Genomic DNA, 55,568 nt, shown 5'->3' on the forward strand with positions numbered 1-55,568 from the left:
TCGAATTGAAGCCCATCGGGGATGGGATTTCGCAATTTCAAATTCTGGATGGCATCGCGCGAGCGGTTGTGAAAGCGCAGCGTGATCCGCACACGATCCCCCGGCACCACCACGTCGGGCTTGGCATAGCGCGTTGTCTCCGTGCCAATGGCGTCGGTTTCGGTCTTCACCAGCTCGACAATGCTGTCGAGTGCCAGATTACTGCCGTCCTGCGCCAGCGCGGGCGCAGTGAGCAATAGGGCAGGGGTGATTGCGAGCGTGAGGCGTTGAAAAACAGACACCTATCGAACTTACGCCCCCTGCGCCGAGGCATCACCGAACGGCTTGGGCCGACGCTTGACCTGCGGCAGCGAGCCGGCATGGCCGCTGATAGCGGCGACACCGCTATCCCGATCGTCGTCGCGACCAACAGGCTCACCGGCGATGGCGCGCTTGGCTTCATCACCCGACAGCGACTCATACTCCAGGAGCGCAGCAGCAAGGCGGTGCAGCTCATCGATATTGTCGGTCAGCACCTTGCGCGCGGTTGCTTCGCCTTCCTCGACAAAGCGGCGGACTTCCTCGTCAATCAACCGGGCGGTGTCACCTGAGATGCTCTGTGTACGGGCGACGCTGTGACCGAGGAACACTTCTTCTTGGTTGTCGCGGTAGCGCAGCCAGCCGAGCTTTTCCGACATACCATATTCCATCACCATAGACCGCGCCATGTCGGTCGCCTGCTGGATGTCGTTGGCAGCGCCAGTGTTGAGCTCGTCCTTGCCATAGATAAGTTGTTCGGCGATGCGCCCGCCAAAGCATAGCGCGAGGCGCGCTTTCATCTGCTTCATGTTCATCGAATAGCGGTCGCGCTCGGGCAGGTTCCACGTGACGCCCAGGGCGCGTCCACGCGGAATAATAGTCACCTTGTGCAGTGGGTCGCAGCCATCAACGTGCAGCGACACGAGCGCGTGTCCTGCCTCATGATAGGCGGTCGCCTTTTTCTCTTCCTCGGTCATGACCATCGAGCGCCGTTCAGCACCCATCATGACCTTGTCCTTGGCCTCTTCAAATTCATCGGCAGCAATCAGTCGCTTGCCCTTGCGAGCGGCAAGAAGTGCAGCTTCATTGGCGAGGTTGGCAAGGTCTGCGCCCGAAAAGCCCGGCGTTCCACGTGCAATCTTGCGCAGATCGACGTCAGGAGCGAGCGGCTTCTTCTTGGTGTGCACGCTCAAGATTTTCTCACGCCCATCGATATCAGGGCGCGGGACAACGACTTGACGGTCAAAGCGTCCAGGGCGCAGCAGCGCAGGGTCAAGCACATCGGGGCGGTTGGTCGCGGCAACGATGATGATGCCTTCATTAGCCTCAAACCCGTCCATTTCGACCAGCAACTGGTTCAATGTCTGCTCACGTTCGTCATTGCCATTGCCAAGCCCGGCACCACGGTGGCGACCCACCGCATCGATTTCGTCGATAAACACGATGCACGGCGCATTGCGTTTGGCCTGTTCAAACATGTCGCGAACACGGCTCGCGCCGACGCCAACAAACATTTCAACGAAATCCGAGCCCGAAATGGTGAAAAAGGGCACGCCTGCCTCGCCCGCGATGGCGCGCGCGAGCAGGGTTTTGCCCGTGCCGGGCGATCCGACCAGCAAAGCACCCTTGGGGATTTGGCCACCTAGCTTGGAAAACTTTCCCGGATCCTTCAGGAACTCGACGATTTCCTGCAATTCCTCGCGAGCTTCGTCGATGCCGGCAACATCGTCAAAAGTGACGCGGCCTTGCTTTTCGGTCAGCAGCTTAGCGCGCGATTTGCCGAAACCCATCGCTCCGTTGCCATTGTTCTTCTGCACCTGGCGGAACACCAGATAGGCGATGCCAAGGATAAGGATGAAAGGCAGCGACTGAATGAGCATGTACATCCAGAAGTTGCGGGTTTCTGCAGGCTTGCCGTCATAGTTGACATTATTGGCTTTGAGAGTCGAAATCAGTTCAGAGTCTCGGATCATATTGGTCGAAAAGTTGTCGCCGTTCGTCAGCGTGCCGGTGATGCGATCATCACTCAGGACGACTTCCTTGACGCTCCCGTCCTCGACCTTTTGTATGAATTCCGAGTATTTTATAGCTTCGCCTGCAGGCGCACTGCCGGTACCAAAAAGCGAGGCGACCACCAGCATGGCTAGCAAAATGCCCACCCAAATCATCGCGCTCTTCATCCAAGGATTGCTCGGTGGGTCCTTGTCGTCCTGCATTTTCGCTCTTTCCTAGAGGCGCGCCTGTGCGCCCATGTCACTAGCTAAGATAGGGCGTAGCGGCAATTTGACAATAACTGCTTTATCCGCGTCGCGGCGGTGCCCGCATAATGCGCCAGCATGTGCCGACTTTGGGGTCAGGGGTGATGATGAGCGGGCCGAGCGACACTTTGCGCCCTGCACGCAGCGCGGTCACCGCGTCCAACAACTGCCGCTGGTCGCCAATGCTTTGGCCCGCGAAGCGAAACAGATGGTTTCGCATGACCCGCCAGGCGATTTCGTCCGGCCAATCGTTGTCGATGATGTTGTCAAGATCGCCTGCTTGCTCAGCTTGCTCTGCCGCCCAGTCCAATGCTTCATCAGCGCCAGCGAGTAAATCCGCCGAGCGCGCCAGCGCAGCGGCATCAATCCAGCTGGCATCAGCAATTTGACGTCGCATGCGGGCGCGATCGAAACGAGGGTTATGATTTGATGGATCGTCAACGACCAACACGCCTGCGGTCCGGCAGATATTCAATAGCGTTTCGCGCCGCCAACCGAGCAGCGGCCTCAGAACTCGCCCGTTTCGCGCGCGAATAGCCGAAAGCCCCGCAACTCCGCTGGCACGGTTCAGGCGCATCAGCAGCGTTTCTGCCTGGTCATCCGCATGATGCGCCGTCAGCACATAGTCCAACCCGCGTGCCACGCGCCATTTCTCGAGCAACCGGTACCGAAGCGCTCGAGCCTCCGCCTGAATCGAGCCAGTAAGCGGCGAATCGCCCCGAAGTATGTCATGGCGAAGCCTGAATCTGCGGCAAAGACGGGCAACATCATCTGCCTCCACCGTAGACTCGGGTCGCAAGCCGTGGTCGACCGTCGCAACTGCGAGGTCACCGAGCTGAATTGCGCGCAGCAACAGCAGCAGGCCAATGCTATCCGGCCCGCCCGACACAGCAACGCCGAACTTCAACGAAGCAGGATCAGCGCCCGCAAGCCGTGCCAGCGCGTCCTTTAGCGCGGCGAGCTGTTCGGGTTCAGCAACCGGCCTTGACTTTGGCTGCGGCGGCATCGCTGCGAACATCCCGGGGTGCGCGCTCCCCATAAACCTCGTCAAGTTCACGGAAAGCCTTGCACGCGTCGGCCTTGCGCCCCAACTGGTCGAGGGCAATACCCATATACATCAGGCTGTGCGGCGCACGTTCACCTTCCGGTCGATCCTTATAATTGTTGTAAAAGGCGACGGCGGCCAGACTAGGCTTGCCTTCGTCCAAATAGGCGCGACCCAGCAAATTCTGCGCATAGCTGGCAAGCCGGTGCTTCGGATTGCGTTCAACCACCTGTTTGAGCTGCGCCTGCGCTTCTGGATAGAGTTTCGCATCCCAAAGCCGATAGCCATAGGTATAACCGTCATCGACAGCATTGCCCGTTGCGGGAACTTCGACCGCCTTAACCCGCGCCACCCGGTCGGCGGCAGGGCGGAGTGGAGCGGCAACGGCGGTTGGCGCAACTGATATCGGTCGCGGCGTGGTCGCCGCCGGTGTGGAGGTGGTAGAAACCGGGCGCGGAGCCAGCTCTGCCGGGGTGGCGGTGGCAGCGGGTGCTGGTACGGCAGCCCCATCCGGTGATTCAACCGTTGGCTCAAGCGCAATCAAGCGCTTGTCGACCGCGACCTTGTATGCCGTGAATTGTTGCTCCAGTTCGCGAAGCTTGAAGCCATTTTGCTCGCTTTGCTCGGTCACGGCGCGCAGCTGGCTTTCGAGCGCATCAACCCGCGCCGTCAGATCGGCAATTGGGGTCGAAGCGGATCCAGCCGGGCGCTCGCTTGGCACGGGATCGCCGCCAATTTCGCCCTCAAAAAACGCCGGTGCCCCGCCGGGAAACACCTGCCGCTGCACCGCACGCATTTCCTTTTCCAGCTTTTCAACCCGCTTGGTGACGCTGGTTTCCTGCGCGGCCGCGGGCAGCGCGGCGAGAACCGTTGCTCCGGCGATACCGGTCAGCCACAACGCGCGAAAATGGGAATTGGTCATGCTTGTCATCCGAAACTTCACTTTGGTGTCATTGGTAAAACGCGGTGCGGCTGAACGCCACCTTAGCGCGCAGGCACACTGCTTGCGGTCGGCTGTGCGTTAGCGGCGCGGGCGGTAAGGTCAGCACGCTTGAGCGAAAAATTCTTCACCAGCGTGTCTGCCGGACCAATTGGCCCAACGTCCAGCCCCCCTATAGTTACTTTCAGCATTTGCGGCTTGGCGGTGCGCAGCGTAAATTTGTCAAGGTAATCGGCGGGTACAGTCAGAGTTTCACCCGCGTCCAGTGTGCGCCAATTTTCGGTCTTGCCAGTGGCATCGTCGAAGCCGATCCACACCTCCTGAATGCCGGTCAATACAACCGGCGCATTGTCGGCAACCTGCGGAACGGAGGGCGCAGTAGCAGCAGCCTTGGCCGCTTCCGCTTTCTTGACCGGCGCAACCTTGGTCGACGCCACGGGCACATTGTCAAGCGCCAGCGTGCGCCAGATGGCATAGCCGCCGAGGAGCAGCACAACTAGCGCGACAAGGCTCCATGCCAACATCCGTGACGGTACGCGGGCGGGATCGGCGGGTTCATAGGCCTCATAAATCTCGCGCGGGCTCATGGCTCCGCCTGCAAGCTCGGCGCGCACCTCGCGGCCAATTTCGACCTCCGAAATGCCGACCGCACGGGCATAGGCGCGGGCAAACCCCGTGACATAGGTACGGCTGGGCAGCGTATCGAAATCAGATCGCTCGATCGCGTCGAGATGCCGCTGCGAAATGCGCGTCCGGTTGGCAATATCGGCGATCGACAGTCCCGCGCTCTCGCGCGCCATGCGCAGCTTGTCGCCCACGCGCAAAATGCCCAATTCGCCCTGAACCGGCGGCTGACCCTCGGCCATTACTGTCTCCCTTCGCCGGGGTGCGACCCGATTGCCGACGAACGGCGAAGTCATCGCACCGATATCGCGGCAAAGTCAAACCATGTTCGGCGAATGCAGCCGTCAACCCGTGCCTTTCGGGCGACCAGTTACAATATATATTTGGACAGATCGGTATCGCCCGCAATCGCGCTCAGCTGGCTGTCGACATAGGCGCGGTCGATGGTCACCGCCACGCCCCGCATCGCCTCGGCGCCAAAGCTGATTTCCTCGAGCAATTTTTCCATGATGGTTTGCAGGCGGCGGGCACCGATATTCTCGACGCGCTCGTTCACATCCGCGGCAATCGCGGCAATCCGGGCAATCCCGTCGTCGGCAAAATTAATTGTCACGCCCTCGGTCGCCAACAGCGCAGCATATTGTTCCGGCAGAGCGGCGCGGGTGTCGGCCAGGATGCGGACAAAATCGGCTTCGGTCAGCGCCGACAATTCCACGCGGATGGGTAAGCGGCCCTGAAGTTCGGGGAGCAGGTCGCTCGGCTTCGCAACATGAAAGGCACCGCTGGCGATGAACAGGATGTGATCAGTCTTCAGCGGCCCATATTTGGTCGCCACTGTGGTGCCCTCGATCAGCGGCAGCAGGTCACGCTGCACGCCTTCGCGGCTCACCGATCCGCCGCGCACATCGCTGACGGCGATTTTGTCAATCTCGTCCAGAAACACGATGCCATTGGCCTCGGCATCGGCGAGCGCAACGCGCGCAACATCATCCTGGTCCAGCCGCTTGTCCTGTTCTTCCTCGATCAACCGGGTGGCAGCATCGATGACTTTTAGTTTGCGGCGCTTCTTGGGCGCGCTGCCCATTGCCTTGCCTAGCATTTCGGTGATGTTGATCATCTGTCCCGGCTGGCCGGGCAGTTCGAAGGGCAGAGCAGCGACCTCGCTGACCTCGATTTCGACTTCATTGTCATCAAGGTGGCCGTCGCGGATGCGCTGGCGAAAACTGGCGCGGGTCGCCTCGCTTGCGCCCTTGCCTGTCAGCGCGTCAAGCAAGCGCTCCATCGCGGCTTCCTCGGCGGCAGCGCGCACCGCCTCGCGGCGGCGTTCCTTTTCCAGCCGCACCGCTTCTTCGACCAGATCGCGGGCAATTTGCTCGACGTCGCGACCGACATAGCCAACCTCGGTGAATTTCGTCGCCTCAACCTTGATGAAGGGGGCATCGGCAAGCTTTGCCAGCCGCCGTGAGATCTCGGTCTTGCCGCACCCGGTGGGGCCGATCATCAAGATATTCTTGGGCGTCACCTCGCTGCGCAGCTCGGCGGGCAATTGCTGCCGCCGCCAACGATTGCGCAGCGCGACGGCGACCGCGCGCTTGGCGTCGCTCTGGCCAACGATATGCGCGTCGAGCGCGGCCACAATGGCCTTCGGGGTCAAGCTGTTCTGCATGGGATTCAGGCGCTTTTCGCTGGGATGGTTTCGATGGTGAAGCGGTCGTTGGTAAACACGCAGATGTTGGCCGCTACCTCCATCGCGCGCCGCGCCAGCTTCTCGGCATCGGCCTCATAACCAACCAGCGCCTGCGCCGCCGCCAGCGCAAAATTGCCGCCCGAGCCGATCGCGGTGACCCCGCCCTCGGGCTCCAGCACATCGCCATTGCCGGTGATGACCAAAGTCACATCCTTGTCCGCGACGATCATCATCGCCTCAAGGTTGCGCAGATATTTGTCAGTGCGCCAATCCTTGGCCAGCTCGACCGCAGCGCGCAGCAATTGGCCATTGTGCCGCTCCAGCTTGCCCTCCAGCCGTTCGAACAGGGTGAAGGCGTCGGCGGTCGCCCCAGCAAAGCCCGAGATTACTGACCCGTCATGCAGCCGCCGCACCTTCCGCGCATTGGGCTTCATGACGGTATTGCCCATCGACACCTGCCCATCGCCAATGATGACGACTTGGTCAGGGGTGCGGACGGAAAGAATGGTGGTGCCGTGCCAGGGCGCCGAAGATGCGGCGTGGGGATTGTTCATGGGTTGCCATATGGGATGGCATGAAGGCGCGACAAGGGGGAATGGTGAGCCCTGCTGGGTTCGAACCAGCGACCTACTGATTAAAAGTCAGTTGCTCTACCGACTGAGCTAAGGGCCCGCACAATGCGCACATTGCGGAAGCGGTGCCCCTAATGCCGCGCGCCGAAGCGGTCAACCGGCTTTGCGCGGGCGTGGCGCGCGAGCAGATGGCGGACGGACAGGCCCGTCAGCGGATCGTGCCAATCGGGCGCGATGCGGGCAAGGGGGGCGAGCACGAAGGCGCGGCTGCGGAACGCCGGGTGCGGCACGACTGCGCCGCCACTGACAAAGCTGCCCTCGGACCAAAGGATCAGGTCGAGGTCGAGTGTGCGCTCGCCCCAGTCGCGCGCGCGTTTGCGCCCGAAAGCATCCTCGATGACGTGGAGTTCTTCGAGCAATTCGTCGGGGAGCAGCGGGCTGGCTACCAGCGCAACGCAATTGGCATAGCGGCGGCGGCTGGGGCCCAGCGGGGCGCTGCTGCTGATCGGGCTGGCGTCGAGCAGTGTCAGCGGCGCATTGTCGAGCGCGGCCAATGCGGCGGCGACCATCGCCGCCGGGGTGCGCCCGCCGCGCCCGGCGCGGTTGCTGCCAAGGCCGACGGCGTAGAGATAGGATATGGCCCCGGTCATGCGCGCGCCAGTATCGCGCCGAATTCGGCTACCAGCGCGCGGTAAAGGTCGCGCTTGAACGGCACGATCAGCTCGGGCAGCAACTCCATCTCGGTCCAGCGCCAGGCGCGAAATTCGGGGTGCTCGGTTTCGATATTGATGTCGGCATCGCTGCCCCGAAAACGCGCGAGGAACCAGTGCTGGCGCTGGCCGCGAAAGCGCCCGCCCCACATTTTTCCCATCAGCTGCGGCGGCAGGTCATAAAAATGCTCGGTCGCGCTGGTCGCGATGATGTCGGCAAGGTCAGGCGCAATCCCTGCCTCCTCGTCCAGCTCGCGCAGCGCCGCATCGCGCGGGCTTTCACCCTGGTCTATCCCGCCTTGTGGCATTTGCCACGCCTCGCTGCTGCTATCCAGGCGTTGGCCGACGAACACCAGATTGGCGCTGTTGACCAGCATCACCCCGGCGCAAGGGCGATAGGGCAGGTGGGAGAAATCATGGCTCATGCCCGCGCCCTTGTCACAAATTGCTTGGCACGGCGATAATTTTTCTGAATTGCGGCGCGGTTCTGCAACGCCTAATCAGTTGCAAGTCAAAACGGCAGTCCGCACCAGTCTGGGCTGACCGGGTACGCAGGAAACAAGGACGAATAATGGCGAGTTTGGCACAAGAGCCGGTCGGCGCAGCGACAGTGCAGGCGTCGGATGCGGTCGTGGTGCGTTTTGCCGGGGACAGCGGCGACGGGATGCAGCTGACCGGGGGACAATTTACCCTGTCGTCGGCGCTCGCGGGCAATGACTTTGCGACCTTCCCTGACTTTCCCGCCGAAATCCGTGCGCCGCAGGGCACGCTGTTCGGCGTGTCGGCGTTCCAGATCAATTTCGGGTCGACCAGCATCGACACCGCGGGCGATGCGCCCGACGTGCTGGTGGCGATGAACCCGGCGGCGCTGAAAACCAATGTCGGCGCTTTGAAGCCCGGCGGGCTGATCATCGCCGACGAGGGTGAATTTACGACGCGCAATCTGGAGAAGGCGAAATATACGAGCAACCCGCTGGAGGATGACAGCCTCGCGCCGTGGCAGCTGCTCAAGCTCAACATCAGTCAGGCGACGCTCGACGCGGTCAAGCCCTATGGCCTTGGCAACAAGGAAGCGCTGCGTTGCAAAAATATGTGGACGCTGGGCCTCGCGCTGTGGATGTTCGATCGCGATCGCCAGCCGCTGATCGACTGGATCCGTACGAAATTCGCGCGCAACGATGGGCTGGCCGAGGCTAATGTCGCGGCGCTCAACGCGGGCCATGCGTGGGGTGAAACGGCGGAGCTGTCGGGCCCGCTGAAGCAATATCACGTCGACCCAGCACCCGCCTCACCCGGGCTGTATCGCGCGCTGACCGGCGCCGAGGGGATTGCGCTGGGACTAGTCGCAGGTGCGCGGCTCGCCGGTTTGCCCATGTTTTTCGGCGGCTATCCGATCACCCCCGCATCAGCCATTTTGCATCATTTGTCGCGGCTCAAGGAATTTGGCGTCACTACCTTTCAGGCGGAGGACGAGATCGCCGCCATCTGTTCGGCTATTGGGGCCAGCTATGGCGGCGCGCTGGGTGTCACCTCGTCATCCGGCCCGGGCATCGCGCTCAAGGGTGAGGCAATGGGTCTGGCCATTATGACCGAGCTGCCGCTGGTGATCGTCAATTCGCAGCGCGGCGGGCCTTCGACCGGCCTGCCCACCAAGACCGAGCAATCGGACCTGTATCAGGCGGTCTATGGCCGCAATGGTGACGCGCCAATGCCGGTGATTGCGGCGCGCTCGCCCGGCGATGCGTTCGACTGCGCGATCGAAGCGGTGCGGATTGCGGTGCAATATATGACGCCGGTGATGCTGCTGACCGACGGCTATATCGCTAACGCAGCCGAACCGTGGGCGGTGCCCGAGATTGAGGATATCAAGCCCTTCCCGGTGACTTTCCTGGATCATGTGCCCGAGGGCGGGTTCAAACCCTATGCGCGCAATGACAAGCTCGCGCGGCCGTGGGTGAAGCCCGGCACGCCCGACCTGCTCCACCGCATCGGTGGGATCGAGAAAGAAGTCGATACCGGCCACATCAACTATACGCCCGCCAACCATCAAGCGATGACCGACCTGCGCCAGGCGAAGGTCAACGGGGTGGCGAACACTATTCCCGACCAGACGTGCGAAGTCGGCGCGCCGGGCGGCAAACTGGCGATTGTCGGTTGGGGCTCCACCTATGGCCCGATCCATCAAGCCGTGACCAAAGCGCGCATTCGCGGGCAGGACGTCAGCCACATCCACATCCGCCACATCTGGCCGACGCCCAAGAATTTGGGCGAGTTGTTGCACAGTTTTGACCGTGTGATCGTGCCGGAAATGAATACGGGGCAGCTCAAAACCCTGCTGCGCGATCAGTTTCTGGTCGATGCCAAGCCGCTCAACAAAGTGTCGGGCCAGCCCTTCACTATCGCCGAAATCGAAGCCGCCATAGCGGGAGCCCTTTCATGAACGACATGACCCCCATTGCCCGCGCAACGACCATGAAAGATTGGGAAACCGACCAAGAAGTGCGCTGGTGCCCCGGTTGCGGCGATTATGCGATATTGAAGGCGATGCAGCGTACCATGCCCGAAATCGGCGCGGTGCCCGAAAAGACTGTTTTCGTTAGCGGAATCGGCTGCTCGTCGCGCTTTCCATATTATATGGAAAGTTACGGCTTCCACACCATCCACGGCCGTGCACCGGCGGTGGCGACGGGGTTGAAGCTGGCCAATCCCGAGCTGGATGTGTGGATCATCACGGGCGACGGCGATGCGCTGTCAATTGGCGGCAACCACACGATGCACCTGCTGCGCCGCAACCTCAATTGCCAGATCATGTTGTTCAACAACGAGATTTACGGGCTGACCAAGGGACAATATTCGCCCACCAGCCGCGTCGGTACCAACGGCCCGTCGACCCCCTATGGCTCGGTCGACCGCCCCGCAATGCCGTGCGCCTTTGCGCTGGGATCAGGTGCGCGGTTCGTCGCGCGCGGGTTCGATGTTTCCAAGAATCTGCCTGAGGTGCTGAAGGCCGCGCATGCGCACAAGGGCGCGGCCTTTATCGAGATTTTCCAAAATTGTATCGTCTATAATAAAGATGTGTTCGAGGATTTCGCTGCACCCAAAGGGGCCGAAGACCGCCAGCTCTGGTTGACCAATGGCGAGCCCATGCTGTTCGCCAAGGGCACGAAGGGCATCACACTCGACCATGATACGTTGACGCTTAAGGTCGTCGACGTGGTCGACGGCGACTGGAAAGCCGCCGGGGTGATTGTGCACGATGTTACGAACCGTAGCGTCGCGCATATGCTCGTCGAAATGCGTTTCGGTGAATTCCCGATGGCGCTCGGCGTCCTCTATGATGACCCGCGCCCAACATTTGAGGCCGAAGTCTGGGCGCAAAATCGCGTGACGTCCGAAGGCAAGGCAGCGGACCTGAACAAGCTGTTGGGCAAAGGCCAAACCTGGATAGTGGGCGACGAAGTGGGGCCGGAACTTTAAAGCCGCAGCGAAGGACGCCCGACCTTTTCAGACGTTTCCTTGGGTGTGCGTTTCTCAAGCGGGCCAAGCCAGTCCTTTGCGTCCCGACCCACAAATAGTTGCGGGCGCGACCGTGTGATCGCGATTTTCCTTTCCCAGTTTTCTATCAATCCAAATGCCTTGCGCGCTGCCACGACGAGCGGGTCGTTTTTGCGCATGGCATTGTTGATCAGCGCATCGCCGAAAAAGGTCCAGTCGTTGCCGGCATTGCAACCGAATGAAGTGGTCCGGTCCGAAGCCGCAGTGATCACGACGCTGGAGTCACTGCGCAGCGCGGGGACGAATATCCCCGAATAGCAGGCCGAGATAATCACCATTCGGCGTTGGATACCGCTGCCGTCGAGCATGGCACGCAATCGGCCCGGCCCAATCATGCCATTGCCAAATTCTTCGTCGCGATAAGCCATCCCGCTGTCGGCATCCCCATGGCTGGTGGTGAAGAGGACTAGCACATCTTCCTTCACATCCATCGTCGCAGCTATGGCGCTGATGGTGGTAGCCAGATTTCGCGGTGACCCGTTGGCGACAATGGCCTGTTCGGCGTTGGGCCCGGCGGTAAGCAGGATTGTCCGGCCAGCGGCGTCGTAGCGGCGGGCAAGTACACGTGATGCTTCGGCGGCTTCCCGTCCGAACACACCGTCCGAATCGAGCCCGATGGCAACGACATAGGCATCGACCACCCCCGGACGCTGCGGAGCGAGCGCGGCGATGCTGGTTGCCAATTTCCGGTGATCAGCAAGGTACCATGAGGGCGCGCGGCCATATTCGGAGTAGTAACCCTTATCAGCCATTTCACGTATGCTGGCGGCGACTTCAGGCGCCTTCTCGGCGTCACTTTCCTTCGCCGCGACATGGCTGGTCAGAGCCAGCCATGCACACAGGCCCGCAATTGCTGGTTTCCGTTTCATCGTCATCCTTTCGCGCTGGAATCGCGGCGCGAGCAATGCTGACCTGTGCGAGCTGAAAAAACAGCTAACATTCGAACGGCTTCAAACATATGACCCGTTGTCATGGACAATCTGACGCATAGCTTGGTTGGGGCGCTGCTGGGGCAAGCAGGGCTGAAGCGTAAGACGGCTCTAGCCATGCCAACGCTAATCATCGCCGCGAATATTCCCGATATCGATGCCGCATGCCTGTTCTGGCTGAATGGAGCGGAGCATCTGGCGTTTCGGCGCGGGATTACGCATGGACCGCTGGCTATGCTGATCTTGCCGATCCTGCTGTGGGCGACGATGCTTGGATGGGACCAGTGGCGGCGGCGGGCCGATGCGGAACGACCAGCGGTGCATAAGGGGTGGCTACTGGCACTCGCTTGCATCGGTACGCTCAGCCATCCAGCAATGGATTGGTTGAACACTTATGGCGTCCGCCTGCTTGAACCATTCAGCAGTCGCTGGTCCTATGGCGACAGCATCTTTATCGTCGACGTTTGGTTATGGCTGGGATTGGCCTGCGCGCTGTGGATATCGCTGCGGGCAGAGCGGAAGGGCGTAACCAATTGGTCGCAGCCGGCGGGCTTTGCGGTTGTTATAGCTTCGGCCTATATCGTCGCGAATGGCGTCATAACCGGACTGGCTGAGCGGAATGCGATGGCAGCCCTTCGTTCAAAGGGAATCGAAAGCCCGCTCGTCGTTGCGAGCCCGCCCCCGTTGGCGTTTTGGGAGCGCGAAGTGTTTTGGCGCGATGATAAAGACTACGGCCAGATCAGGTTTTCTTCCTTCTCGTCGCCTGCGGCAAATGCAGAGGTGATTCCTCACAATGCCGGCGACCCGCGCCTTGCGGCTCTTGCAGCCGGCAACAGCGAAGTACGCGCTTTTCTGTTCTGGTCGCGTATGCCAGTTGCAAGATTTGGGCCGGACGGAACGCTGACCTTGACCGATCAGCGCTATAGCCATCCATTGGCGGTAGATCGTTTCAAGGTCGTGGCCAAGCCGGTGGCGGACACCCGATGACCCAAACCCAGATTGTCTGGTTGCGGCAGGATTTGCGGCTCTCTGACCACCCTGCCTTCACCGCTGCCGCAGCAGCGGGGCCAGTGATTCCGATCTATATTCTTGACGATGACACGCCTGCACACCGCCGCATGGGCGCAGCGTCGCGTTGGTGGCTGCATCACAGTTTGTCCGCACTCGCCCGCGATCTGGAGCAGCGTGGGTCGCGGCTGTTGTTGCGGCGGGGCAGGGCAGACAGGATTTTGGCAGAATTGGCGAGCGAAACCGGCGCATCGGCCATCCATGCCCTGCGCCATAGTGAGCCATGGTGGCGCAATGCCGAGCGCGCGCTCAATGCGGCGCTGCCTGACAATTGCCCGCTAGTGCGCTATGACGGGCAATATCTTGCTCGGCCCGGCACGGTCCTGACCGGCGGTGGTACGCCGTTCAAGATCTACACGCCCTTCTGGCGCGCGCTTTCCGATACCATGCCGCCGCCGGCGCCGCAGCCTGTTCCGTTCAGTCTAGCGCGCCCCGACCAATGGCCCGTCAGTGATAATCTTGATGATTGGGAGCTGTTGCCAATCCGGCCCGACTGGGCGGGCGGAATGCGCGCAACGTGGACACCGGGCGAGGCGGGAGCGCAGGCGCGCCTCAATGACTTTTTGGGCCGCGCCGGCCGCTACAAGGAACGGCGGAACTTTCCGTCCGAAAGTGAAACCAGTTTTCTGTCGCCACACCTGCATTTCGGCGAGGTGTCACCTGCACAGTGTTGGCATGCGACTATGGCCTGCGGCGGGTCGGTAGAAACTTTTCTGAAGGAGTTGGTGTGGCGCGATTATGGCGCGAACCTGATCCAACAATATCCAGATTATGGCAGCCGCAACGCGCGCGAGGCGTTCGACCACTTTCCGTGGCGGGACCATGACGACTCTGCGGTCGCGGTTGATCTTAAAGCATGGCAGCAAGGCCGTACAGGATATCCGATTGTCGACGCTGGGATGCGCGAGCTGTGGGCCACAGGGTGGATGCACAACCGCGTGCGCATGATTGCTGCATCCTTCCTCATCAAACATCTGCTGATCGACTGGCGCGTTGGTGAACAATGGTTCTGGGATACGCTGGTCGATGCCGATTACGGGTCAAATGCAACCAACTGGCAATGGACGGCAGGCAGCGGCGTCGACAGCAATATGTTCGTGCGGATCATGGCACCGCTAACCCAGTCGGAAAAGTTCGACGCTGGCAACTATATTCGTCGCTGGGTGCCTGAATTGGCCGATGTATCCGACCCCTATGTCCACGACCCCTATGAACATGGCGTGCTGCCTAAAGGTTATCCGCGCAAGATTGTCGGGCATCGGGAGGCGCGCCAGCGGGCGCTGGCGGCGCATGGTGTCATGAAGGCGCAAAGCTGATTGCACGCGCGCTGGCTTTGCGACAAGGTGGCCTGATGACCATTCAGCCTCGGAGCAAGCGTGGGGAGCATCTCGTGAGGGCCGAGGCGGGCTTCGCGACCGGCGGGAGCTTGGCACGCGTCTTGGCGCGATTGCCCGCTGCATGGTTCCACCGCCAACTCGACCGGATTGACAGCGGTCTCGATTTTGGCGCGCTTGAGGGTCATTTGCCAGATGGCAGCGTGCGCATCTTGGGTGGTCGCGGCGAAGGACCGCTAGCAATTGTCGAACTGCGTAGCTGGGCAGCGCTAGTGCGGCTCGCTTTATCCGGTTCGGCAGGTTGGTATGTCGCGTGGGAACGCGGCGAATGGTGGAGCGCTGACGCGGTGCCATTATTCGACCTGTTCATGCGCAATGCCGACGGATTGGGCCAAGCGGCGCGGGCGAAAGGGCCGTGGCGCTGGGTGAATAGCGTGCTGCACTGGCTGCGGCGTAATCACCGGTCGGGTGCACGCCGCAACATTCTGGCCCACTATGATTTGGGCAATGATTTTTACGCCGCCTGGCTGGATAAGACGTTGACCTATTCCAGCGCAATGTTTGCAGAAACTGATCAACCACTGGCCGAGGCGCAACAGCACAAGATCGATGCGCTGCTCAACCGACTAAGGCTACATTCGGGCAGCAAGCTGCTGGAAATCGGTTGCGGCTGGGGCAGCTTGAGTGCGCGCGCGGTCGAACGGCACGATACGATTGTCCATGCGATCACGCTAAGTCCCGAACAGGCACGGGTAGCCCAGGCAAGGCTCACGGCACTTGATCCCGGCGGCAAGTCGCGCGTTACCCTGACCGACTACCGTGACGTGACCGGGCAATTTGACGCCATCGCCAGCGTCGAAATGGTCGAGGCCGTCGGACGCGAATATTGGCCAATCTTTCTAGATGTGGTTAGCCAGCGTTTGCGCGACGGTGGCCGCGCCGCCATCCAATTCATTGCGATTCGTGACGAATTGTTTCCTGCCTATGCGCGTAGTCGTGACTTTATCCAGACTTTTGTCTTTCCGGGGGGCTGCTTGCTCGGCGAAGCCGAGTTTCGGATGCTGGCGGAAAAACGCAGGCTGCGTTGGGAGGATGCAGTGCATTTCGGCAGTGATTATGCCGAGACGCTTAAGCAATGGCGCGCCAATTTTGACGCGGCCGTAGAGCAGCGCCTGTTGCCGCCGGGTTTTGACGATCGGTTCGTGCGGCTTTGGCGTTACTATCTGCAATATTGCGAAGGTGGGTTTCGCGGTGGCGGGATCAGCGTGGCGCAGGTGACACTGATAAAATATTGAACGTGGGGAGGGTATAGCAATGATCCCAAGGATCTATCCGAAGAGCATTTTGGTGTGTCTCGCCCTTTTGCTAGCGGCGACGTCGAATGCTCCACTCACCGCGCAGGAACTGCCGAAGGATCAGAATGTGCTTTTTTGGAAGTTGGATCAACGCGACGCAGCCTTTCGCCAGATGGAAAAATTGGCACCCACGAACATTATCGCCGCGGGTGGCAAGATAATGATGCTGCCTAAAGGGCCGTCGCTGATTGTCCCTGGGTTTGATTTGCCGCAATATATGGAACGGCAGCGCAATGCAGGGCTGATCATTATTCAGGACGGCAAAATCCGTTTTGAACGCTATGCGCTGGGTTTTGACGGCTCGGGTCGCTGGACCAGCTTTTCCGTTGCCAAATCGCTTACCTCGACGCTGGTCGGTGCGGCGGTTAAGGATGGATATATCAAGAGCCTTGATGACAAGGTTGCCGCCTATATCCCCGGTCTGAAAGGATCAGTTTACGACGATGTTACCGTTCGTCAGCTGCTGACCATGACGTCAGGCGTGAAATGGAACGAGGATTACACAGATCCCAATAGCGATGTCGCTCGGTTCAACCTGCACAAGCCAGCGCCCGGCGAGGACATTACCGTCAGCTATATGAAGACGTTGCCACGCGAGGCTCCGGCGGGGTCAAAGTGGGTCTATAAGACAGGCGAAACCAATTTGATTGGTGTGCTGGTGTCGAGCGCGACAGGCAAGACGGTGTCGGCCTATCTGCAGGAAAAAATTTGGGGTCCGTTCGGGATGGAGCAGGACGCGGTGTGGATGCTGGGGCCGACGGGACATGAAATCAGCGGCTGCTGCATTTCGGCTAGCCTGCGCGATTATGCAAGGTTCGGACTGTTCATCATGAACGGCGGTGTCGCCGGGGGAAAGGCGGTTTTGCCCGACGGGTGGATTGCCGCTGGGACCACAAAGCAGGCTGACATCGGCGTGCCGGGCCGTGGTTATGGCTATCAATGGTGGACCAATGACGATGGCAGCTATGCCGCGCAGGGCATTTTCGGCCAAGGCATCTTTATCGACCCAACGCGCAAGTTGGTAATTGCCACCAATGGCAATTGGCCAACCGCAACAGACCCCGACGGGGTAGGGGCGGAGCGCGAACGGTTTTACAAAGCGGTTCAGGCGGCGGTTGACGCTGAATAACAGATCAAATGGCAGTGCGCACTACACGGCTGGCAAGCCATGTGGCCGCTAGCGGGATGATGAATCCGGCTGCTGTCACCCAGACGGCATCACCGAGCGTCAGCGCACGATAAATGGCGGCCCCAGCGACGGCCCCGGCGACAATCCAGCCAGGCCCTGCTTGTGCCGACGCGCGCATTGCCAACCATGCTCCAGCAAAGCTGCCGACAAACCACCCGATAAACAGCGACAAAGTGTTGCCAAGCGGGATTTGGACCTCTTCGGTGGCCGGATCATAAACGACCGGCGACAGCTTTCCCCCAAATTGCAACGCGAGATAGATGAGGCCGAAAGCCAACAGGATGCCGACAATGGTGCTGATGATGGTCCGCATAAAGCCCCTTCTTAGGCCGCGTTCTTGCCCAATGCCTGATAAGCGGTGCTATCAAAGCCGGCAATGCAGAGCGCCGCAATGGCTTCACCTACGACGACAGGGTCTTTGACCGATGCGGCATCTTCGCCCGGAAATGCGCGCGCGCGCATTTGTGTGCGGGTAGCGCCGGGATCGACAATCGCAGTGCGAACCGTCGAGATATTGGCCATTTCGGCACCATAGCTGGTGACTAGCGCCTCAAGCGCCGCTTTCGATGCACCATAGGCCCCCCAATAGGCGCGCGGAGTGCGCCCGACCGAGGAGGTAAGGGCAATGACCTTGCCCGTTGCAGAGCGGCGCAACAGCGGGTCGAAGTTGGCGATCAATGCCTGTTGTGCAATCAAATTGAGTGTCAGGACGCGGTTAAATTCCTTGCCATCGATAGCCGCGACCGGCGTCAATGTTCCCAATGTGGCGGCGTTCATCACCAATATGTCCAGGCGCTGCCAGCGCTCGGCAATAGCGCTGGCGAGGCGAGCAATGGCATCCCCATCGACGAGATCAAGTGGCGCAATAGTCGCACTGCCGCCAGCCTCGTGAATTTTGTCTTCCAAATCTTCGAGCCCCGCCGCAGTCCGCGCGGTAATAATGACATGCGCGCCGGCTGCTGCGAGCGCGGCGGCGGTTGCGGCACCGATGCCGCGGCTGGCACCGGTGACAAGCGCGATCTGGCCGTCGAGCGGCTTTGCCGTTTCATCTGTCATGTTTAAACTACCCGTTCGGCCAGCAGGGCAAACTGATCTTCCGCCGCGACATCATCATGGTCGGTCAACGTCGTGGGATAATCACCGGTAAAGCAGGCGTCACAATATTGTGGCCGGTCGTTGTGGCGGCTGTCGGTGCCCAACGCTCGGTACATGCCATCAATGGACAGGAAGGCCAGACTGTCTGCATTGATGAAGTTCGCCATCTGCCCAACCGTCATCTGCGCGGCGAGCAGCTTGCCGCGCTCTGGCGTGTCGACGCCGTAAAAGCAGCTATGCGCCGTTGGCGGACTGGCGATGCGCATATGCACCTCGCGCGCGCCGGCATCGCGCATCATCTGGACGATTTTCATGCTCGTAGTTCCGCGCACGATGCTGTCGTCGATCAACACGACGCGCTTTCCCTCAATCAGCATGCGGTTGGCATTATGCTTGAGTTTGACGCCAAGGTGGCGAACCTTGTCGCCCGGCTGGATGAAGGTGCGCCCGACATAATGCGAACGGATGATGCCGAGCTCGAACGGGATGCCTGATGCCTGCGCATAACCGATGGCGGCCGGGGTACCGCTGTCGGGCACGGGAATAACGATATCCGCGTCGACGGGGTTTTCAACGGCCAGTTCGGCACCGATGGCTTTGCGCACCGAATAGACGCTGGTACCTTCGACAATCGAGTCTGGGCGAGAGAAATAGACATATTCAAAGATGCAAGGACGCGGATTCTGCTCTGCGAATGGCCGGATCGAGGTCATCTCACCGTCACGCACAATCACCATCTCGCCCGGATCGACTGAGCGGATGAACTCTGCGCCGACAACGTCAAGCGCAACCGTTTCCGAAGCGAAAATAATCGCTTCGTTTAACCGGCCGATGACCAGCGGTCGCACACCCAACGGATCGCGGCAGCCGATCAGCCCTTCGGCGGTCATGCAGATTAGGGAGTAGGCACCTTCAACCTGTTTCAGCGCGTCGATGAATCGGTCGAGCAGCGTCCGGTAGCTTGAATTGGCGACAAGGTGGATAATCACCTCGGTATCGCTGGTGGATTGAAAGATTGCGCCGCGCCTCACCAGTCCCTTGCGCAGCGTTAGCGCGTTGGAAATATTGCCGTTGTGCGCGACGGCAAAGCCACCAGTCGACAATTCGGCAAACAGCGGCTGCACATTGCGCAGCGCGGTTTCACCAGTGGTCGAATAACGCACATGGCCGATGGCGGCTTGGCCTTCGAGCTGGCGGATGATGTCGTCGCGGTCAAAATTGCCCGCGACATGGCCCATCGCGCGGTGCGTGTGGAAATCGCGCCCCGAAAAGCTGGTAATGCCCGCCGCCTCTTGCCCGCGGTGCTGGAGCGCATGGAGACCAAGCGCGACGACGGCCGCGGCGCTATCAGCCCCGTGGATGCCGAATACGCCGCATTCCTCGCGCAGCTTGTCGTCGTCAAATGGATGGGTGGTGAGCATCGGCAATCCTGCACGGGCGACGTGGCTGGCGCGCATATAGGGCTGGGGGCGGGATTTGTCGCCCCCTTAATGTCATCGCTTCGTCTTGTTCGGGTAGCAGGGCCATATGGTCCCCCAGGGTCCGGGCGCAGCAGGAGGCCCGTCGCTTCCCCGACGGCCAAAAAAGCCCAGAATTCTCAGAAAGTATAAACCACCCCCTATCCCCCCGGCGGTGCGAATTCCAGATGGCAGGAGAGAGGTGACGGCGCAAAGGCCGCGGCCAGACACTGGTTATCAAAAGACATATTTCCCGCATGTAGGAAAGCGTTTTGTTGGTGGAACAGCTTGCCTGCAATGGGTAAGGCTGCGGCTTATGAAACAGGCAATTGAAGCGGGGACGCATTTTAGGCCGCATTTTGACGCGGCCGGGTTGGTAACCGCCGTGGTCACGGATGCCGATAGCGGCGGCGTGCTGATGGTCGCGCATATGAACCGCGAGGCGATCGACCGCACGCTGCAAACGGGGCAGGTGCATTTCTGGTCGCGTTCGCGCCAGCAATTGTGGCTGAAGGGCGAAACGTCGGGACATTTCCTGACGTTTGTTGAAATGCGGGTCGATTGCGATCAGGATGCTCTGTGGATTATCGCGCGGCCAGCAGGTCCGGCTTGTCACACTGGTGCGCCCAACTGCTTCTATCGCCGGGTTGTTGATCTGGAAACTGTCGAAGATTTGCTGGATCGTGATGGCCGCGACAGCGCTTGACGTTCACGTCAACGTCAAATAGCTTGATCGGATGACGACTGAATATGGCCATTCGCATATCGACACGCCCGACCATCTGGGCCGCGATCAGTTCAGCATTACCGATCTGTCTTCCGAATTTGGCGTGACGGCGCGGGCGCTGCGCTTTTACGAGGACGAGGGGCTGATCAGCCCGTCGCGGCGCGGATTGGCGCGCATTTATTCAAAGCGCGATCGCGCCCGACTGGCTTGGATATTGCGGGCGAAACGCGTCGGTTTCAGCCTGGCTGACATCCGCGAGATGATTGACCTGTACGACATTGGTGATGACCGCAGGAAGCAGCGGCAGGTCACTATCGAAAAATGCCGTGACCGGATTGCACTTTTGACGCAGCAACGCGATGATATCGATAGCGCAATTGCCGAGTTAACGCGCTTTATCGATACGGTCGCCATGGCCGAGGCCGGGAAACATCCCGCCTGACGCTACGGCGCCAGTTAACGCTGCCAGTTGAAAAATCGAGACGAAGGATTCTCCCATGCCCGTTTACCGCGCCCCGGTGAAAGACGCCCTGTTCGTGCTGAACGAAGTCATCGGCATTGACCGTTATGCCAATCTGCCGGGTTTTGAAAATGCGACGCCCGACACCATCGAGGCGGTGCTGACCGAGGCCGGGCGTTTTTGTTCCGAAGTGCTCGCCCCGCTCAACCGGGTCGGCGACGAGGAGGGCTGCACGCGCCATCCCGATGGCAGTGTGACCACCCCGACGGGCTTCAAAGAGGCCTTTGACCAGTTCGTTGAGGCCGGCTGGCCGCTGCTGACCGCGCCCGAGGCCTTTGGCGGACAGGGAATGCCCCATGTGCTCGGCATGGTGATGGAAGAATTTGAAAATGGCGCGAACCAGGCGTTCGCCATGTATCCGGGCCTGACGCGCGGCGCTTCTGCAGCGCTGCTGGTGAAGGGGTCGCCGGAGCAGCAGGCAACATATCTGCCGAATATGCTGGCGTGCCGCTGGGGCGGTACCATGAACCTGACCGAACCGCATTGCGGCACGGACCTGGGCCTCATTCGCACCAAGGCCGAACCGCAGGGTGATGGTAGCTATGCCATCACCGGCACAAAGATTTTCATTTCCTCGGGCGAGCATGACCTGACCGAAAACATCATCCATCTGGTGCTGGCCAAGACCCCCGATGCGCCCGACAGCGTGAAGGGCATCAGCCTGTTCATTGTGCCCAAGTTTCTGGTCAATGCGGACGGTTCGCTGGGCGCGCGCAACGCCGTCAGCTGTGGTTCAATCGAGCATAAGATGGGCATCCACGGCAATTCGACCTGTGTCATGAACTATGATGGCGCGACCGGATATCTGGTGGGTGAGGAGAATAAGGGCCTTGCCGCCATGTTCATCATGATGAACGCCGCGCGGCTGGGCGTTGGTGTCCAAGGCGTAGCAGTTGCCGACGCGGCGTATCAGAACGCCATCGCTTATGCCCAAGACCGGCGGCAGGGGCGGGCACTCACTGGCCCGGCAGACCCGCAAGCCAAGGCAGACCCGCTGTTCGTTCACCCCGATGTGCGGCGCATGCTGATGGACGCCAAGGCGATGACCGAAGGGCTGCGCGCGCTGTGCATCTGGGGGGGCATCCAGATTGATCTGTCGCATTCGGCGCCGAGCGAGGAAGAAAGGCAGGCCGCCGACGATCTGGTCAGCCTGCTGACCCCTGTCATCAAGGGCTTTGGGACCGACAAGGGCTATGAAATCGCCACCAACGCCCAGCAGGTGTTTGGCGGCCACGGCTATATCGAGGAATGGGGGATGAGCCAGTTTGTGCGCGATGCCCGCATCGCCATGATTTACGAAGGCGCCAACGGCGTGCAGGCGATGGATCTGGTGGGACGCAAGCTGGCGCAAAATGGCGGCCGCGCGGTGCAGGCGCTGTTCGCCACCATCGATGCGGAATGTGCCACGGCCAAGGCCAACCCAGCGCTGGCCGATGTCGCCGAGCGGCTGGAAAAGGCCAATAGCGAGCTTAAGGCCGCAACCTTTTGGTTCGTGAACAATGGCTTGACCAATCCTAACAATATCGGTGCCGGTGCGCATCATTACATGCACATCATGGGACTGGTCGCCGTCGGATCAATGTGGCTGATGATGGCGGGCGCAGCGCACAAGGCGCTCGCAGCCGGCACGGGCGACAAGGCATTTTATGAGGCCAAGCTGGTCACCGCGCGTTACTATGCCGAGCGGATGCTGCCCGATGCGGGGGCGCTGCGCCGCAAGATCGAGGCGGGGTCTGAGGCGATGATGGCGCTGGATCCAGCGCAATTTGCCTACGCATAAGAGGAGATAAGCAATGGCAGAGGATGTGGTCCTGTTCGAGCAGCGGGGCGGCATTGCCATTGCCACGCTCAACCGGCCCGAGGCGCTGAATGCGGTCAATGGTGCGGTTTCATCGGCGCTAGGGGCCATCGCCGAGCGCGTTGAGGCCGATGACGGCATAAGAGTTGCGGTGCTGGCGAGCAGCAGCGCGCGCGCATTTTGTGCCGGAGCCGACCTCGCCGAAGTTGCGCGCGGCAACCGCAACAGCATTTCGCATCCCGAATATGGCTTTGGCGGTTTCGTGAATTTCCCGCGGACCAAGCCGTGGATCGCGGCGGTCAATGGCTATGCCATGGGCGGGGGGTTTGAACTGGCGATGAGCTGCGACATGATTGTTGCGGGTGAGGGCGCGCAGTTTGGGCTGCCCGAAACACAGCGCGGGTTGTTTGCGGCAGCGAGCGGAGCTTTTCGGTTGGCGCGGCTGATCCCGCGCCCGATTGCCAATGAAGTCCTGACCACCGGCCTGCGGCTGGATGCGGCGCGCGCGCTGGCGCTGGGGGTGGTGAATCGCGTGGTCGCCGCAGAAGCGATGCTCGATACCGCCGTGGCGCTGGCAGCGAAGGTGACGGAATCGGCACCGCTGGCCGTTGCGGCTAGCCTGGATCTCGCCCGCAAAACCTATGATCTGGACGAGGCTGGCTTGTGGGACTTGAACCGCAAACATGCAGCAGTGGTCATGAGTTCGGCCGATGCCATTGAGGGGGCGACGGCCTTTATCGAGAAGCGTGCGCCCAACTGGACGGGGAAGTAGCGCCATGCATTATCATTTCGACCTGAGCGGACGGACCGCGCTGGTGACGGGTGCATCGTCAGGCCTGGGCGCGAATTTCGCCCGGGCGCTGGCCGCGGCGGGGGCGACGGTTGTTGTCGCGGCGCGGCGCGTGGATCGGCTGGCGGCACTGGTCGAAGAGATAGCAGCGGCGGGCGGCAAAGCGCATGCCGTGGCGATGGACGTTGCGGATGAACGTTCGATAAGGGAAGGCTTTGCCGAAGCCGAAGCGGCGGTCGGGCCGATCAACGTCTTTGTCGCCAATGCCGGGGTTGCCAGCGAGAGCATGACGCTGGAACAGCCTGTCAGCGAGGTCGATGCGGTCCTGTCCGTCAACTTGCGCGGGGTGGTGCTGAGCGTTCAGGAAGCGGCGCGGCGCATGGTCGCGGCAGGTAGCGCAGACAAGGAAGACGGACGCATCATCATCATCGGGTCCATTACCGCCGATAAGATTTTCCCGGGCGCGGCGGTTTACGCGGCAACCAAAGCGGCGGTGCGGCATTTGGGGCGTAGTGTGGCGCGCGAATGGGCGCGCAAGGGCATCAATGTCAATGTGATCCAGCCCGGTTATTTCCGTTCGGAGATGACAGCGGCAATGATGGATTCGCCGATCGGAGAGAAGCTGGTGGCAAGCTTTCCGCGCCGCCGCCTGCGCGACATGACCGATTTGAATGCGCCGTTGCTGTGGCTGGCGTCGGATGCTTCGGCGGGGATTACGGGCACGGTCGTGACCGTCGATGACGGCCAGTCGCTCTAGCGTTTCATACACTGGCGCGCGTCATCGCGCGGAAATTCGGTGCAGTTCCACAGCGCCTTTTCGAACCCGGCGCCTTCATCGCGCAAGTAGGAAAAGCTCATCGCTGTCCGCTGCATGTCGGTCATCGCTTCGCTGCCGGGTTTGAGCACCGGGTTGGTCCAACCGAAGAGCTTGCAATAGTCGCGGGAACCGCAAACGCGCAGTGCATAGGCAACAAACGCGTCGGCGGTAGCGCGGCGGTCGAGCACCACCAACAGCGTGTCACGCGTGTTGCCGGTCGCCGCAAACGGATCGCGTTTAATTTGCACGTCGCCAATCGCGGGATTGGCGTTGGCCATCGCTTCGATGGGGGTCGCTGTGGTGAGGCCATGCGCCGCCGACAATCCGGCAAGTTTGGTGATGGTCGGCTCGCCCGCCAGCCCACCGCGAAAGGCCGCGGGCGTGCCCCAAAAGCCCGGCCAACGGAAAAAGAGATGCGTGTCCACCGCCGCGATTTTTTCGAGGCTGTCGGACCAATATGGGCGCACCCAATCGGTATGATAATGCGTGGCAAGGCCGACGGAAGGATCCACCGATCCGTTCAGCGCCGCCAGCGCCACCGATTGCGCGCGTAGCCAGGCAAGATCGCTGTACCGCCGCGCCAATGCGCCGTCGCAGGTGAAGGTGAATTGGCAGCCGGTGGACCGCTCGGCCCCTTGAAAGACGACGCCGCAGACGCTTTTGGGAAAGGCCGGATGGCGCGCGCGGTTCAGCACTACCTGGGCCACGGCGCGCTGCCCCTTGTCATCATCGCCCGCCTCGTAAAGGACAGCGGCAGCCAGACAGTCGCGGGCGCGCTGGAAATCCTCGGCGCCGCCAACAAAGCGAAAGGGCGCAGCGGCAACCATGTTGCGGGTGACAAAGGGAATGCGCGCGTTGGCAGCGCGGGCGTCATCGAGTGTGACCGGGGCTAGTTCGACCGGGGCAACGACCGGAACGACATCGGGCGGCGGTGCGACGGGATGGACGGCGTTTGCAGGCTTGGCTGGCGCGCGCCCGTCGCTGGCCCACAGGACCGCAGCAATGGCGAGCACCGCAAGGATGGCAAACAGCCATCCCGTCACATTATCAATCCGGTACTTGCTGGGCAGGTTCAGTTGCATGGGCCGGCGCCCTTACACCTCCGGCAGGAAATCGGGAACCGACAAGTAGCGCTCGCCGGTATCGTAATTGAAGCCGAGCACGCGCGAACCGACCGGCAGTTCAGCCAGTTTCTGCGCGATGGCGGCAAGCGTTGCGCCCGAAGAGATGCCCACCAACATGCCCTCTTCGCGCGCGGCGCGCCGGGCCCATTCCTTGGCGTCCGTCGGGTCAACCTGAATGACGCCATCGAGCTGGTCGGTATGCAGGTTGGCCGGCACGAACCCCGCGCCAATCCCCTGAATGGGGTGCGGCGCGGGCTGGCCGCCGGAAATGACCGGGGACAATGTGGGTTCGACCGCAAAGACTTTGAGGCCCGGCCAGTGCCCCTTGAGGAATTGGGCGCAGCCCGTGATGTGCCCGCCGGTGCCAACCCCGGTGACGATCGCGTCAATCGGCGTTTCGGCAAAATCAGCCAGGATTTCCGGCCCGGTGGTGCGCACATGGACATCGATATTCGCGGGGTTTTCAAATTGCTGCGGCATCCATGCCCCGGGCGTGGTTTCGACGAGCTGGATGGCGCGTTCGATCGCACCCTTCATGCCCTTTTCGCGCGGGGTGAGATCGAATGTCGCGCCATAGGCGAGCATCAGGCGGCGGCGTTCAAGGCTCATGCTTTCAGGCATGACGAGGACGAGCTTATAGCCCTTTACGGCCGCCGCCATCGCAAGGCCAATACCGGTGTTGCCCGACGTCGGTTCAACAATGACGCCACCGGGGCGCAGACTGCCGTCGGCCTCCGCCGCCTCGATCATGGCGAGGCCAATCCGGTCCTTGATCGACCCGCCGGGGTTGCTGCGTTCCGACTTCACCCACACTTCGGCATCCGGAAACAGCCGGTTCATGCGGATATGCGGCGTATTGCCGATGGTTTCGAGGATCGAATTGGCTTTCATTGCAGGGGTCTTCCTCGGCTGTGCTGATATTGGTCGAAGCGAAATCGTGTCGCGTTGGCAAAGGGCGGGATGGCGACGCCGTCGGCTTCAATGAAGGGTGCATTCGCCATCGCTTCCAAGTGTAACGACGCGAGCAAATACTGTCCATAAGGCCAGTCGCCGATGCGCGATTCCGCGTTGAGGTGACCGAATGGTCCCGCGTTGACGAAACGCGCTGTCCATCGGTTCGCCAGCTTGCGTGCAGTCTGTAGATCGCAAAAGGGATCATTGTCACTGCCAACGACGACCAGCGGGCTGGTTGACCACAGGCCCGGAACCGGCGCGAAGGGTGCGAGGCGTGGATCAAGGTCGGTGCGCCAAAGATCAGGCGGGGCAACGAGCAGTGCGCCTGCCACGCGTCCTTGCGCGCCGCAGCCAGCATCGGCGAGCCAGTGCGCGACAGCATGGCAACCAAGGCTGTGCGCGACAATGATGGTCGGAGCACCGATGTCGGCAAGCGCGCGGTCGATGGCGTCGACCCAGACATTGCGGCACGGCGCGTGCCAGCAATCGAGCTGGACACGGTGGGCATCCAAAAACTGATCTTGCCAGCGGCTTTGCCAATGGTCGGGGCCGCTGTCGTCTAGACCTGGCATCAACAGGATGGGATGACCAATGGGAGAAGTGGTCACGGGATTTGCTCCTTCGCTAACTGATGGGAAGGGCCGCGGTGACGGGTGTGATCTGAATATATCAATTAATTTGATTGACAATAGGTCAGCGACCAGCGGATGCGATCGTGCGGCGATTGGAATGCCGCCTATTCCAATGTTGCTTTGGTGCGAAACATGGGTTCGAACGTGCGCGCCCGGCGCAGTTCGGGGAATAAGAAAGCCCAAAGCGCAGTGATGCCGATCGCCCCTGCGCCGCCAAACACGACTGCGCCAACTGGACCCAGCAATGCGGCGGCCACGCCCGATTGCAGCTCGCCCAGCTCGTTCGAAGCCGATATCGCCAGACCCGAGACGGCGCTGACCCGTCCGCGCATAGAATCGGGGGTGTTGAGCTGTACTAGCGAGCTGCGTACGAACACCGACAACATGTCTGAGGCGCCCAGCAACACGAGCAGCGCCAGCGAGAGCGGGAAGCTGGTCGACAGGCCGAAACCGATGGTCGCGAAGCCAAACACCACCACTGCCCAGAGCATCTTGATCCCGACGTTGGTTTTGAGCGGGCGCCATGCGAGCCATAACGCAACTGTCGCTGCGCCTATTGCCGGGGCTGCCCGCAAAATGCCCAGACCTTCTGCGCCAACCATCAGAATGTCGCGGGCGAACACCGGCAACATCGCCGTTGCACCGGCCAGCAATACTGCGAACAGATCGAGCGTGATCGCGCCAAGCAGGAACCGTTCGCGCCAGGTGTAGGACAAGCCATCAGCCATTTCGCGCAAGGGATGGCGACGCGCCTCGGCTGGCGGCGGATGGACCGGTCGCACGAAGCTGAGTGTAACACTGGCGAACAACAGCAGCGCAGCGCTGGTCCAATAAGGAAGCGCGCCGTTGGCAGCGAACAGAAAGCCGCCAATCGCCGGCCCGATAACCGAGGCTGATTGCCAAGCGATTGAACTCATCGCGATGGCACGTGGGAGCAGGGCGGGCGGAACGATATTGGGGGCGATTGCGCTCATCGACGGACCGACGAACACGCGCGCAACGCCGTGCAATGCGGCGAGCAGGAACAGGACCGGCAATGTAAGCGCATCGCTATAAGTGAACCAACCGAGTGCCAGCGCGACGAGCATGTCAATGCTGTTGGCAAAACCCGCAACCAGCCGCCGCTCGAATCGGTCGGCGACCCATCCCGCCAACGGCGTCAGCACTGCAAGCGGAACAAATTGCACCAGTCCCAACAGGCCGAGCTGGAACGAGGCATCCCGAACCGACATGCCATAGTCGTCGCGGGCGACTGCATAGACCTGATAGCCGATGATGACGACCATCGCCATGGTAGCCATCACTGCGGCGAAGCGGGCAAGCCAGTACAGCCGAAAATCGGGGATTTGCAGCGGCGAGCTGGGTTCGACTGTCGCTGCGCTGGCCACGTCTGTCCCTTCCGATTGACGCTTGCCGATGACAAGCTGATTTTTGCGTGGCAGAAAGAAACGGGAATGGGGAGAGGAAAAAATGCGGACAAGCAAAAGCTTTGCTTTATCTGTCGCTTTCATCGCGCTGGCTGGTTGTGGCGGACCATCCGAGGTGCCAGGCACGTCGGCAAAGGCCGACAAGGCGGTCGCAGAAACCGCGTACCCCGAAAGGGTTCTGTGGGGCGACACGCACCTGCATACCAGCAACAGTATCGATGCCTTTGGCTTTGGTGTGCGGCTTGACCCTGAAGCGGCGCTGCGCTTTGCGAGCGGTGAAGAAGTGACTTCGACCATGGGCATCGCGGCCAAGCTGGAACGCCCGCTCGATTTTCTTGTCATCGCCGATCACAGCGATGGCCTTGGGGCGACGCGGCGGCTTTATGACGCTCCGCGCTTCTTGATCCGCGACCCTGAGCTGCGCCGTTGGCATGACATGATGCACGAAGGACCCGAAGGGTCGCAGCGCGCCATGGCCGAACTGATCGACCGCGCGGCACGCAACGATTTGCCCGAGGCGATGCGCGATCCCGAAGCCAGCGAAGACGGTACGCGCACCGTATGGAAAAGCAGCGCCGAAGTTGTCGAGCGATATAATCAGCCCGGGAAATTCACCGCTTTTCACGGTTTTGAATGGACATCGATGCCCGGCGGCAACAATCTGCACCGCGTTGTCATGTTCCGTGATGGCTATGCCGAGGCGATCAAGACGCTGCCGTTCGGCAGCCAGCCGCCGCTCGACAAGGTCGAAAAGCTCTACGACTATATGGACCGGTATGAAAAGGTCACGGGCGGCAAGGCGCTCGCCATCCCGCACAACAGCAACTTGTCCAACGGTCTGATGTTTGAACTGACGGGCCCGGACGGTGGGCCGATGACCGCTGCCTATGCCCGCCGCCGCGCTGCGCGCGAGCCGGTGGTGGAAATTACCCAGATCAAGGGCGACAGCGAGGCACACCCATTCCTGTCGCCGAACGACGAGTTTGCGGGCTTTGGCGTAAAAGGTTGGGAACTTGGCAATTTGCCGATGTCCGGGGCCAAAACCAACGCCATGTTTGCCGGCGAATATATTCGCGAGGCGCTGAAGCGCGGCCTGGAGATTGAGGCGCGAACCGGCGTCAACCCTTACAAGTTCGGTCTGATCGGATCGACCGACAGCCACACCGCACTGGCAACGGGCGACGAGGATAATTTCTTTGGCAAGCACACGGGCGGCGAGCCCAATGCGGTACGCGCGGGCCAAGCCCAGAATCTGGGAACGCGCGTCGGCCGGTTCGGCTGGCATTATCTTGCCGGGGGCTATGCCGCGGTTTGGGCAACAGCCAACACCCGCAGTGCCATTTTCGATGCGATGCTGCGGCGCGAGGTTTATGCAACGACCGGGCCGCGCATGACGGTGCGGTTTTTCGGCGGATGGGATTTCGACGCCGCAGATCTGGCCAAAGATTGGGTGTCCGCAGGCTATAAACGCGGCGTACCAATGGGCGGCGAATTGAAGGCCGGGTCCGGAGCGCCGCGGTTCATCGTGTCGGCGCTGAAAGACCCGATGGGCGCGAACCTGGACCGGGTTCAGGTGGTCAAGGGCTGGTATGGCCGCGATGGCAAGTTGAACGAGCGGATTTATGACGTGGTCTGGTCCGACGCCGACAAGCGCAAAACAGGCGCTGGCGGCAAGATTCCGGCCGTGGGCAATACCGTCGATATCGCCAAAGCCAGTTACACCAACAGCATCGGGGCGCCCGAATTGCAGACGGTGTGGACCGATCCCGACTTCGATCCGGAACTTCGCGCCTTTTACTATGTGCGCGTCATCGAGATTCCGACGCCGCGCTGGGTGCTGTTCGACGCGCTACGCTATGGCGCCAAGCTGCCGAAGGATGCAGAGCTGGTGGCGCAGGAGCGCGCCTATACATCGCCGATCTGGTTTCGCCCGCAGGGCTAGGGCGCGGTCAGGCGCGCGATGAAAAAGCCGTCAAGGGCAGGCTGCGAATCCGGAAGTGTGCGGACCCATCCTTCTGGGGCGATAGTGACGCCTTCGGGCACTTCGTCGGACCTGGCGGGGCTGATACGCCAATCCAGATTGCTCGCCAGGAAAGCACGGACAATTTCCTCCCCCTCCGCAGGTTCAAGCGAACAGGTGGCATAGACCAACAACCCGCCGGGTTTGACCCACGCCGCGGCGCGCGCAAGCAGGTCGACCTGGAGCTGAGCGAGGCTGGCAATGTCGGCGTCGGCGATGCGGTGCAGCACATCGGGATGGCGCCGAAAAGTGCCTGTGGCGCTGCACGGGGCATCCAGCAGGACGGCATCGACCGGTTCGCTGGGCGTGTAATGGCGGAGATCGGCGGAGATCAGCTGGGCATCCAGCCGCGTGCGCGCCAGATTTTCGCGCAACCGTTCAAGCCGTTTGGAGCTGCTGTCGATCGCGGTGACCTGCCAGCCAGCTGCCGCCAGCTGCATCGTTTTGCCGCCGGGGGCGGCGCATAGGTCGAGCACTGTGCGGCCTTTGCCCGGCCCCAGCAGGTCGGCAGCGATACCAGCCGCCAGATCCTGCACCCACCAATTGCCATCGGCGTAACCAGGAAGCATTTCGATCCGGCCTGCGCGCGCGAGACGGCGATGGCGCGGAGCGAAATGCCCGCCATCGCCAAAGTCGCTTGCCGCCTGTTCGGATTTGAAGCGCAAATCGAGCGGTGGCGGTTCAGCCCAGGCTGCCTCAGCGGCGGCCACGACGTTTTTTCCCCAAGCTGTGCCCCATCGCGCTGCGACCGACGCAGGCAGCGGGGGCGGGAGCGGTAGAGACCAACCATCGCGCTGCGCGCGCGACAGGATCGCATGAGCGAGGCGGCGCGGCCCGCCGACCAACGCGGCAAGGCTGGTCGCTATCACCGCGTGCGGCGCCACGCCCATGTGCAGTAATTGCACCAGCGCCGTGCGCAGCACCGCGCGGACCTTGCTATCATCAGGCAACTGGATCTCGGTGGCGCTATCGATCAGCGCGTCGAGTGGCTCGAGCCACCGCAGCGTGTCCCCTGCAATGGCAATCGCCAGCGCACGATCATCGCTCGGCAAACGCTGGCACGCGGCATGCACGGCGCGGTCCATCGGTTCGCCGCGCCGCAGCACGGCGTCAAGCATGGCGAGCGAAGCGCGCCTAGCTGCCAATCCTTCGACCTGATCCCCCGTCGGACGCTGCCGTGCTGGTCGCCGTGGCCTAGTCGCCACGCATGGGATCCAGCGCGCTGGGACGGTTCCGGGCGCTCGGTGAAGCCATGGGAGTTTGCCGGTCGCCCATGTCGTGTCCAAGTTGGTTCAGGGCTGCAATGCGCGCCTCGGTAGGCGGATGGGTCGAGAACAGCCCGCCAAGCGACAGTGGGGCAATGTAAAGCTGGGCCGCCGCCGGGTTGCGCTGCGCAGCGCGGTTCGGGATTCGTGCGGCAGGTCCGGCAATTTTGGCGAGCGCCGAGGCGAGGCCGCGTGTATTGCCCGCAATCTGCGCACCGACGGCATCGGCACCAAATTCGCGGCTACGGCTGATCGCCATCTGCACCAGCATGGCAGCGAACGGCGCAACCAGCACCGCCAGCAAGCCCGCGATGCCTGCGCTGCGGCTGTCGCCGCGAAAGATCATGCCAAAATTGGCGAGCATCGAAATCGCACCAGCAATGGTGGCAACCATCGTCATCACCAGCGTGTCACGGTTCTTCACATGCGCCAGTTCGTGCGCCATCACGCCTTCAATTTCGTCATGGCTGAGCATGGCGAGCAGGCCGGTGGTGGCGGCTACCGCCGCGTTTTCCGGATTGCGGCCGGTTGCAAAAGCATTGGGATTGGCATCTTCAACAATATAGACACGCGGCATCGGGAGCCCCGCGCGCTGCGCCAGCCGGGCCACCATACCGTAAAATTGCGGGTGGCTGCGGGCGTCGACCTCCTGCGCATTGTGCATGCGCAGCACAATTTTGTCGGCGTTCCAATAAGTGAAAATGTTCATGCCGACCGCGATCAGCAGCGCGATAAGCATCCCGCTGCGCCCGCCAATCGTCAAACCCAATGCCATAAACAGCGCGGTGAGCGCTGCCAGCAACATCGTTGTTTTCAGCCCGTTCATTGCCATTGACCTCAAAAGGCTGCATCCTTTGCCGCCTGTTTGCGTCTATATGGATAGACGCAAGCTGACAGCAAGGTGCATCAATGAATCAATCCGCGAACGGTGCCGCTGGTTCCCACCGTGCAACGCAAAGGCCAGCGGGGGTCACGGCGCCCCCGCATTGGCAGCCAACGCCGGTGCCTGTGCCTGCGCCACCCGCCATTGAGTCTGCCGAAAATCAGCCCGGTGGGCGCGATCCGGTGCGTTATGGTGACTGGGAATATAAGGGGCTGGCGATCGATTTTTGATCGCCCGCCAGCCCGCAACTTATCAGCCGACAGCCGGCAATTCGGCGACCTGCGGCATCTTGCCCTGATTGACCTGCGTCGCGAAAATTTCGCGCATCAGTTGAAGCGAGAAGAGGTGAGCAAAGATCAGCGCCAGCATGCCGTTCTGTGTCATTTTGCGCAGCACGTCGCCGCGCAGTTCGCGCAGTTTTGCCTCGTCGACCATCTTGAAGCCGCGATAAACGAACGGTTGCGCCGCATTCTGAACCTCGATCGACACCTCGCCGTCCATGAGCAAGCCCGATTTGTTCAATTCTTCCATGAACTGGCCGGTCCGCTGACCTGCTTGCTCAAACTGTTCGCAAAAGCCCAAAATCGCGGTGGTGTGCTCGGACGGCTGGCCATCGACGAACAGCGGGTCACCATCGGCATATTCGCCCACAGCTTCGGACTTGGGATCAAAACACAGCGACATTTCATCGCTGTCGCGGCGTAGCTTGGCCAACAGGAACGGATAGCGGCGGATATAGGCCGGAACATAGACGGGATTGATCAGTTTGCCTTCGGCATCGACGAACACGTTGACGCCCTCATTCAGGCCCATCAGCGCCAGCGGCACCGAATTGTCACCGGCAGAGAAAACGATGGGGTAGTGGCGCGAGGCCGAAATAAACTCGTCGCTGGTCAGCGGCACGGCATGCTGACCAATCAGGAAGGGGGCCTTGTCAAGCGCGCGGGCCCGCCACGTTGCGTGATCCTGGCTGGAAAGCGGCACGAGGTCCTGATAGAAAAGCGGAAGATTGGCGTTAGTCGGCGCGCTGGCCATGATTTGAAGCTCCGGAAAATGGGCCTCCGGTCCAGCCGGACACCCGAAAATTGGCGATTGCGCGCCATATGCGCGGGGCAGGGCGAAGGCAAGGGGGTTACGCCCCGCTGCGCCTGGGGCGCGAGACGCTAGGGCACCAGCTTGCCTGGGTTCATAATCCCTGCCGGATCGAGTCCCGCCTTTACACCGCGCAGCATCGCGATGCGGGCGGGATCCGACAGGCGATACAGCAAGTCACGCTTCATTTGGCCGATTCCATGTTCGGCCGAGAGCGACCCGCCGAGTTCGATGACATGGCGATAGACCAGTTCACTCACATCCTCGCCATGTTCAGCAATCCAGCTGGCCCCATCGACCCCCTGCGGCGGCTGGATATGATGGTGGATGTTGCCGTCACCCAAATGTCCGAAACTGATCGCGCGCGCACCGGGAAAGGCGGTGCCGAGCCGGGCGGGATTGCTGGCGATGAAATGGGGCATTGCGTCAACGGGAACGCTGACATCATGCTGGATCGCGGGGCCGCTAGCCCGCTCAGCCTCTGAAATGCTGTCGCGGATGCGCCACCAGGCGTTGCTTTCGGCGTCCGATTTGGCGAGCGCCATATCGGTGACCAGCCCGTCGCGCTGTGCAGCCACGGCCAGATTGACGAGGTCATCGGTTCGATCCGCGCTGACAGCCGCCAATTCAACCAGCGCGTGCCAGCCGCGGTGGTCGGGCAGGGGCGCCCGCGTGCCGGGGATATGGGAAAGGACCGCATCGACGCAGCTTTGCGGGATGATTTCAAATCCTTCCAGTTCAGGGCCCAAGGCGGCGTCGAGACGGCGGAGCAAGGCGAGTGCGGCATCGGGGCCCGCCACACCAAACCAACTGGTGATGCGCGCGGTGATGGCCGGCACCAGCCGCAAGCGCGCGGCGGTGATGACTCCCAACGTGCCTTCTGCGCCGCACAGCAGATGTTTAAGATCATAACCGCGATTGTCTTTTTTCAGCGCAGCCAATCCGTCAAAAATCGCGCCATCGGGCAGTACAGCTTCGATGCCTTCAACCAGCGCACGCATCGTACCGTGGCGCAGCACCTGGGTTCCGCCAGCGTTGGTCGAAACCAGCCCGCCGACCGTTGCCGACCCCTTGCCACCCAGCGTCAATGGGAAGCGCAGCCCCTGTGCCTCGACCTGTTCGTGGAGCATTTGCAAGACGACCCCGGCCTCGGCGACCACCGATTGCGCGTCATGGTCGATGCGGCGAATGGCGTTCATCCGGCGCAGCGACAAAAGGAGCTGCGCGCCACTCGCATCGGGGGTCGATCCCCCAACCATACCGCTGTTACCGCCCTGCGGCACCACGGCAACACCGGCGTCCCCGGCCAGTTTGATCACGGCCGCAACCTCTTCGGTTGTTGCGGGCGACAGCATGGCGGCGGCGCGGCCATGATATTTGCCGCGCCAATCGGTAAGCCACGGCTGCATGATGTCGTGATCGGTGGTGAACCCTTTTGGTCCCAGCACATCAAGCAGCGACGCCAACAAGGCGGGCGATGGTGGTTGCAATTTGGGGCCATCGGGGTTCATCATGGGTTCAAGCCATTTGCCCTAGCCCGCCGCTTGGGGCAAGACCGGGCGGGGCGCGCCGGACGTGACGGGAGTGAGATTTAGGTGATCGGCGAAACTTTGGCGGTGGGGCTGGCGTTGCTGTTCCCCGGCACGGTCGTGACCGATGCCGTTCCGCCGGGCACTGATCAAAATATCGCGGCCATCGTGGAAATGCCGGGCATCGGGCCCGACGCTTCGGGCTATTATCAGATTGTCGTCGAGCGTCAGTTGATTATCCGCATTCCGGCGCGGCCGACGTCGCTTACCAACTTTTCTGCTGGCGATACTGCGGCCCCGCGGGCGCGATCCGAACCCATTGTCTGGCGCGAAACCAAAGCGCCCCGCTGTGTTGCCATGCGTTCGCTTGTGGGCATTCAGACGGTGCAACGCGATAGCATTGACCTTGTCACCCGCGAAAACCAGCGACTGCGTGCCCGGCTGAATCGCGGCTGCCGCGCGCTCGATTTCTATTCCGGCTTTTACATGAAGGCATCAAAGGATGGGCGGTTGTGCGCCGAGCGCGACGCCCTGCATGCCCGCTCTGGCGAAGAGTGCGAGGTTGAGCGATTCCGTCTGATGATTCCCATTCGCGTTGAAAGTTGACGCGTCCCGCGCATTTCCTTGACTTTTGACCGATACGCGGCAAAGCCCGCCGCAGCGCTCTGCGGGGTGCTTTTTTCTGTCGGTTTCTGTGTGGGGACCGACGTTTCCGGACAGCAAGCACCATGAATTTTGCCGATCTCGGCCTTTCGGACGAATTGTTAAAGGCGATTGCGGAGTCGGGTTACACCGAACCCACGCCCATCCAAGCGGGGGCGATTCCGCCCGTGCTGATGATGCGCGACATGATCGGCATTGCCCAGACTGGAACCGGCAAAACGGCCTCGTTTGTGTTGCCGATGATCGACATATTGGCGCATGGCCGGGCCAGAGCGCGCATGCCGCGCTCGCTCATCCTGGAACCGACACGCGAACTTGCTGCCCAGGTTGCTGAGAATTTTGAGAAATATGGCAAGTATCACAAGCTGTCGATGGCTCTGTTGATCGGCGGCGTACAAATGGGCGATCAGGTTAAGGCGCTGGAAAAGGGCGTCGATGTGCTGATTGCCACGCCAGGCCGATTGATGGACTTGTTTGAGCGCGGGAAGATCATGCTAAACGGCTGTAGCCTGCTGGTCATTGACGAGGCAGACCGCATGCTGGACATGGGGTTCATCCCCGATATCGAAACCATTTGCACCAAGCTGCCGGCGCAGCGCCAGACCTTGCTGTTTTCGGCGACGATGCCGCCGCCGATCAAGAAGCTGGCCGACAAGTTTTTGAACAACCCCAAGATGGTCGAGGTCGCGCGGCCGGCATCAACCAACGAAAATATCGCGCAGCATTTGATCAAGACGAGCGAGCGTTCAAAACGCGAAGTATTGCGCCGCCTGATCGACGCCGAGCGCATCCACACCGCGATCATCTTTTGCAATCGCAAAACGACAGTGCGCGACCTTGCCAAAGACCTTAAGGGCCGCGGTTATCGTGCGGGGGAAATCCATGGTGACATGGACCAAAGTTCGCGCATCGCCGAGCTCGACCGGTTCAAGGCGGGCGACATCAACATATTGGTGGCGTCAGACGTTGCGGCCCGTGGCCTCGACGTAAAGGGCGTGAGCCATGTGTTCAATTTCGACGCGCCGTGGCACCCCGACGATTATGTGCACCGGATCGGCCGGACCGGACGGGCAGGGGCGAAAGGGCGCGCGTTTACCCTGGTCACCCCGGCTGACGCGGAAGCCGTGGATAGTATCCAGAAGCTGACCGGGCAGAATATTCCGTCCTTTAGCGTCGATCCCGAAGCGCTGGCCGGGGGCGACGAGGTACCGAAGGCGCGGCGCGAGCGCGCGCCGCGCGAGGAAGAACGCCCGCGTCAAGACAAGCCCGAGCGAAAACCGCGACGGGACGAAGACCGGCGAACCGTGCGCCGCGACGCGGTGGCCGAGGATGACAGCCCTGACGATGGCTGGAACGGGCCGTTGCCAGATTTTCTGGGTGTCAGGCTGGGGCGTTAGCCAACCACCGTTCTCCCCATATCGTCATGCTGAACTTGTTTCAGCATAACGGGGCAAGATTGGCGTGTTGTCCTGAAACAAGTTCAGGACGGCGAAAGAATTTTCAGACCTTCACCAGCATCTTGCCGGTGTTTGCGCCTGAAAACAGACCCAAGAAGGCATCGGGGGCACTTTCGATGCCCTGATGCACCGTTTCGCGCATCGTCACCGCGCCGCTGGTGATCAGGCCCGCCATATCGGCGTAAAATTCATCCATGCAGGCGAAAAACTGGTCCGTGTAGATGAACCCTTCCATGCGGATACGCGCGGGGATGGTGCGGATCAGATATTTCATTTCCTGTGCCTTGCCATCGTTATAGACGTCAATCTGCCCGCAAATGGCAAAGCGCGCAAAATCATTGGCGGTTGCAAAGGCCGCGTCGAGATGTTCGCCGCCAACATTATCGAAATAGACATCGATACCAGATTTACCGAGCGACTTCAGCGCCGTGGTGAGCTGTGGCAGCACTGGCCCTGCCTTATAGTCGATCGTCGCGTCCGCGCCCAATTCGTGGACCCAGGCGCATTTGTCCTTGCCGCCAGCCGAGCCGATGACCGTCATCTCACGCGCCTTGGCCAACTGAACCACAGCGGCACCCACCGCACCGCCCGCGGCTGAAACAAACACCGTTTCACCCTGCTTTGCTTGCGCCACACGGTGAAGGCCGATCCACGCCGTCCCCCCCGTCAGTCCAAGGTTATGCAAAAAGCTTTGCGGAGAAATCCCGAGATCTAGCAGTTGTTTGGGCAATTTATTTGGCATCATGTCGAGGCCGATAACCCCGCCGTCGCGCCAGCCGCCCATGTGCTGGATCAGGTCCCCGGGCGCAAAACCGTCGAGGCGGCTTTCAAGCACCTCGCCAATTGCTCCGCCGGTCATGGGTTCATTGATCTGAAACGAGGCAGCATAGCTTTTGGCATCGTTCATCCGCCCGCGCATGTAGGGATCCACCGACAGCCAATGGTTGCGCACGCGCAGCTGCCCATCGGTCAGGGGCCCATCAGGAAGATCGCGCAGCGCAAAATTGCCAAAATCGGGAAGCCCCGCCGGACGGCTCACCAGATGCCACGCCTTTGCCATGCTTGTTTCCCCCCTTGGTTGAAATCTACCTGTTAATGAAAAGCCGTTGCGCGACAATGCGGCCTTGGTTATCAGCGCGCGGTCGCGGGGCCGTAGCTCAGATGGGAGAGCGCTGCAATCGCACTGCAGAGGTCAGGGGTTCGATTCCCCTCGGCTCCACCAGCGACGCTAACCCATGGCTTCCCGCAGCATATTTTTGGCAATCACCAGCTGCTGAATTTGCGTTGTCCCTTCGTAGATGCGGTAAATGCGACAATCGCGGTAAAAGCGCTCCGCAAGATATTCTTTCAGATAGCCGGCGCCGCCATGGATTTGCACGACGCGGTCCGCGACACGCCCGCACATTTCGGATGCGAACATTTTGGTCGCGGCGGCCTCGATGATAATCTTTTCGCCGCGATCGGCGCGGGCGCAGGCATCGCGGAGCATGCATTCGGCGGCGTAGATTTCCGCTTTGCTGTCGGCGAGCATCGCCTGGATTAGTTGGAAGTTGGCGATGGTTTCGCCGAATGCTTTGCGTTCCATGGCGTATTGGAGGCCGCAGTCGAGCATGCGTTGGGCATAGCCGACGCTGGCGCCCGCCACGGATAACCGTCCATTATCAAGGCTTTGCATCGCGGCACGAAAGCCGATGCCCTCTTCGCCGCCGAGCAGGGCGTCGCCGTCGACATGGACGTCCTCCAAAATGACGTCGGCAATCTGCGATCCCGCCTGGCCCATCTTGGCGTCGGGCGACCCGATGGTGACACCCGGCGTGCCGCGCGGGACGAGAAAGGCGCTGACATGGCCGTTTTTGGGCAGCGCATCGGCATTGGTGCGCGCCATGACGAGGATGACATCGGCGAACGGCGCATTGGTGATATAGCGTTTGGTGCCATTCAGCACATAGCCATTGCCATCGCGCACCGCGCGCGTCTTCATCGCCGCGCTGTCCGAGCCACTGTCGGGTTCGGTAAGGCCAAAGGCGGCAATGGCACCGCCCGCGAGTTTGGGCAGCCAGTGCGCCTTTTGCGCCTCGGTCCCGCTGCCAACAATGGCCTTGCACACCATGCCGATGTTGATCGAGATGATCGAGCGATAGGCGGGGGCGGCATAGCCAATAGCCTGAACAAAGCGGATATATTGGCTGATGTTCATCCCCGCGCCGCCATATTCGACCGGCATGGTGACGCCGAACAGGCCCATATCCTTCATTTCCGCAAGAATATCGTCGGGGACGCGGCCAAGCGCTTCCAGCTGGTCCTCGGCCGGGATCAGCCGTTCGCGGACGTAGCGGTGGAGCTGGTCCATGAAGGCGTCGAAAACATCGGCATCCATGCCCGGGTTGCTCATCTTACCCCCCTCAGTTCACATCATAGCTGTCAATCGCCGCGAAGATGCGTGTCAGCTGCTCGCGCTCTTCACCGGTGAGATCGGGTCGCCAAATTTCGAATAACAGCACGGTGCGGTCGCTTGCGCCGCGGTTCCAGGCTTCATGTTCGAAGCTGTCGTCGAAAATGGTAAGCTTGCCGCGCTGCCATGCGCGCGTTTCCGCCCCCACCCTCAAGGCGCAACCATCGGGCACGATCAGCGGCAGGTGGCAGATCAGCCGGGTATTGAGCATCCCATGATGCGGCAGAATGTGCGTGCCGGGTTTGAGCCGCGAAAACAGCGCAAGCGGCGCGCGGCCCGGAATGACCGGCTGCGGCGCGCGGGCCAGCGCGGCGAGGGCGGCGGGGCAGGCGGCGGCCATGCCTGCGGCCACCTTGCCGTCCTTGAGCAGCCATGCCGCGCCCCAATCGGGCTTGTCGAGCAACGGGTTGTTCGGCGGTGGGCGGTCCGGGCTGGCCTGCACATAGGGGGCGAAGGCGTCGGCGCTGGCGAGCAGCTCTTCGAGTTCGGCGGTGATGGCGTCGGTCGCCGCCTCCACTTCCGCGGCCCAGGCAAATTCGGCTGCGTCCCACCAGGCGCGCTGGGCGAGGCCGGGGAAATAGAACATGCTGGGTTGCTGGAGGTACAGCGGCTGATCGCCCGCGAGCAGCGCCAGCGCCTCGGCCACGCGGGGCGGCGCGCCGTGCGCCGTTACGCCTGCTGCTGCCAATTGGTCGGCAAGATGGGCGGCGAAGCGGCGCTCGGTCGCTTCGGCGAAGACTTCGGCGCGCTGGAGCCCGACGTGCAATTGCGCAGGGACGCCGGGGGCATTTGCCGCCGTACCGAGCGCAAGCTTGTAGAAGCTGAGCGCCGCGCGATCATCACCAAGGCGGCGCTGGAGTTCGGCCATGGCGAGCTGCGCGGCGATATTGCTGCGGTCGGCACGGATCGCCGCGTCGAGCGCAGCAGCCTCTCCCGCGCTATCGCCGCGCCGGTTGGCATCGCGCGCTTCGGCCAGCCAGTTGCTCGCCGCGGTTGAAGGTGGTGGTGCGTGCCCTGTCATCGCGGCCACGAAGCCACAAAGCCGCGCGGGAGGAAAGGTTTTTTGCGTATGACAGCGAAACTGGTCGGGTGCGTTGCGATGGTTTGTCGTCCCGGATCAAGTCCGGGACGGCAGGCTGGCAGTGACTTGTTGTCCCGGGTCAAGCCCGGGACGACGAGAAGGGGGGCTAACTTACAGGGGGCGATTCTGTTTGTACGCCCTGCTTGCCGGCAAGCCGCGCGCGGATGTCGCGTACCGCATTGCTGCGCCAGAGCAGCGCGAGCAGGGCGAGGAGCAGCCCCCACGGCAAGATCGCCGCGCCCGCGGTCAACACAAAGGTCAGCGCGGTGCCGCCGCTGCGCATGAAGGTTTCGCCCGCGCTGCTGAACGGATTGTTATGGCCGATGCCGGGCAGGCCGCCGTTGCCAAAATAATTGAAAACGACCGTGGTCGAAGCGACGCGCGCCTCGCCCGCGCGGCGGCTGCTTTCCTCGCCGCGTTGTTCGCCGCGCAGGTTGGTTATCTGGCGGAGCAGTTCGGCGCGTTCGGTTTTGCCGAGACCGCCGGCTTTGAGACGGCTCTCGAGGCGGGCGATTTCGGCATCATTGCCCGCGCTGCGTTGCTGCGAGGAGATTATCTCGCTGCCGACATCCTCGCCCTTGACCGAGGCTTCGGCAAGCACGCCTTCGGCCTTTTCGACGCTGGCGATGGCATCGGCGCCAAAGCGGCGGGCGATGCCGGGGTCGAGCTTGAACTGGGTCTGCGCCTCGACATTTTTCTGGTCGTTAAGGCCATAGCGGACATCGACAATGCGGCAGCGCTGGACCCCCAGCAATTCGCACGCCTCGGCATGGTCCTGCTGCACCGACGAGATGCGATCGTCGTCGAGGCGGAAGGCGTAAGCATAGTCAAAGGCGACGCCGGGGGCGACGGTGGGGGATACACCGGGGGTGGCGGCGTCAGCGGTGCGTTCGGATGCGGCTTCAGCGGCGGCTTCGGTGGCGGGGGCGGCGTCAGCCGACGCGGCTTGCTCGGCATTTTGTTCCGAACAGCCGATCAGGGCGAGCGCCATCGCGCCCGCTAAGAGCTTCATTTTCATGTGATATTCTCCCAAAGCGACTCGACAGCCGCAGGCGAAGGGGTATCACAATTGATTTAGTTGACAATAGATATTCTATTGCTCCCCGGCGTAGGCCAGGTTCCAGTCGTTGCAGTGCTAAACGCCCCTGGACCCCGACTTGCGCCGGGGAGCAAGAAGTTATGTTTCTCCAACCCTCCCTGTCGCGCAGCGATGGGGAGGATTTTCTCTCTCACCCCAACCGAATGAAACTATCCAGCACCCGCTTCGTCCCGGCGGCCTCGAACGCAACCTCCAGCTTGTTGCCGTCGATGTCGGCGATTTCGCCGTAGCCGAATTTTTCGTGGAACACGCGCATGCCGATGGCGAGGTCGGCGCGAGGTTTGGCGCCGATGGCGGCGGCGGGGGCGCGTTCGCTGGGGGCCAAAGAACTCGACGATGGCGCACGCGTCACACCCGACTGCGCGGCGGCGCGTTGCCAGGCGGGGCCGCGCGTGGCGGCACGAGTGCTTTGCGCGGCAGCCAGATGCGCGAAGGGGTCGGCATTGGCGCTGAAATTGGCGCGCCACAGGCTGGCGCCGCCGCCGAGGCCGTCTTCGGCTTCGACATGTTCCGGGGGCAGTTCGGCGATGAAGCGGCTGGGGATGCTGCTCATCCACTGGCCATAGATGCGGCGGTTGGCGGCGTGCCAGATGGTCGCGGTTTCGCGCGCGCGGGTGATGGCGACATAGGCAAGGCGGCGTTCCTCCTCCAGGCTGGCAGTGCCGCCTTCGTCGAGCGCGCGCTGCGACGGGAAGACGCCGTCCTCCCACCCCGCCAGGTGAACGTGGCGAAATTCCAGCCCCTTGGCGGCGTGGATGGTCATAATCGTCACCTGTTCGGCATCGACGCTGTCGTCGCGGTCCATGACCAGGCTGACATGCTCCAAAAAGGCGTCGAGGCTGTCATATTCCTCCATCGCGCGGACAAGTTCGGACAGGTTTTCGAGGCGGCCCGCGGCTTCGGCGCTTTTGTCGGCCTGGAGCATCGCGGTGTAGCCCGAATCGTCGAGGATCAGCTGCGCGAGCTCGGCGTGGGGCAAGGCTTGGGCTTGCTCCTGCCAGTGGCGTAGCTGGCCGACGAAGGTGGCCAGCGCGCGGCGCGCTTGCGGGGTAAGCTCGTCGGTCTCGATAATCCGTGCGGCGGCGCGGACGAGGGGGAGCTGTTCCGCGCGCGCGAGCATATGGATGCGCTGGATGGCCTTGTCGCCCAGCCCGCGCTTGGGGGTGTTGACGATGCGTTCGAACGCCAGATCGTCGGCGGGCGAATTGACGAGGCGCAGATAGGCCAGCGCATCGCGGATTTCGGCGCGTTCGTAAAAACGGAATCCGCCAATAATGCGATAGGGCATGCCGATGGAGATGAAGCGGTCTTCAAGCTCGCGCGTCTGGAACTGGGCGCGTACGAGGATGGCGGCGTCATTCAGGCTTTCGCCCTTGATTTGCAGGCTTTCGAGCGCATCGCCGATGCGGCGGGCTTCTTCGGGGCCGTCCCACACGCCTTTGACCTGCACCTTGTCGCCGCTGTCGAGCTCGGTCCACAGCGTCTTGCCGAGCCGGTCGGCGTTCTTGTCAATCAAGCCCGAAGCGGCGGCGAGGATGTGCGGGGTAGAGCGGTAATTTTGTTCGAGCCGGATCACGGTGGCGCCGGGGAAATCACGTTCGAAACGCAGGATATTGGCGACCTCCGCGCCGCGCCAGCTGTAGATGCTCTGGTCGTCATCGCCGACGCAACATATATTCTTGCGCTGCTGCGCGAGCAGGCGGAGCCAGAGATATTGGCTGGCGTTGGTGTCCTGATATTCGTCGACGAGGATATATTTGAAGCGCGTCTGATAGTGTTCGAGCACGTCGCGGTGCGTTTTCAATATGACGAGCATGTGGAGGAGGAGGTCGCCGAAATCGCAGGCGTTCAATGTCTTGAGCCGCGCCTGATAGAGGGCATAGAAATGCTTGCCCTTGCCTTCGGCCCAGGCCTCATTTTCTCCCGCGTCGAGATCGCTGGGGGTGAGGCCGCGGTTCTTCCACCGGTCGATCAGGCTGGCGAGCAACTTGGGCGGCCAGCGTTTGTCGTCGAGCCCTTCGACCTGCATCAACTGCTTGATGACGCGCAGCTGGTCATCGGTGTCGAGGATGGTGAAATTGCTGTGCAGCCCGACGAGTTCGGCATGGCGGCGTAGCATTTTGGCGGCGATGCTGTGAAAGGTGCCGAGCCACGGCATCCCTTCGACCGCGTCGCCGATCATCTGGCCGATGCGGTGCTTCATCTCGCGCGCCGCTTTGTTGGTGAAGGTGACGGCGAGGATTTCGGACGGCCAAGCGCGGCGCGTGGCGATGAGGTGGGCGAGGCGCGCGGTGAGGGCCGCGGTCTTGCCCGTGCCCGCGCCCGCAAGAACCAGCACCGGGCCTTCGCTGGTCAGCACTGCCTGGCGCTGCGGCGGGTTGAGGCCGGCGAGATAGGGCGGGTCGACGGTGGTGGAGGAAGTTTGAGTCACGCGCGAACGATTAGGGAACAGCGCTACGCGGCGCAAGGCGTGCGAACAAACGTCCGTCAATCACCAGCAATCCCAGCGTGATGAGCGCCATGCCGAGCATTTGCCCATTGGTCAGCACTTCGCCCAGCACAGCGACGCCCAGCAGGATCGCGACCGGCGGCATCACCAGCGCAATCAAAAGCGCATTGCTGGCCCCGGCGCGGTCGATGAGGCGGAAAAAGATGAAATAGGCAAAGCTGGTGCCCACCAATGCCAACATCAGCATCGCTGTGACCGCGGTCATATTGGGTGCGGACGCGGCCCAAGGCCGCTCGACGATCAGCGCGAGCGGGGTAATCAGCGCAGCGGCGGTGACAATCTGGCCGGTCGCCGCCGCCATTGGCGCGATGGTCGCGCCCAGCCGCCGCGCATAAACCGCCGCCCCGGCAAAGCTGGCCGCCGCGAACAGGCAGGCGAGCTGCGCGACAACATCCTGCCCCATGCCGCCGACGGCATCGGGACCGACCATGACAATAATTCCGCCAAAGCCAAGCATAACGCCCACCAGTTTGAGCGGCGTTGCGCGTTCGTCAGGGGTGAAGACATGCGCGATCAGCACGCCCCACAGCGGCACAGTAGCGTTGAGGATTGCGGCGAGTGCGCTGTCGATCCGCGTTTGCGCCCAAAAAAACAGCGCCATCGGCATGGCGATGTTGAAGAAACCCAAGATGGTAAGCTGCCACCAGCTACGTGCGTCAAGTGGCAGCCGATGTCCCAGCCATTTGAGCGAGAGCAGCATCAGAGGAATGGCGAGCAGCATGCGCAGCGCCACCAAGGTGAGCGGCCCAAAGCCGGTAAGGCCCAGCTCGATCAAGAAAAACGCGCCGCCCCAGACGACCGCAAGGATCGCAATCAGGCCCCAATCATGCGCCGTCATACGCAGGCCGGGCGCAGTCATGCCAGGGCCCTTAACAGGGTCAGCTTGGCCTTTCCGACCTTGCGTTCGGCATCGATGGCGAAGCCGTCCACCAACACGCTCTCGCTGGCGCCGGTTTCGATGGAAATCCAGCTAGCCGCGTCGGTCCAGCCGAGCCGGGCAAGCTTGTCGAGTGCAACGGCGCCGGCGCCAGTGCCATAAGGGGGATCCATCAATATGACGTCATAGCGGCGCGTGGCCGGGCCGAGGCTGAGCACCGAGGCGGGGCGAACTTCGGCGCGCGGCACCGCCCCCAACGCCGCCAGATTGGCACGCAGCACGTCGAGCGCGGCGCGATCCTGTTCGGCGAACAGGCAATGCGCCGCCCCGCGCGACAAGGCTTCGATCCCCAGCGCACCCGAACCGGCGAACAGGTCTGCGACATGCAGCCCGTCAAAGCTGCCGAGACGGCTGACCAGCATCGAGAAGAGTGTTTCGCGGGTGCGATCGGCCGTGGGCCGCGTCGCGTCACCCTTGGGCGCATTCAGCTTGCGGCCGCGCCATTTGCCGGCAATGACGCGCATCAGCCCAGCCGCCGCCTGAACTGAAAAAGCTGATCGCGCGGCACCAGATCGACCGCCCCCAGCGCCAGCTCGGCGAGGTCGAACGGGCCGTAGCGCGTGCGGATCAGACGGCTGACCTGCAACCCGAAATGTTCGAGCACCTTCCTGACTTCGCGGTTCTTGCCCTCGGTCAGCGTCATTTCCACCCACTGGTTGCGCCCGGTGCGGCGTTCAAGATTGGCGTCGATCTTTCCATAACGCACGCCGTCGATGGTGATGCCTTCGACCAGATCCTCGAGCTGCGCCTGGCTGATTTCGCCAAAGGCGCGCGCGCGGTAGGTGCGTTCGACGCCGCTCGCGGGCAATTCCAACTGGCGCTTGAATTCGCCGTCGTTGGTGAGGAGCAGCAAGCCTTCGGTGTTAAAGTCGAGCCGCCCGACAGGCATCAGGCGTGGCAGATCCTTGGGCAGGACATCGTAAATCGTCTTGCGCCCCTTCGGATCGCGCGCAGCCGTCAGGCAACCCACGGGTTTGTAAAAACGATAGAGCCGCGTTGAAACGGGCTTGGCGACCGGATTGCCATCGACAGTCAGCCCTTCGAGCGAGGCAAGCAGCGGCGCCGGCTGGGTGACGATAGCTCCGTTCAGCGCGATGCGCCCCTCTTCGATCATCCGTTCGATGTCGCGGCGTGAGCCAACCCCGGCGCGAGCGAGCAATTTTGCGATACGTTGCGGTCCGTCACGGTCCTCATTCTCGGTGGCGGATTTTGCCTGCGCGGGCAGTGTCCGCCCGGCACCGCGCCGTGCTGGCCGCGCCGGAGCATCGGGACGGCGCGTTCGGGGCGGAGGGAGATTGCGATCACGCGGCACGGAAGCTCTTTCAATCAATGGGATATGCGGCTTTTACGCAACGAGTACCGCCAATAAAGCAACGCTTCACCGCCGCGTAGCATAAGGCCGCTTGATTGTCGCCGCGCGCGCGCTCATGGCGCGTAAAAGAGGTGATGGCAATGATCTTCTCCCGCCGTTCCAATGCCGTCAAACGTAGTTGCATCACCCGCTTGCTGGTCGTCGAGGACGACCCGCTGGTTGCGTTCGACCATGAACTGGACCTCAAAGGCGCCGGCTATACGCTGGTGGCAACGGTCAACAGCGGTGAAGCGGCGGTCGCCGTCCTGGCCAAAGACAATGTCGATGCGGTGGTGCTCGACCTGCACATTGCCGGGGCCATAACTGGCGAGGATGTGGCGCGGCTGGCGTTCGATCGCGGCGTTGCTGTGCTGCTGGTCAGCGGCGACGCGCCTGGCCCCGCGAAACGATACGCCTTCGGTCATTTGGGCAAGCCGTTGCACCATGGCGCTCTGGTAGGTGCGCTGCGGGCCATGGAACGCCAGCTTTGCAAGGGGGAGGTACCGCGCGAAGTGGGCGGTCTGACTATTTTCGCACCCGCCGCGCCGGACGTGTAGCCTTTTCCCGTTAGCGTGCGAACCATGGGCATGCCGCCCATGAAGGGCGCAGGCGCGAAAGGTTGTGATATGCAAAAGAAGCTGTTGGCTATGCTGGGCATTGGTTTTGCCGGGGTTGGCGGGGCGGCGCTATTTGCCGCATCAAGCGGCACTTCCGGCAGCGCACCCGCAACAGCGGCGCAGGCGGCAACCCCGCGCGCCGCCGCAGACTCACCGCAGCAACCAGTGCTGGTCGAACTGTTCACCAGCCAGGGTTGTTCCTCCTGTCCCCCCGCCGATGCTTTCGCGCGCGACCTGGTGCGCGAGCGGAACGTTATCGTCATCAGTCGCCCGGTTACGTATTGGGACCGGCTGGGTTGGAAAGACACACTCGCCCGCCCCGAAAATGACAGCATCCAACGCCGCTATGCCGCGCGCGCCATTCCGGGGTCAGGTGTTTATACGCCCGAAATCGTGGTCGATGGCAGCAGCGCCGCGATTGGATCGCACCGCGCCAAGATACGCGGCATGATCGCCGAAGCGGGACGCAAACCCAAGGGCACCATCACAATTGCGGGTGGCCGCGCCAGCGTGACAGGCGCAGAAGGCACCGAACTGCGGGTGTTGGCGATCGCATCGGAACGCATGGTTGCGATCGGCAATGGCGAAAATGGCGGCACCAAAGTGGGCTATGCCAATGTCGTGCGCGACGAAATGGTAGTGCGTTGTACCGCATCGGGTTGCAGCGCCACGATACCTGCCGATTTTGCCAAGCGCGCAGGCGGCAATAAGGTTGCGGTGGTTTGGCAAGATGCGGGTGCCGGCAAGGTGCGCGCGGCGCGCTGGCTGCCAGTGGGCTGACGAAGTCGCGTCTTCCATTTTGCTCTGAACATTCTAACCCAAGCTAACGCCGCGTCGTACGAGCGGAGGGATAGAAGGGGAGCAATATGGCCGAAGTCGCCGCACCATCCGGCTGGAAGTTATTCAAACTTGCCATGACCAGCCGAAAAACCGGTGTGATGTTGACATTTGGCGTTTCCGCCGGCCTGCCTTTTGCCCTGTTGCTGGGAACGCTTTACGCTTGGCTTGGCGAAGCTGGCGTAGACTTGGAAACAATGGGGGTCTTTTCCCTCATTGGCCTTGCCTACGCTTTCAAGTTTCTTTGGTCGCCGTTGGTGGACCGGGTCAAGCTGCCGGGATTAGAACGGCTGGGGCGGCGGAAAAGTTGGCTCCTGCCAATTCAGCTTTTGCTCGGCGTTATCTTCGTGGCGATGTCGCAGCTTGACCCGAAAAGCGCGCTTGGCTGGTTCTCGCTTATGGCTGGAATCGGAGCATTTGCATCGGCCACACAGGACATAGTCATCGACGCGTGGCGGGTTGATGTCGCCGATGAAACAACCCCAGTCGAAATATTGTCCGCGATCTATCAACTCGGCTATCGGCTGGCGACCTTGGTTGGCGGTGCGCTGGCGCTTGTGCTGGCGGCACGCATTGATTGGCCAGGCGTCTATCTGACCATGGGTTTAGTTTTTTTCCTTGTGTCGGGCATCACCCTGATAGCGCCAGACACGCCACGAACCGGGACCGACGAGGCCGGACGCCTGGAATGGCTTTACCGAATTCCGCAGAACCATCGCAACGCCGCTATGGCCGTAATTTTGGTGGCTTGGGCATGGTCGTTGTTCACGGTTATCCAATTCATGGCGTTGTCGCTGACCGCCAGCCCCGAGTTGCGCCCGGATTCGACCGAATTTGTTAAGTTCAATGGGCCGCTGATCGTCATTGCGACTGTCATTATTCCCGCTGTTATCGCCGCAATTCTGGGCGGAATGTCCGATCGGTCAACGACACGGACCGCCGCCACCGATGACCGTGACAGCGGTTTTTCGCGTGCCATTGACTACGGGTATCAGGCCTTGCTGATGCCGTTGATGGAGCTTGTGGGACGTTTGAAATGGGGCGTATTGATCGCGCTGGGTATTATTCTGACCTATCGGCTCACAGATAATATCTGGGCACCCTTTGCTTTGCCTTTCTACCTCAATGAACTGGGCTACACCAATGATGAGGTCGCGATCGCCAGCAAATTTTTTGGCGTGGGGATGACCATGCTGGGGATCACGCTTGGTGCGTTCCTTTTTGCATGGATCGGACGACTACCGTCGTTGGTGCTTGGCGCTATTTTGGCAGCTGTGACCAACCTGCTCTATGCGGACCTGTCTCTCGGCGGGTCAGGGATTGATGCCGTCGGCAACAAATTGGGCGTGTACGCTTTGTTCGAGCTTTTCGGTGCGGATGCCCGCCTGGGCCGTCTGATGTTGGCGATTGCCGGCGAGAATCTGGCTAATGGTATCGCCGGTGCAGCTTATGTTGCGTTCCTATCATCGATTACGGCGAAAGAGCACAGCGCAGTGCAATATGCGCTGCTATCTTCACTTACCTTCTTAATCGGGTCGCTGGGACGCGGCGCGCTGGGGCAATATATTGAGACCGATGGTTATGCCGCCATGTTCTATCTTGCTGCGCTTATTGGCGTCGTCGCCATAATATTCTGTGTCGCTGAATGGCTGAGGGACAGTTGGCAGACCCGCCGCACGGCGCCGGCCTGATCGGTCAATCCGGCACTTCGTCGTTCAGGCGCAGCACTTCGCCCGCCAGATACAGCGAGCCCATAATCGCCACGCCGCGCGCACGGCGCTCTTTGCGGGCGAGGGTGGCGATGATACCGAGCGCGGCGGGCACGTCGGTCGCCTGTCCCAAATGCTTGATGCCATGCGTTTTGGCGAGCGCGGTGACGGCTTCGGGCGCGTGGTGAGCATGATCGGGCACCGGCACGGCGACGAGGGCGCGCGTGACCGGCGCCATGGCCCGCAAAAAGCCATCGAGATCCTTGTTCGCCAGCATGCCGACGATCAGGTCAACCGGGCCGCGATCGGCGATGTCGCGCGCGAAGAAATCGGCGATACGCTGTGCCGCATCAACATTATGCCCGCCGTCGAGCCACAATTCGCCGAGCGGTGCCTGCGCGGTGAGCGGACCGGGGCCAAGCCGTTGCAACCTGGCCGGCCAGCGCACGTTGAGCATGGCGGCGGACAAAGCAGCAGGATCGACGTCCAATTTGGTCTGCGCGCGCAGCATGGCGACCGCCAGCCCCGCGTTGGCGAGCTGGTGCGCACCGGCCAGCGCGGGCTGGGGCAGGAAGACACTGCCCCTTTGGTCGCGGAACACATGATGGTCAGCAGCGGGGCCCATTTCCCAGTCGCGGCCCTGCACAAGCAGCGGTGCGCCAATTTGTTTGGCCCGTTCGGCAATGGTGACTGCGGCAGCAGCACCGTGCGCTAGCGTGACGAGCGGGACACCCTTTTTGGCGATTCCCGCCTTTTCAAAAGCAATGCGCGCAAGCGGTTCGGTCGGGGTGCCCGCTTCGGGCGAGAGCAGAAATTCGCGGTGGTCGATGCCGAGGCTCGCGATACCGGTCACAAGCGGCTGGCCGATGACGTTGGTGGCGTCAAGGCGGCCACCCAGACCAACTTCGATGATCGCGGCGTCGGCTGGGGTGCGCGCAAAAGCCTGAAAGGCGGCGGCGGTGGTCGCCTCAAAAAAGCTGGGTGCGATGTCACCCGCGGCATCGAGCACTTCGGCAAGCAATGGCGCAAGGGTCGCATCATCGATCAGCTTGCCGGCAATGCGAATGCGTTCGTTGAAGCGCACCAGATGCGGACTGGTATAGGCATGGACGCTAAGCCCCGCCGCCTCGAGCGCGGCGCGCAGGAAGGCAGCGGTCGAACCCTTGCCGTTGGTCCCCGCGACATGAAACACCGGCGGCAGCGCCCGATGCGGATTACGGAGGCGCTCCAACAGTGCGGTAATGCGGTCGAGCCCCAGCACGTCGCGCCCGGGCGAGAGATAGCTCAGCCGGTCGAGCTGCGCCTGGACGGCGGGGTCGGTACTGCTTGCACGGTCGGCCATGTGCTTGTCCTAACGCGCAAATTGCCAACGCGGAGTTAAGCTGCCTTCGCGGGAGCCAGATATTCGATCAAACGCGCAAGCGTGCTGGCCAGATCCTTGCGCGGGACAACCATGTCGATCATCCCGTGGTCGAGCAGATATTCGGCGCGTTGGAAGCCTTCGGGCAGTTTCTCGCGGATGGTGTTTTCAATCACGCGCTGGCCAGCAAAGCCGATCAGCGCCTTGGGTTCAGCGATGTGCACGTCGCCCAGCATGGCATAGCTGGCGGTAACACCGCCGGTGGTGGGGTCGGTCAGAACGACGATATAGGGCAGGCCCGCGCGGCGGAGGCGCTGTAGCGCGACGGTGGCGCGCGGCATCTGCATCAGCGACAAGATCCCCTCTTGCATGCGCGCGCCGCCCGCCGCCGTAATAGCGATGTAGGGTGCGCCGCGCTTGATCGCGGTTTCGACTCCGGTGACAAAGGCCTCGCCCACCGCGACGCCCATCGACCCGCCCATGAAGGCGAAATCCTGGACGCCGATGACGGCCTCTCGCCCGCCGATGCGGCCATAGGCGTTGGCATAGGCATCGCGGTCGCCGGTCGCAGTGCGCGCAGCTTTCAGCCGGTCGATATATTTCTTGCTATCGCGGAATTTGAGCGGATCGTCAGCGACAGCAGGGCTGTCGATGCGCTTGTACATGGCGTCATCGAACAATTGGTCGAAGCGTTGCTTCGCGCCAATCCGGTCGTGATGGCCGCAGCGCGGGCAAACGCACAAATTGTCCTGCCATTCCTTGACGAACACCATCTGGGTGCAATCGCGGCATTTGTGCCACAGATTGTCGGGCGTATCGCGCTTCTCGCCAAAGGGCAGCACATTGCGAACGCGGGTTAGCCAGCTCATTCGACCTTCTCCCTTACGGTGGCGATAGCATCGGCAAGCGTGCGGGTGAAGGCGGTTAGATGGGCAGGGGCGTTGGCACCATGTTCCGCCACGAGTTCAACCAGCGCCGACCCCACAACGACCCCATCGGCGACGCGCGCGATTGCGGCGGCCTGCTCCGGGGTGCGCACGCCGAAACCAACCGCGACGGGCAGGGCGGTGGCGGCTTTGAGGCGTGCGACGGCTTCCTCGATGCTCGCCTGCGCCGCCTGTTGCTTGCCGGTGATGCCTGCGACCGAGACATAATAGAGGAAGCCGCTGGCGCCGCTCAGGATTTGCGGCAGGCGCGCGACATCGCTGGTCGGGGTGGCGAGGCGGATGAGGGCGATACCCGCATCGCGCAGCGCGGGGCCCAGGCTGTCGTCCTCCTCGGGCGGAATATCGACACAGATGACGCCATCGACGCCTGCGTCCTTGCATGCGGCGGCGAACCAGTCGGCCCCTCTTATGGTCATCGGGTTGGCATAGCCCATCAGGACGAGGGGGACGGCGGGGTGGCGCGCGCGGAAATCCTTGGCGATTCCCAGGATATCGGCGGTGGTGGTGCCCGCATTCAGGCTGCGGATATTGGCGAGCTGGATCGCCGGGCCGTCAGCCATCGGATCGGTGAAGGGCATGCCGAGCTCAATCACGTCAGCCCCGCCCGCGACGAGCGCGTCAAGATTCGCGGCGGTATCGCCGTCGCCTGCGGTGATGAAGGTGACGAGGGCGGGGTGGGGTTTGGTGAAGGCGGCGGTAAGGCGGGTCATTTAAGACGGCTCTGCAACATAGCCTCTATCGTCAGCGCAAATGCCGCCGAAACGGCCAAGATCAAAAAGGGATTAACGAGGCTGATCTTGCCGTCGCTGTATCCCGCTATAAAAGAGGTGATGGCGATAGATACAGCCACCAACGTGACATATGAAGTTAAAGCACGTCGCGTCAGAAGTTGGCTCATATCTTTGTCCCCAGCGCCTCAGCCACGGTGAAGATGTCCTTGTCGCCGCGCCCGCACAGGTTCGCGAGGATGATCTGATTTTCGTCCATCTCCAGTGAGATACGGTCCACAGCGGCGATTGCATGCGAAGGTTCAAGCGCCGGGATGATGCCTTCGGTGCGGCATAGTTGCTGGAACGCAGCCAATGCCTCGTCGTCGGTAACACTGGTATAGGTGACGCGGCCGATGTCGCGCAGCCAGGCATGTTCGGGGCCAATGCCGGGATAGTCGAGACCGGCGCTGATCGAGTGCGCTTCATCGATCTGACCATCGGCGTCCTGTAACAGATAGGTCTTGTTGCCGTGCAAGATACCGGGTCGCCCCCCCGAGAGCGAGGCGGCGTGGCGCAGGTTCAGGCCTTCGCCCGCCGCCTCCACGCCCAGCATTTTGACGTCGCTATCATCGAGAAATGGGTGGAACAGCCCGATGGCGTTCGATCCGCCGCCGATCGCGGCCACGAGCAGGTCGGGCAGGCGGCCCGTGCGTTCGAGCATTTGCGCGCGCGCCTCGCGCCCGATTACCGACTGAAAATCACGGACGAGTTCGGGGTAGGGGTGCGGGCCCGCGGCGGTGCCGATGATATAAAAGGTGTCGTGGACGTTGGCGACCCAGTCGCGCAGCGCCTCGTTCATCGCATCCTTCAGCGTGCGCGCGCCCGATTCGACGCCGATTACTTCGGCACCGAGCAGCTTCATTCGGAACACATTGGGCTGCTGCCGCTCCATGTCGCGCGCACCCATATAAATGACGCAGGGCAGACCGAAACGCGCGCAGACGGTGGCGGTGGCGACGCCGTGCTGGCCCGCGCCGGTTTCGGCAATGATCCTCGTCTTGCCCATGCGGCGCGCGAGCAGGATCTGGCCGATGCAATTGTTGATTTTGTGCGCGCCGGTGTGGTTGAGCTCGTCGCGCTTGAACCAGATTTGCGCGCCCTTGCCCGGCGCCGCGCGGCTGCGGATATCGGCGGTCAGCCGCTCGGCAAAATAGAGCGGGCTGGGGCGACCGACATAATGGGTCAGCAGATCGTCAAATTCGGCGGCAAAGGCGGGATCGGCCTGCGCGCTGCGATATTCGCGTTCAAGATCGAGCACGAGCGGCATCAGCGTTTCGGCGACAAAGCGCCCGCCGAACTGGCCAAAATGGCCGCGTTCGTCGGGTTGGGTGCGGAAACTGTTGGTCTGTTTGTTCATATGCTTAAATTCTTACCGTAGCGCCGAGCCTGTCGATCCGCGATTTGCCGTGCCAAGCCCGTCGACAAGCTCAGGGCTACGGAGATTTGGCGCAATGTCAGGCGTTGTGGACCGCTTGGCAGAAGGCCGAAATCTTGTCCACATCCTTGACGCCGGGCGCGCTTTCGACGCCTGAAGAGACATCGACCAACGGTGCCGCCGTAGCAGCGATGGCTTCGGCGACATTGGCGGGGTTGAGGCCGCCGGCGAGACCCCAAGGAAGAGCGTGGCGGTGACCCTTGAGCAATGACCAGTCAAAGCGCGTCCCCGTGCCGCCCGGCAACGCCTGCGCGGGCGAGTCGAACAGCAGGAGATCGGCGCTGCCGACAAAGCGCGCGCTCTTGGCCAGCGTTTCGGCATCTTTGAGGCCAAGCGCCTTCCACACGCCAACCGGACTATGCGCGCGGACTGCAGACAGCCATTCCGGCGATTCCTTGCCGTGAAACTGGACGATATCGGGATCAACTGCAGTAATGGCCTTTATGGTTTCGGGCGGGTCCGCGTTGACGAGCAGCAGCACCACTTTCACGCGCCCACGTGCCTGATCGCGCAGCGCGCGCGCCTGTTGCAATTCAACATAGCGCGGGCTGGGCGGGTAAAGATTGAGACCAATGTGCGTGGCGCCAGCACCTATGGAGGCAGCCAGCGTTTCGGGCGTTTTCAGCCCGCAAATCTTGATTTGTGGTGACGTCATGGGGTCGCTTTGGACTGTTCAACTAACCGGAGCAAGCTGCCATCGGGATCGACGAGATAACCGATCCGCAGGCCGCTGATATCAACCGTCGGAAGATGCAGGCGGGGCCAGCCGACGCGCACGTGCGGTATGCCGGCGGCGGTACAGTTGTCGATGAAAGCGTCAATGTCAGCCAAGCGCAGGCACGCCCCGAAGCTGCTCGTGCTCGGGTCAAGGTCGGGATAAGGGAAGAATTCAAGCTGTATGCCGCCACGCGAGAGGATCATCCACCCATC

Annotated in this window: 54 protein-coding genes and 2 tRNA genes (2 of these 56 only partly in view); 19 read left to right on the plus strand and 37 right to left on the minus strand. The window is 61.9% G+C overall.

Going from position 1 to position 55,568, the window contains the following annotated elements:
* From AC2TC0_RS09280 to AC2TC0_RS09325, 10 genes are all read right to left on the minus strand, one after another.
* On the minus strand, positions 1-281 hold the 5' portion of the coding sequence (locus tag AC2TC0_RS09280; protein ID WP_484717220.1) for a hypothetical protein. It extends 205 nt beyond the left edge of the window; the window shows 281 of its 486 coding nt (coding positions 1-281); its start codon is at positions 279-281; its stop codon lies off the left edge, out of view.
* 9 nt (positions 282-290) lie between these two features.
* Entirely contained in the window at positions 291-2,234 is a 1,944-nt protein-coding gene (ftsH, locus tag AC2TC0_RS09285) for an ATP-dependent zinc metalloprotease FtsH (protein WP_484717221.1), read from the minus strand.
* A gap of 82 nt (positions 2,235-2,316) precedes the next feature.
* Positions 2,317-3,315, minus strand: coding sequence for a tRNA lysidine(34) synthetase TilS (gene tilS, locus AC2TC0_RS09290; protein ID WP_484717222.1), 999 nt, complete (start codon positions 3,313-3,315; stop codon positions 2,317-2,319).
* Complete coding sequence (locus AC2TC0_RS09295; protein WP_484717223.1) at positions 3,248-4,243, minus strand: tetratricopeptide repeat protein; 996 nt, start codon at positions 4,241-4,243, stop codon at positions 3,248-3,250. Before AC2TC0_RS09295 ends, tilS begins: the two co-directional genes overlap by 68 nt.
* A 62-nt stretch (positions 4,244-4,305) precedes the next feature.
* Entirely contained in the window at positions 4,306-5,127 is an 822-nt protein-coding gene (locus AC2TC0_RS09300) for a helix-turn-helix domain-containing protein (protein WP_484717224.1), read from the minus strand.
* Between the two features lie 128 nt (positions 5,128-5,255).
* The gene (gene hslU / locus AC2TC0_RS09305; RefSeq protein WP_484717225.1) at positions 5,256-6,551 is read right to left on the minus strand and encodes an ATP-dependent protease ATPase subunit HslU; all 1,296 of its coding nucleotides are present in this window, start codon (positions 6,549-6,551) and stop codon (positions 5,256-5,258) included.
* A 5-nt stretch (positions 6,552-6,556) separates the two neighbouring features.
* The gene (gene hslV / locus AC2TC0_RS09310; RefSeq protein ID WP_484717226.1) at positions 6,557-7,126 is read right to left on the minus strand and encodes an ATP-dependent protease subunit HslV; all 570 of its coding nucleotides are present in this window, start codon (positions 7,124-7,126) and stop codon (positions 6,557-6,559) included.
* 42 nt (positions 7,127-7,168) lie between these two features.
* Positions 7,169-7,244, minus strand: a tRNA-Lys gene (locus tag AC2TC0_RS09315).
* A 31-nt stretch (positions 7,245-7,275) separates the two neighbouring features.
* Entirely contained in the window at positions 7,276-7,794 is a 519-nt protein-coding gene (folK, locus tag AC2TC0_RS09320) for a 2-amino-4-hydroxy-6-hydroxymethyldihydropteridine diphosphokinase (protein WP_484717227.1), read from the minus strand.
* On the minus strand, positions 7,791-8,279 hold the full coding sequence (locus tag AC2TC0_RS09325; protein ID WP_484717228.1) for an RNA pyrophosphohydrolase: 489 nt from the start codon (positions 8,277-8,279) through the stop codon (positions 7,791-7,793). Before AC2TC0_RS09325 ends, folK begins: the two co-directional genes overlap by 4 nt.
* Positions 8,280-8,425: 146 nt before the next feature.
* On the opposite strand from AC2TC0_RS09325, the gene AC2TC0_RS09330 reads away from it, so the two are divergent.
* Both AC2TC0_RS09330 and AC2TC0_RS09335 read left to right on the plus strand, forming a co-directional pair.
* On the plus strand, positions 8,426-10,294 hold the full coding sequence (locus AC2TC0_RS09330; RefSeq protein ID WP_484717229.1) for a 2-oxoacid:acceptor oxidoreductase subunit alpha: 1,869 nt from the start codon (positions 8,426-8,428) through the stop codon (positions 10,292-10,294).
* Entirely contained in the window at positions 10,291-11,331 is a 1,041-nt protein-coding gene (locus tag AC2TC0_RS09335) for a 2-oxoacid:ferredoxin oxidoreductase subunit beta (RefSeq protein ID WP_484717230.1), read from the plus strand. Before AC2TC0_RS09330 ends, AC2TC0_RS09335 begins: the two co-directional genes overlap by 4 nt.
* On the opposite strand, the gene AC2TC0_RS09340 is transcribed toward AC2TC0_RS09335, so the two are convergent.
* Positions 11,328-12,278 (minus strand): C13 family peptidase, encoded by a 951-nt coding sequence (locus AC2TC0_RS09340; protein WP_484717231.1) that lies wholly within the window; start codon positions 12,276-12,278, stop codon positions 11,328-11,330. The genes AC2TC0_RS09335 and AC2TC0_RS09340 overlap by 4 nt on opposite strands.
* Positions 12,279-12,380: 102 nt before the next feature.
* On the opposite strand from AC2TC0_RS09340, the gene AC2TC0_RS09345 reads away from it, so the two are divergent.
* The 4 genes from AC2TC0_RS09345 to AC2TC0_RS09360 are packed head-to-tail and all read left to right on the plus strand — an operon-like array spanning position 12,381 to position 17,224.
* Positions 12,381-13,325 (plus strand): metal-dependent hydrolase, encoded by a 945-nt coding sequence (locus tag AC2TC0_RS09345; RefSeq protein WP_484717232.1) that lies wholly within the window; start codon positions 12,381-12,383, stop codon positions 13,323-13,325.
* A complete protein-coding gene (locus tag AC2TC0_RS09350) occupies positions 13,322-14,722 on the plus strand; it encodes a cryptochrome/photolyase family protein (protein ID WP_484717233.1) in 1,401 nt (466 codons plus the stop codon). Before AC2TC0_RS09345 ends, AC2TC0_RS09350 begins: the two co-directional genes overlap by 4 nt.
* A gap of 35 nt (positions 14,723-14,757) precedes the next feature.
* Positions 14,758-16,035, plus strand: a complete 1,278-nt coding sequence (locus AC2TC0_RS09355; RefSeq protein ID WP_484717234.1) for a class I SAM-dependent methyltransferase — start codon at positions 14,758-14,760, stop codon at positions 16,033-16,035.
* A 19-nt stretch (positions 16,036-16,054) separates the two neighbouring features.
* Entirely contained in the window at positions 16,055-17,224 is a 1,170-nt protein-coding gene (locus AC2TC0_RS09360) for a serine hydrolase domain-containing protein (RefSeq protein ID WP_484717235.1), read from the plus strand.
* A gap of 4 nt (positions 17,225-17,228) precedes the next feature.
* On the opposite strand, the gene AC2TC0_RS09365 is transcribed toward AC2TC0_RS09360, so the two are convergent.
* The 3 genes from AC2TC0_RS09365 to purF are packed head-to-tail and all read right to left on the minus strand — an operon-like array spanning position 17,229 to position 19,800.
* On the minus strand, positions 17,229-17,597 hold the full coding sequence (locus tag AC2TC0_RS09365; RefSeq protein WP_484717236.1) for a hypothetical protein: 369 nt from the start codon (positions 17,595-17,597) through the stop codon (positions 17,229-17,231).
* A gap of 11 nt (positions 17,598-17,608) precedes the next feature.
* Entirely contained in the window at positions 17,609-18,340 is a 732-nt protein-coding gene (locus AC2TC0_RS09370) for an SDR family NAD(P)-dependent oxidoreductase (RefSeq protein WP_484717237.1), read from the minus strand.
* Positions 18,341-18,342: 2 nt separating this feature from the next.
* The gene (purF, locus tag AC2TC0_RS09375) at positions 18,343-19,800 is read right to left on the minus strand and encodes an amidophosphoribosyltransferase (protein WP_484717238.1); all 1,458 of its coding nucleotides are present in this window, start codon (positions 19,798-19,800) and stop codon (positions 18,343-18,345) included.
* 352 nt (positions 19,801-20,152) lie between these two features.
* On the opposite strand from purF, the gene hisI reads away from it, so the two are divergent.
* The 5 genes from hisI to AC2TC0_RS09400 are packed head-to-tail and all read left to right on the plus strand — an operon-like array spanning position 20,153 to position 24,428.
* Positions 20,153-20,542 carry a phosphoribosyl-AMP cyclohydrolase gene (gene hisI, locus AC2TC0_RS09380; protein ID WP_484717239.1) on the plus strand — a complete coding sequence of 130 codons (390 nt, stop codon included), beginning with the start codon at positions 20,153-20,155 and terminating at the stop codon, positions 20,540-20,542.
* Positions 20,543-20,573: 31 nt separating this feature from the next.
* Positions 20,574-21,005, plus strand: coding sequence for a MerR family transcriptional regulator (locus AC2TC0_RS09385; protein WP_484717240.1), 432 nt, complete (start codon positions 20,574-20,576; stop codon positions 21,003-21,005).
* 55 nt (positions 21,006-21,060) lie between these two features.
* Positions 21,061-22,863, plus strand: coding sequence for an acyl-CoA dehydrogenase C-terminal domain-containing protein (locus AC2TC0_RS09390; RefSeq protein WP_484717241.1), 1,803 nt, complete (start codon positions 21,061-21,063; stop codon positions 22,861-22,863).
* Between the two features lie 13 nt (positions 22,864-22,876).
* The gene (locus AC2TC0_RS09395; RefSeq protein ID WP_484717242.1) at positions 22,877-23,653 is read left to right on the plus strand and encodes an enoyl-CoA hydratase-related protein; all 777 of its coding nucleotides are present in this window, start codon (positions 22,877-22,879) and stop codon (positions 23,651-23,653) included.
* Between the two features lie 4 nt (positions 23,654-23,657).
* Positions 23,658-24,428 (plus strand): SDR family NAD(P)-dependent oxidoreductase, encoded by a 771-nt coding sequence (locus AC2TC0_RS09400; protein WP_484717243.1) that lies wholly within the window; start codon positions 23,658-23,660, stop codon positions 24,426-24,428.
* Here the strand turns inward: AC2TC0_RS09400 and AC2TC0_RS09405 are convergent.
* The 4 genes from AC2TC0_RS09405 to AC2TC0_RS09420 all read right to left on the minus strand — a co-directional run bounded on the left by AC2TC0_RS09405 (position 24,425) and on the right by AC2TC0_RS09420 (position 28,586).
* Entirely contained in the window at positions 24,425-25,570 is a 1,146-nt protein-coding gene (locus AC2TC0_RS09405) for a cell wall hydrolase (protein WP_484717244.1), read from the minus strand. The genes AC2TC0_RS09400 and AC2TC0_RS09405 overlap by 4 nt on opposite strands.
* A 12-nt stretch (positions 25,571-25,582) precedes the next feature.
* Entirely contained in the window at positions 25,583-26,503 is a 921-nt protein-coding gene (cysK, locus tag AC2TC0_RS09410; protein WP_484717245.1) for a cysteine synthase A, read from the minus strand.
* Positions 26,500-27,174, minus strand: a complete 675-nt coding sequence (locus AC2TC0_RS09415; protein ID WP_484717246.1) for an RBBP9/YdeN family alpha/beta hydrolase — start codon at positions 27,172-27,174, stop codon at positions 26,500-26,502. The genes cysK and AC2TC0_RS09415 overlap by 4 nt, the downstream gene beginning before the upstream one ends.
* Before the next feature lie 128 nt (positions 27,175-27,302).
* Entirely contained in the window at positions 27,303-28,586 is a 1,284-nt protein-coding gene (locus AC2TC0_RS09420; protein ID WP_484717247.1) for an MFS transporter, read from the minus strand.
* An 82-nt stretch (positions 28,587-28,668) separates the two neighbouring features.
* Between AC2TC0_RS09420 and AC2TC0_RS09425 the strand changes: the two genes are divergently transcribed.
* Positions 28,669-30,567 (plus strand): DUF3604 domain-containing protein, encoded by a 1,899-nt coding sequence (locus AC2TC0_RS09425; protein WP_484717248.1) that lies wholly within the window; start codon positions 28,669-28,671, stop codon positions 30,565-30,567.
* Here the strand turns inward: AC2TC0_RS09425 and AC2TC0_RS09430 are convergent.
* The gene (locus AC2TC0_RS09430) at positions 30,564-31,859 is read right to left on the minus strand and encodes an RsmB/NOP family class I SAM-dependent RNA methyltransferase (RefSeq protein ID WP_484717489.1); all 1,296 of its coding nucleotides are present in this window, start codon (positions 31,857-31,859) and stop codon (positions 30,564-30,566) included. The two genes, AC2TC0_RS09425 and AC2TC0_RS09430, sit on opposite strands and share 4 nt — an antisense overlap.
* Positions 31,840-32,736 carry a M48 family metalloprotease gene (locus tag AC2TC0_RS09435; protein WP_484717249.1) on the minus strand — a complete coding sequence of 299 codons (897 nt, stop codon included), beginning with the start codon at positions 32,734-32,736 and terminating at the stop codon, positions 31,840-31,842. The genes AC2TC0_RS09430 and AC2TC0_RS09435 overlap by 20 nt, the downstream gene beginning before the upstream one ends.
* A gap of 182 nt (positions 32,737-32,918) precedes the next feature.
* On the opposite strand from AC2TC0_RS09435, the gene AC2TC0_RS09440 reads away from it, so the two are divergent.
* A complete protein-coding gene (locus AC2TC0_RS09440) occupies positions 32,919-33,023 on the plus strand; it encodes a DUF1674 domain-containing protein (RefSeq protein ID WP_484717250.1) in 105 nt (34 codons plus the stop codon).
* 22 nt (positions 33,024-33,045) lie between these two features.
* Here the strand turns inward: AC2TC0_RS09440 and AC2TC0_RS09445 are convergent, their stop codons facing one another.
* Together AC2TC0_RS09445 and AC2TC0_RS09450 are read right to left on the minus strand one after the other, a co-directional pair.
* Positions 33,046-33,828 (minus strand): SapC family protein, encoded by a 783-nt coding sequence (locus AC2TC0_RS09445; protein WP_484717251.1) that lies wholly within the window; start codon positions 33,826-33,828, stop codon positions 33,046-33,048.
* A 128-nt stretch (positions 33,829-33,956) separates the two neighbouring features.
* Entirely contained in the window at positions 33,957-35,399 is a 1,443-nt protein-coding gene (locus AC2TC0_RS09450) for an FAD-binding oxidoreductase (RefSeq protein WP_484717252.1), read from the minus strand.
* Between the two features lie 81 nt (positions 35,400-35,480).
* On the opposite strand from AC2TC0_RS09450, the gene AC2TC0_RS09455 reads away from it, so the two are divergent.
* Both AC2TC0_RS09455 and AC2TC0_RS09460 read left to right on the plus strand, forming a co-directional pair.
* Complete coding sequence (locus tag AC2TC0_RS09455; RefSeq protein WP_484717253.1) at positions 35,481-36,020, plus strand: hypothetical protein; 540 nt, start codon at positions 35,481-35,483, stop codon at positions 36,018-36,020.
* Between the two features lie 122 nt (positions 36,021-36,142).
* Positions 36,143-37,474 carry a DEAD/DEAH box helicase gene (locus AC2TC0_RS09460; protein WP_484717254.1) on the plus strand — a complete coding sequence of 444 codons (1,332 nt, stop codon included), beginning with the start codon at positions 36,143-36,145 and terminating at the stop codon, positions 37,472-37,474.
* Positions 37,475-37,577: 103 nt separating this feature from the next.
* Here AC2TC0_RS09460 and AC2TC0_RS09465 read toward each other — a convergent pair whose 3' ends face one another.
* Complete coding sequence (locus tag AC2TC0_RS09465; protein WP_484717255.1) at positions 37,578-38,594, minus strand: NADP-dependent oxidoreductase; 1,017 nt, start codon at positions 38,592-38,594, stop codon at positions 37,578-37,580.
* A gap of 86 nt (positions 38,595-38,680) precedes the next feature.
* Here AC2TC0_RS09465 and AC2TC0_RS09470 point away from each other — a divergent pair.
* Positions 38,681-38,756 (plus strand) — tRNA-Ala (locus AC2TC0_RS09470).
* 6 nt (positions 38,757-38,762) lie between these two features.
* Here the strand turns inward: AC2TC0_RS09470 and AC2TC0_RS09475 are convergent.
* The 7 genes from AC2TC0_RS09475 to AC2TC0_RS09505 all read right to left on the minus strand — a co-directional run bounded on the left by AC2TC0_RS09475 (position 38,763) and on the right by AC2TC0_RS09505 (position 46,924).
* Positions 38,763-39,926 carry an acyl-CoA dehydrogenase family protein gene (locus AC2TC0_RS09475; RefSeq protein WP_484717256.1) on the minus strand — a complete coding sequence of 388 codons (1,164 nt, stop codon included), beginning with the start codon at positions 39,924-39,926 and terminating at the stop codon, positions 38,763-38,765.
* A gap of 10 nt (positions 39,927-39,936) precedes the next feature.
* Positions 39,937-41,007, minus strand: coding sequence for an aspartyl/asparaginyl beta-hydroxylase domain-containing protein (locus AC2TC0_RS09480; protein ID WP_484717257.1), 1,071 nt, complete (start codon positions 41,005-41,007; stop codon positions 39,937-39,939).
* A gap of 166 nt (positions 41,008-41,173) precedes the next feature.
* Positions 41,174-42,085, minus strand: a complete 912-nt coding sequence (locus AC2TC0_RS09485) for a DUF4349 domain-containing protein (RefSeq protein WP_484717258.1) — start codon at positions 42,083-42,085, stop codon at positions 41,174-41,176.
* 211 nt (positions 42,086-42,296) lie between these two features.
* Positions 42,297-44,597 (minus strand): ATP-dependent helicase, encoded by a 2,301-nt coding sequence (locus tag AC2TC0_RS09490; RefSeq protein WP_484717259.1) that lies wholly within the window; start codon positions 44,595-44,597, stop codon positions 42,297-42,299.
* 10 nt (positions 44,598-44,607) lie between these two features.
* Positions 44,608-45,534, minus strand: coding sequence for a DMT family transporter (locus tag AC2TC0_RS09495; RefSeq protein WP_484717260.1), 927 nt, complete (start codon positions 45,532-45,534; stop codon positions 44,608-44,610).
* On the minus strand, positions 45,531-46,076 hold the full coding sequence (gene rsmD / locus AC2TC0_RS09500; RefSeq protein ID WP_484717261.1) for a 16S rRNA (guanine(966)-N(2))-methyltransferase RsmD: 546 nt from the start codon (positions 46,074-46,076) through the stop codon (positions 45,531-45,533). Before rsmD ends, AC2TC0_RS09495 begins: the two co-directional genes overlap by 4 nt.
* Entirely contained in the window at positions 46,076-46,924 is an 849-nt protein-coding gene (locus AC2TC0_RS09505; protein WP_484717262.1) for a pseudouridine synthase, read from the minus strand. The genes rsmD and AC2TC0_RS09505 overlap by 1 nt, the downstream gene beginning before the upstream one ends.
* Before the next feature lie 140 nt (positions 46,925-47,064).
* Between AC2TC0_RS09505 and AC2TC0_RS09510 the strand changes: the two genes are divergently transcribed.
* The 3 genes from AC2TC0_RS09510 (at position 47,065) to AC2TC0_RS09520 (ending at position 50,108) form a co-directional block, all read left to right on the plus strand.
* A complete protein-coding gene (locus AC2TC0_RS09510; RefSeq protein ID WP_484717263.1) occupies positions 47,065-47,520 on the plus strand; it encodes a response regulator in 456 nt (151 codons plus the stop codon).
* A 69-nt stretch (positions 47,521-47,589) separates the two neighbouring features.
* On the plus strand, positions 47,590-48,360 hold the full coding sequence (locus AC2TC0_RS09515) for a DUF1223 domain-containing protein (protein WP_484717264.1): 771 nt from the start codon (positions 47,590-47,592) through the stop codon (positions 48,358-48,360).
* An 86-nt stretch (positions 48,361-48,446) separates the two neighbouring features.
* Entirely contained in the window at positions 48,447-50,108 is a 1,662-nt protein-coding gene (locus tag AC2TC0_RS09520) for an AmpG family muropeptide MFS transporter (protein ID WP_484717265.1), read from the plus strand.
* Positions 50,109-50,112: 4 nt separating this feature from the next.
* Here AC2TC0_RS09520 and AC2TC0_RS09525 read toward each other — a convergent pair whose 3' ends face one another.
* The 7 genes from AC2TC0_RS09525 to AC2TC0_RS09555 form a co-directional block, all read right to left on the minus strand.
* Positions 50,113-51,468 (minus strand): bifunctional folylpolyglutamate synthase/dihydrofolate synthase, encoded by a 1,356-nt coding sequence (locus AC2TC0_RS09525; RefSeq protein WP_484717266.1) that lies wholly within the window; start codon positions 51,466-51,468, stop codon positions 50,113-50,115.
* A 35-nt stretch (positions 51,469-51,503) separates the two neighbouring features.
* On the minus strand, positions 51,504-52,355 hold the full coding sequence (accD, locus tag AC2TC0_RS09530) for an acetyl-CoA carboxylase, carboxyltransferase subunit beta (RefSeq protein ID WP_484717267.1): 852 nt from the start codon (positions 52,353-52,355) through the stop codon (positions 51,504-51,506).
* Positions 52,352-53,143 carry a tryptophan synthase subunit alpha gene (gene trpA / locus AC2TC0_RS09535; protein WP_484717268.1) on the minus strand — a complete coding sequence of 264 codons (792 nt, stop codon included), beginning with the start codon at positions 53,141-53,143 and terminating at the stop codon, positions 52,352-52,354. The genes accD and trpA overlap by 4 nt, the downstream gene beginning before the upstream one ends.
* Complete coding sequence (locus AC2TC0_RS09540) at positions 53,140-53,331, minus strand: hypothetical protein (RefSeq protein WP_484717269.1); 192 nt, start codon at positions 53,329-53,331, stop codon at positions 53,140-53,142. Before AC2TC0_RS09540 ends, trpA begins: the two co-directional genes overlap by 4 nt.
* A complete protein-coding gene (gene trpB, locus AC2TC0_RS09545) occupies positions 53,328-54,560 on the minus strand; it encodes a tryptophan synthase subunit beta (RefSeq protein WP_484717270.1) in 1,233 nt (410 codons plus the stop codon). Before trpB ends, AC2TC0_RS09540 begins: the two co-directional genes overlap by 4 nt.
* Before the next feature lie 97 nt (positions 54,561-54,657).
* Positions 54,658-55,293, minus strand: coding sequence for a phosphoribosylanthranilate isomerase (locus AC2TC0_RS09550; RefSeq protein WP_484717271.1), 636 nt, complete (start codon positions 55,291-55,293; stop codon positions 54,658-54,660).
* A protein-coding gene (locus AC2TC0_RS09555) for a bleomycin resistance protein (RefSeq protein WP_484717272.1) crosses the window boundary here: on the minus strand, positions 55,290-55,568 show its 3' portion. Its footprint extends 105 nt past the window's final position; 279 of the gene's 384 nt are visible here — the last part of the coding sequence; its start codon lies off the right edge, out of view; it ends in the stop codon at positions 55,290-55,292. The genes AC2TC0_RS09550 and AC2TC0_RS09555 overlap by 4 nt, the downstream gene beginning before the upstream one ends.

Source organism: Sphingopyxis sp. sgz302558 (genome assembly GCF_057220455.1).

What these genes read in the sequence shown, in the direction of transcription:
- ftsH (WP_484717221.1), bottom strand. Translation starts at nt 2,234, where the DNA reads ATGCAGGACGACAAGGACCCACCGAGCAATCCTTGGATGAAGAGCGCG.
- tilS (WP_484717222.1), bottom strand. Translation starts at nt 3,315, where the DNA reads ATGGGGAGCGCGCACCCCGGGATGTTCGCAGCGATGCCGCCGCAGCCA.
- AC2TC0_RS09295 (WP_484717223.1), bottom strand. Translation starts at nt 4,243, where the DNA reads ATGACCAATTCCCATTTTCGCGCGTTGTGGCTGACCGGTATCGCCGGA.
- AC2TC0_RS09300 (WP_484717224.1), bottom strand. Translation starts at nt 5,127, where the DNA reads ATGGCCGAGGGTCAGCCGCCGGTTCAGGGCGAATTGGGCATTTTGCGC.
- hslU (WP_484717225.1), bottom strand. Translation starts at nt 6,551, where the DNA reads ATGCAGAACAGCTTGACCCCGAAGGCCATTGTGGCCGCGCTCGACGCG.
- hslV (WP_484717226.1), bottom strand. Translation starts at nt 7,126, where the DNA reads ATGAACAATCCCCACGCCGCATCTTCGGCGCCCTGGCACGGCACCACC.
- folK (WP_484717227.1), bottom strand. Translation starts at nt 7,794, where the DNA reads ATGACCGGGGCCATATCCTATCTCTACGCCGTCGGCCTTGGCAGCAAC.
- AC2TC0_RS09325 (WP_484717228.1), bottom strand. Translation starts at nt 8,279, where the DNA reads ATGAGCCATGATTTCTCCCACCTGCCCTATCGCCCTTGCGCCGGGGTG.
- AC2TC0_RS09330 (WP_484717229.1), top strand. Translation starts at nt 8,426, where the DNA reads ATGGCGAGTTTGGCACAAGAGCCGGTCGGCGCAGCGACAGTGCAGGCG.
- AC2TC0_RS09335 (WP_484717230.1), top strand. Translation starts at nt 10,291, where the DNA reads ATGAACGACATGACCCCCATTGCCCGCGCAACGACCATGAAAGATTGG.
- AC2TC0_RS09340 (WP_484717231.1), bottom strand. Translation starts at nt 12,278, where the DNA reads ATGAAACGGAAACCAGCAATTGCGGGCCTGTGTGCATGGCTGGCTCTG.
- AC2TC0_RS09345 (WP_484717232.1), top strand. Translation starts at nt 12,381, where the DNA reads ATGGACAATCTGACGCATAGCTTGGTTGGGGCGCTGCTGGGGCAAGCA.
- AC2TC0_RS09350 (WP_484717233.1), top strand. Translation starts at nt 13,322, where the DNA reads ATGACCCAAACCCAGATTGTCTGGTTGCGGCAGGATTTGCGGCTCTCT.
- AC2TC0_RS09355 (WP_484717234.1), top strand. Translation starts at nt 14,758, where the DNA reads ATGACCATTCAGCCTCGGAGCAAGCGTGGGGAGCATCTCGTGAGGGCC.
- AC2TC0_RS09360 (WP_484717235.1), top strand. Translation starts at nt 16,055, where the DNA reads ATGATCCCAAGGATCTATCCGAAGAGCATTTTGGTGTGTCTCGCCCTT.
- AC2TC0_RS09365 (WP_484717236.1), bottom strand. Translation starts at nt 17,597, where the DNA reads ATGCGGACCATCATCAGCACCATTGTCGGCATCCTGTTGGCTTTCGGC.
- AC2TC0_RS09370 (WP_484717237.1), bottom strand. Translation starts at nt 18,340, where the DNA reads ATGACAGATGAAACGGCAAAGCCGCTCGACGGCCAGATCGCGCTTGTC.
- purF (WP_484717238.1), bottom strand. Translation starts at nt 19,800, where the DNA reads ATGCTCACCACCCATCCATTTGACGACGACAAGCTGCGCGAGGAATGC.
- hisI (WP_484717239.1), top strand. Translation starts at nt 20,153, where the DNA reads ATGAAACAGGCAATTGAAGCGGGGACGCATTTTAGGCCGCATTTTGAC.
- AC2TC0_RS09385 (WP_484717240.1), top strand. Translation starts at nt 20,574, where the DNA reads ATGACGACTGAATATGGCCATTCGCATATCGACACGCCCGACCATCTG.
- AC2TC0_RS09390 (WP_484717241.1), top strand. Translation starts at nt 21,061, where the DNA reads ATGCCCGTTTACCGCGCCCCGGTGAAAGACGCCCTGTTCGTGCTGAAC.
- AC2TC0_RS09395 (WP_484717242.1), top strand. Translation starts at nt 22,877, where the DNA reads ATGGCAGAGGATGTGGTCCTGTTCGAGCAGCGGGGCGGCATTGCCATT.
- AC2TC0_RS09400 (WP_484717243.1), top strand. Translation starts at nt 23,658, where the DNA reads ATGCATTATCATTTCGACCTGAGCGGACGGACCGCGCTGGTGACGGGT.
- AC2TC0_RS09405 (WP_484717244.1), bottom strand. Translation starts at nt 25,570, where the DNA reads ATGCAACTGAACCTGCCCAGCAAGTACCGGATTGATAATGTGACGGGA.
- cysK (WP_484717245.1), bottom strand. Translation starts at nt 26,503, where the DNA reads ATGAAAGCCAATTCGATCCTCGAAACCATCGGCAATACGCCGCATATC.
- AC2TC0_RS09425 (WP_484717248.1), top strand. Translation starts at nt 28,669, where the DNA reads ATGCGGACAAGCAAAAGCTTTGCTTTATCTGTCGCTTTCATCGCGCTG.
- AC2TC0_RS09435 (WP_484717249.1), bottom strand. Translation starts at nt 32,736, where the DNA reads ATGAACGGGCTGAAAACAACGATGTTGCTGGCAGCGCTCACCGCGCTG.
- AC2TC0_RS09445 (WP_484717251.1), bottom strand. Translation starts at nt 33,828, where the DNA reads ATGGCCAGCGCGCCGACTAACGCCAATCTTCCGCTTTTCTATCAGGAC.
- AC2TC0_RS09450 (WP_484717252.1), bottom strand. Translation starts at nt 35,399, where the DNA reads ATGATGAACCCCGATGGCCCCAAATTGCAACCACCATCGCCCGCCTTG.
- AC2TC0_RS09460 (WP_484717254.1), top strand. Translation starts at nt 36,143, where the DNA reads ATGAATTTTGCCGATCTCGGCCTTTCGGACGAATTGTTAAAGGCGATT.
- AC2TC0_RS09465 (WP_484717255.1), bottom strand. Translation starts at nt 38,594, where the DNA reads ATGGCAAAGGCGTGGCATCTGGTGAGCCGTCCGGCGGGGCTTCCCGAT.
- AC2TC0_RS09475 (WP_484717256.1), bottom strand. Translation starts at nt 39,926, where the DNA reads ATGAGCAACCCGGGCATGGATGCCGATGTTTTCGACGCCTTCATGGAC.
- AC2TC0_RS09480 (WP_484717257.1), bottom strand. Translation starts at nt 41,007, where the DNA reads ATGACAGGGCACGCACCACCACCTTCAACCGCGGCGAGCAACTGGCTG.
- AC2TC0_RS09485 (WP_484717258.1), bottom strand. Translation starts at nt 42,085, where the DNA reads ATGAAAATGAAGCTCTTAGCGGGCGCGATGGCGCTCGCCCTGATCGGC.
- AC2TC0_RS09495 (WP_484717260.1), bottom strand. Translation starts at nt 45,534, where the DNA reads ATGACTGCGCCCGGCCTGCGTATGACGGCGCATGATTGGGGCCTGATT.
- rsmD (WP_484717261.1), bottom strand. Translation starts at nt 46,076, where the DNA reads ATGCGCGTCATTGCCGGCAAATGGCGCGGCCGCAAGCTGAATGCGCCC.
- AC2TC0_RS09510 (WP_484717263.1), top strand. Translation starts at nt 47,065, where the DNA reads ATGATCTTCTCCCGCCGTTCCAATGCCGTCAAACGTAGTTGCATCACC.
- AC2TC0_RS09515 (WP_484717264.1), top strand. Translation starts at nt 47,590, where the DNA reads ATGCAAAAGAAGCTGTTGGCTATGCTGGGCATTGGTTTTGCCGGGGTT.
- AC2TC0_RS09520 (WP_484717265.1), top strand. Translation starts at nt 48,447, where the DNA reads ATGGCCGAAGTCGCCGCACCATCCGGCTGGAAGTTATTCAAACTTGCC.
- AC2TC0_RS09525 (WP_484717266.1), bottom strand. Translation starts at nt 51,468, where the DNA reads ATGGCCGACCGTGCAAGCAGTACCGACCCCGCCGTCCAGGCGCAGCTC.
- accD (WP_484717267.1), bottom strand. Translation starts at nt 52,355, where the DNA reads ATGAGCTGGCTAACCCGCGTTCGCAATGTGCTGCCCTTTGGCGAGAAG.
- trpA (WP_484717268.1), bottom strand. Translation starts at nt 53,143, where the DNA reads ATGACCCGCCTTACCGCCGCCTTCACCAAACCCCACCCCGCCCTCGTC.
- AC2TC0_RS09540 (WP_484717269.1), bottom strand. Translation starts at nt 53,331, where the DNA reads ATGAGCCAACTTCTGACGCGACGTGCTTTAACTTCATATGTCACGTTG.
- trpB (WP_484717270.1), bottom strand. Translation starts at nt 54,560, where the DNA reads ATGAACAAACAGACCAACAGTTTCCGCACCCAACCCGACGAACGCGGC.
- AC2TC0_RS09550 (WP_484717271.1), bottom strand. Translation starts at nt 55,293, where the DNA reads ATGACGTCACCACAAATCAAGATTTGCGGGCTGAAAACGCCCGAAACG.